The organism is Streptomyces aurantiogriseus (assembly GCF_014649375.1).
Lineage (GTDB): Bacteria > Actinomycetota > Actinomycetes > Streptomycetales > Streptomycetaceae > Streptomyces > Streptomyces aurantiogriseus.
Genome location: NZ_BMSX01000019.1, coordinates 171,100 through 216,540 on the forward strand (window position 1 = coordinate 171,100; position 45,441 = coordinate 216,540).

The 45,441-nt window shown below is 71.3% G+C and carries 44 protein-coding genes (1 of these 44 only partly in view); 24 read left to right on the forward strand and 20 right to left on the reverse strand.

What is annotated here, in order from left to right; translation table 11 throughout:
- A protein-coding gene (locus IE263_RS34020) for a GNAT family N-acetyltransferase (protein ID WP_189941816.1) crosses the window boundary here: on the reverse strand, positions 1-574 show its 5' portion. Its footprint begins 404 nt before the window's first position; 574 of the gene's 978 nt are visible here — the first part of the coding sequence; it begins with the start codon at positions 572-574; its stop codon lies beyond the left edge, outside the window.
- Positions 571-1,173 carry a TetR/AcrR family transcriptional regulator gene (locus IE263_RS34025; protein ID WP_189941817.1) on the reverse strand — a complete coding sequence of 201 codons (603 nt, stop codon included), beginning with the start codon at positions 1,171-1,173 and terminating at the stop codon, positions 571-573. Before IE263_RS34025 ends, IE263_RS34020 begins: the two co-directional genes overlap by 4 nt.
- Before the next feature lie 151 nt (positions 1,174-1,324).
- Between IE263_RS34025 and IE263_RS34030 the strand changes: the two genes are divergently transcribed.
- Positions 1,325-1,609 carry a hypothetical protein gene (locus IE263_RS34030; protein WP_189941819.1) on the forward strand — a complete coding sequence of 95 codons (285 nt, stop codon included), beginning with the start codon at positions 1,325-1,327 and terminating at the stop codon, positions 1,607-1,609.
- A gap of 52 nt (positions 1,610-1,661) precedes the next feature.
- Here IE263_RS34030 and IE263_RS34035 read toward each other — a convergent pair whose 3' ends face one another.
- From IE263_RS34035 to IE263_RS34045, 3 genes are all read right to left on the reverse strand, one after another.
- The gene (locus IE263_RS34035; protein WP_189941821.1) at positions 1,662-2,093 is read right to left on the reverse strand and encodes an SRPBCC family protein; all 432 of its coding nucleotides are present in this window, start codon (positions 2,091-2,093) and stop codon (positions 1,662-1,664) included.
- 82 nt (positions 2,094-2,175) lie between these two features.
- Positions 2,176-2,925 carry a PP2C family protein-serine/threonine phosphatase gene (locus tag IE263_RS34040; RefSeq protein WP_189941822.1) on the reverse strand — a complete coding sequence of 250 codons (750 nt, stop codon included), beginning with the start codon at positions 2,923-2,925 and terminating at the stop codon, positions 2,176-2,178.
- A 157-nt stretch (positions 2,926-3,082) separates the two neighbouring features.
- Positions 3,083-3,457 carry a VOC family protein gene (locus tag IE263_RS34045; protein WP_189941824.1) on the reverse strand — a complete coding sequence of 125 codons (375 nt, stop codon included), beginning with the start codon at positions 3,455-3,457 and terminating at the stop codon, positions 3,083-3,085.
- A 163-nt stretch (positions 3,458-3,620) separates the two neighbouring features.
- On the opposite strand from IE263_RS34045, the gene IE263_RS34050 reads away from it, so the two are divergent.
- The 6 genes from IE263_RS34050 (at position 3,621) to IE263_RS34075 (ending at position 10,159) form a co-directional block, all read left to right on the forward strand.
- Positions 3,621-4,760 (forward strand): acyltransferase family protein, encoded by a 1,140-nt coding sequence (locus IE263_RS34050; protein WP_189941826.1) that lies wholly within the window; start codon positions 3,621-3,623, stop codon positions 4,758-4,760.
- A gap of 294 nt (positions 4,761-5,054) precedes the next feature.
- Positions 5,055-6,107: a polyamine ABC transporter substrate-binding protein gene (locus IE263_RS34055; RefSeq protein WP_229911318.1), complete on the forward strand. Its 1,053-nt coding sequence runs from the start codon at positions 5,055-5,057 to the stop codon at positions 6,105-6,107.
- The gene (locus tag IE263_RS34060) at positions 6,107-6,988 is read left to right on the forward strand and encodes an ABC transporter permease (protein WP_189941830.1); all 882 of its coding nucleotides are present in this window, start codon (positions 6,107-6,109) and stop codon (positions 6,986-6,988) included. The genes IE263_RS34055 and IE263_RS34060 overlap by 1 nt, the downstream gene beginning before the upstream one ends.
- A complete protein-coding gene (locus tag IE263_RS34065) occupies positions 6,988-7,755 on the forward strand; it encodes an ABC transporter permease (protein ID WP_189941832.1) in 768 nt (255 codons plus the stop codon). The genes IE263_RS34060 and IE263_RS34065 overlap by 1 nt, the downstream gene beginning before the upstream one ends.
- Positions 7,752-8,879: an ABC transporter ATP-binding protein gene (locus tag IE263_RS34070; protein ID WP_229911319.1), complete on the forward strand. Its 1,128-nt coding sequence runs from the start codon at positions 7,752-7,754 to the stop codon at positions 8,877-8,879. Before IE263_RS34065 ends, IE263_RS34070 begins: the two co-directional genes overlap by 4 nt.
- Positions 8,867-10,159, forward strand: a complete 1,293-nt coding sequence (locus tag IE263_RS34075; protein WP_189941834.1) for a glycosyltransferase — start codon at positions 8,867-8,869, stop codon at positions 10,157-10,159. The genes IE263_RS34070 and IE263_RS34075 overlap by 13 nt, the downstream gene beginning before the upstream one ends.
- Before the next feature lie 42 nt (positions 10,160-10,201).
- Here IE263_RS34075 and xynA read toward each other — a convergent pair whose 3' ends face one another.
- Positions 10,202-10,894: an endo-1,4-beta-xylanase XynA gene (gene xynA / locus IE263_RS34080; protein WP_189941836.1), complete on the reverse strand. Its 693-nt coding sequence runs from the start codon at positions 10,892-10,894 to the stop codon at positions 10,202-10,204.
- Positions 10,895-11,208: 314 nt separating this feature from the next.
- Between xynA and IE263_RS34085 the strand changes: the two genes are divergently transcribed.
- The 3 genes from IE263_RS34085 (at position 11,209) to IE263_RS34095 (ending at position 15,034) form a co-directional block, all read left to right on the forward strand.
- The gene (locus IE263_RS34085) at positions 11,209-13,056 is read left to right on the forward strand and encodes a peroxidase family protein (protein ID WP_189941838.1); all 1,848 of its coding nucleotides are present in this window, start codon (positions 11,209-11,211) and stop codon (positions 13,054-13,056) included.
- Between the two features lie 136 nt (positions 13,057-13,192).
- Complete coding sequence (locus tag IE263_RS34090; RefSeq protein ID WP_189941913.1) at positions 13,193-13,447, forward strand: EF-hand domain-containing protein; 255 nt, start codon at positions 13,193-13,195, stop codon at positions 13,445-13,447.
- A gap of 108 nt (positions 13,448-13,555) precedes the next feature.
- Entirely contained in the window at positions 13,556-15,034 is a 1,479-nt protein-coding gene (locus IE263_RS34095; protein ID WP_189941840.1) for a glutamate-cysteine ligase family protein, read from the forward strand.
- A 77-nt stretch (positions 15,035-15,111) separates the two neighbouring features.
- Here the strand turns inward: IE263_RS34095 and IE263_RS34100 are convergent, their stop codons facing one another.
- From IE263_RS34100 to IE263_RS34115, 4 genes are all read right to left on the reverse strand, one after another.
- Complete coding sequence (locus IE263_RS34100; protein WP_189941842.1) at positions 15,112-15,360, reverse strand: hypothetical protein; 249 nt, start codon at positions 15,358-15,360, stop codon at positions 15,112-15,114.
- Positions 15,357-16,691 carry a S8 family peptidase gene (locus tag IE263_RS34105; RefSeq protein WP_189941844.1) on the reverse strand — a complete coding sequence of 445 codons (1,335 nt, stop codon included), beginning with the start codon at positions 16,689-16,691 and terminating at the stop codon, positions 15,357-15,359. Before IE263_RS34105 ends, IE263_RS34100 begins: the two co-directional genes overlap by 4 nt.
- Before the next feature lie 260 nt (positions 16,692-16,951).
- Positions 16,952-18,034 carry a sugar ABC transporter substrate-binding protein gene (locus IE263_RS34110; protein ID WP_229911320.1) on the reverse strand — a complete coding sequence of 361 codons (1,083 nt, stop codon included), beginning with the start codon at positions 18,032-18,034 and terminating at the stop codon, positions 16,952-16,954.
- Entirely contained in the window at positions 18,031-20,556 is a 2,526-nt protein-coding gene (locus IE263_RS34115) for a SpoIIE family protein phosphatase (protein WP_189941848.1), read from the reverse strand. Before IE263_RS34115 ends, IE263_RS34110 begins: the two co-directional genes overlap by 4 nt.
- Before the next feature lie 489 nt (positions 20,557-21,045).
- Between IE263_RS34115 and IE263_RS34120 the strand changes: the two genes are divergently transcribed.
- From IE263_RS34120 to IE263_RS34145, 6 genes are all read left to right on the forward strand, one after another.
- Positions 21,046-22,110 (forward strand): substrate-binding domain-containing protein, encoded by a 1,065-nt coding sequence (locus IE263_RS34120; RefSeq protein ID WP_189941850.1) that lies wholly within the window; start codon positions 21,046-21,048, stop codon positions 22,108-22,110.
- 38 nt (positions 22,111-22,148) lie between these two features.
- Positions 22,149-22,931 carry an ATP-binding cassette domain-containing protein gene (locus IE263_RS34125; RefSeq protein WP_189941852.1) on the forward strand — a complete coding sequence of 261 codons (783 nt, stop codon included), beginning with the start codon at positions 22,149-22,151 and terminating at the stop codon, positions 22,929-22,931.
- 14 nt (positions 22,932-22,945) lie between these two features.
- Entirely contained in the window at positions 22,946-24,208 is a 1,263-nt protein-coding gene (locus IE263_RS34130) for a sugar ABC transporter permease (RefSeq protein ID WP_229911321.1), read from the forward strand.
- A gap of 210 nt (positions 24,209-24,418) precedes the next feature.
- On the forward strand, positions 24,419-25,906 hold the full coding sequence (locus IE263_RS34135) for an alpha/beta hydrolase (protein WP_189941855.1): 1,488 nt from the start codon (positions 24,419-24,421) through the stop codon (positions 25,904-25,906).
- Between the two features lie 91 nt (positions 25,907-25,997).
- On the forward strand, positions 25,998-27,983 hold the full coding sequence (locus IE263_RS34140; RefSeq protein ID WP_229911322.1) for a protein kinase domain-containing protein: 1,986 nt from the start codon (positions 25,998-26,000) through the stop codon (positions 27,981-27,983).
- 70 nt (positions 27,984-28,053) lie between these two features.
- Positions 28,054-28,815 (forward strand): ZIP family metal transporter, encoded by a 762-nt coding sequence (locus IE263_RS34145; RefSeq protein ID WP_189941857.1) that lies wholly within the window; start codon positions 28,054-28,056, stop codon positions 28,813-28,815.
- Here the strand turns inward: IE263_RS34145 and IE263_RS34150 are convergent, their stop codons facing one another.
- Entirely contained in the window at positions 28,816-28,956 is a 141-nt protein-coding gene (locus IE263_RS34150) for a hypothetical protein (RefSeq protein WP_268256086.1), read from the reverse strand.
- Positions 28,957-29,041: 85 nt separating this feature from the next.
- Here IE263_RS34150 and IE263_RS34155 point away from each other — a divergent pair, with 85 nt between their 5' ends.
- From IE263_RS34155 to IE263_RS34165, 3 genes are all read left to right on the forward strand, one after another.
- Entirely contained in the window at positions 29,042-29,704 is a 663-nt protein-coding gene (locus IE263_RS34155; protein ID WP_189941858.1) for a hypothetical protein, read from the forward strand.
- Between the two features lie 68 nt (positions 29,705-29,772).
- Positions 29,773-30,516 (forward strand): DUF1775 domain-containing protein, encoded by a 744-nt coding sequence (locus IE263_RS34160; protein ID WP_189941859.1) that lies wholly within the window; start codon positions 29,773-29,775, stop codon positions 30,514-30,516.
- Between the two features lie 298 nt (positions 30,517-30,814).
- Positions 30,815-31,228: a DUF6083 domain-containing protein gene (locus tag IE263_RS34165; RefSeq protein WP_189941860.1), complete on the forward strand. Its 414-nt coding sequence runs from the start codon at positions 30,815-30,817 to the stop codon at positions 31,226-31,228.
- Here IE263_RS34165 and IE263_RS34170 read toward each other — a convergent pair.
- Positions 31,213-31,482 carry a hypothetical protein gene (locus IE263_RS34170; RefSeq protein WP_189941861.1) on the reverse strand — a complete coding sequence of 90 codons (270 nt, stop codon included), beginning with the start codon at positions 31,480-31,482 and terminating at the stop codon, positions 31,213-31,215. The genes IE263_RS34165 and IE263_RS34170 overlap by 16 nt on opposite strands.
- Before the next feature lie 170 nt (positions 31,483-31,652).
- On the reverse strand, positions 31,653-32,081 hold the full coding sequence (locus IE263_RS34175) for a hypothetical protein (protein ID WP_189941863.1): 429 nt from the start codon (positions 32,079-32,081) through the stop codon (positions 31,653-31,655).
- 106 nt (positions 32,082-32,187) lie between these two features.
- On the opposite strand from IE263_RS34175, the gene IE263_RS34180 reads away from it, so the two are divergent.
- Positions 32,188-32,835: an HAD family hydrolase gene (locus tag IE263_RS34180; RefSeq protein ID WP_189941865.1), complete on the forward strand. Its 648-nt coding sequence runs from the start codon at positions 32,188-32,190 to the stop codon at positions 32,833-32,835.
- 189 nt (positions 32,836-33,024) lie between these two features.
- On the forward strand, positions 33,025-34,326 hold the full coding sequence (locus IE263_RS34185) for a phytase (protein WP_229911323.1): 1,302 nt from the start codon (positions 33,025-33,027) through the stop codon (positions 34,324-34,326).
- A gap of 102 nt (positions 34,327-34,428) precedes the next feature.
- Here the strand turns inward: IE263_RS34185 and IE263_RS34190 are convergent, their stop codons facing one another.
- Positions 34,429-35,292 (reverse strand): NAD(P)-dependent oxidoreductase, encoded by an 864-nt coding sequence (locus IE263_RS34190; RefSeq protein ID WP_189941869.1) that lies wholly within the window; start codon positions 35,290-35,292, stop codon positions 34,429-34,431.
- Between the two features lie 47 nt (positions 35,293-35,339).
- Positions 35,340-36,893, reverse strand: a complete 1,554-nt coding sequence (locus tag IE263_RS34195; protein WP_189941870.1) for an MFS transporter — start codon at positions 36,891-36,893, stop codon at positions 35,340-35,342.
- A gap of 386 nt (positions 36,894-37,279) precedes the next feature.
- On the opposite strand from IE263_RS34195, the gene IE263_RS34200 reads away from it, so the two are divergent.
- Together IE263_RS34200 and IE263_RS34205 are read left to right on the forward strand one after the other, a co-directional pair.
- Positions 37,280-38,605 (forward strand): alpha/beta fold hydrolase, encoded by a 1,326-nt coding sequence (locus IE263_RS34200; RefSeq protein ID WP_189941871.1) that lies wholly within the window; start codon positions 37,280-37,282, stop codon positions 38,603-38,605.
- A 105-nt stretch (positions 38,606-38,710) separates the two neighbouring features.
- Positions 38,711-39,220 (forward strand): molybdenum cofactor biosysynthesis protein, encoded by a 510-nt coding sequence (locus IE263_RS34205; RefSeq protein WP_189941915.1) that lies wholly within the window; start codon positions 38,711-38,713, stop codon positions 39,218-39,220.
- Between the two features lie 13 nt (positions 39,221-39,233).
- Here the strand turns inward: IE263_RS34205 and IE263_RS34210 are convergent, their stop codons facing one another.
- The 4 genes from IE263_RS34210 to IE263_RS34225 all read right to left on the reverse strand — a co-directional run bounded on the left by IE263_RS34210 (position 39,234) and on the right by IE263_RS34225 (position 41,717).
- Positions 39,234-39,683 (reverse strand): ATP-binding protein, encoded by a 450-nt coding sequence (locus tag IE263_RS34210; RefSeq protein WP_189941873.1) that lies wholly within the window; start codon positions 39,681-39,683, stop codon positions 39,234-39,236.
- A gap of 56 nt (positions 39,684-39,739) precedes the next feature.
- A complete protein-coding gene (locus IE263_RS34215) occupies positions 39,740-40,267 on the reverse strand; it encodes a hypothetical protein (RefSeq protein WP_189941875.1) in 528 nt (175 codons plus the stop codon).
- Positions 40,268-40,439: 172 nt separating this feature from the next.
- Positions 40,440-41,267: a chitosanase gene (locus IE263_RS34220; protein WP_189941877.1), complete on the reverse strand. Its 828-nt coding sequence runs from the start codon at positions 41,265-41,267 to the stop codon at positions 40,440-40,442.
- A 174-nt stretch (positions 41,268-41,441) separates the two neighbouring features.
- The gene (locus IE263_RS34225) at positions 41,442-41,717 is read right to left on the reverse strand and encodes a hypothetical protein (protein WP_189941879.1); all 276 of its coding nucleotides are present in this window, start codon (positions 41,715-41,717) and stop codon (positions 41,442-41,444) included.
- A gap of 192 nt (positions 41,718-41,909) precedes the next feature.
- On the opposite strand from IE263_RS34225, the gene IE263_RS34230 reads away from it, so the two are divergent.
- Positions 41,910-42,581 (forward strand): hypothetical protein, encoded by a 672-nt coding sequence (locus IE263_RS34230; RefSeq protein WP_229911324.1) that lies wholly within the window; start codon positions 41,910-41,912, stop codon positions 42,579-42,581.
- A gap of 76 nt (positions 42,582-42,657) precedes the next feature.
- On the opposite strand, the gene IE263_RS34235 is transcribed toward IE263_RS34230, so the two are convergent.
- A complete protein-coding gene (locus IE263_RS34235) occupies positions 42,658-44,928 on the reverse strand; it encodes a M4 family metallopeptidase (protein ID WP_189941881.1) in 2,271 nt (756 codons plus the stop codon).
- Between the last annotated feature and the right edge of the window lie 513 nt (positions 44,929-45,441).

The window sequence follows — 45,441 nt, forward strand, 5'->3', positions numbered from 1 at the left end:
TGATCCAGTACCGCGTGCCGGTAGCGAGCACACCGTGGGACGAGAGGCCCTGGCCGGCGAGGAACGCTGTCAGTTCGTCCCCGTCCTGCTCCGCCCGGGCCCGCGTGGGCGGCGCGAGCGGTTTGGCGTAGCAGCGGCTGAGCGTCTTGTGCTCGTAGGGCGGGTAGTTGGGGATCGGCCGGTAGCCGGCACGGGTGTACAGCGCGATGGCTTCGGGCTGGTGGATGCCCGTCTCGAGGCGGATCTCGGTGTGGCCGAGAGCGGCTGCGGTGCGTTCCGCCTCGGCCAGGAGGCGGGCGGCGATGCCGCGGCCGCGGGCCTCGGGGGCGACGTACATGCGCTTGAGTTCGGCCGCGGTGGCGGGGGCGGGGAAGGGCTGCAGGGCGCAGCAGCCGACCGGGCGGTCGTCGGTCTCGGCGAGCAGGAAGCGGATGGCGGGGTGGAGGTGGGCGCCGCCGGCGCAGGGCTCGTCGGGGTAGCGGGCGGCGAGGTCGTCGTCGAGGGCGCGGACCAGCCGCCGGATTCTCGGGTCGTCGGCCGTGGCGGTGGTGATGGCGAGGTCGTGGGTGGTCACAGGCTGCGGTTCCCTTCGAGGATCAGGTCCAGTTGCAGCTCCAGCACGCGTCGCTGGAGGTCCGGCGGATAGGCGCCGGGATCGGTGACGGCGTTCAGGGCCAGGCCGTCCAGGCAGGCGACCAGGGCGCGCACCCGGCCCTCCAGGTCCTGGGGCTCGGGTTCACCGGGCACGGCGGCGCGGACCAGCGCGGTCAGCCGCCGTACCCAGGAGGCGTGGCTGACGAAGTGCTCGCGCAGGAGCTCCGGGTCGGTGCGGGTGGCCAGCTGGAAGTACGACCACACGACGGCCTCCAGGTGCCGTTCCTCGTCCAGTGGCAGCGCCTGTTCGGCGACGGCGTACAGGCGGTCACGCGGGCTTTCGTCCCGCACGGGCAGCGCGTCGATGCGGTCCGCCATGCGACGGTGCATGACGGACCGGGCGTGTGCGAGGAGCGCCTTCTTGTCGCGGAAGTAGTGGGTGACCATGCCGGTCGTGCACCCGGCGGCGGCGGCGACCGCCCGCAGCGTCAGCCCCTCCAGTCCGCTCTCGCACACCACCCGCCATACGGCGCTGGAGATCTCGGAGCGGCGTTGGGCGTGGTCGACCTGTCGCGGCATGAGGGTCCTCGTTTCGCATAACGCATGTTGCGCAACAGATGTTATGCGATGGGGGCCGCCTGGACCAGCTCGGCGACCTGACGTCCGGCCCGGCTGACCGAGGGCTCCGGATGATCAACGGCTCGAGGCCCCGGCCGCCTACTGTGGAGGCATGGGCGAAATCATCGTCGTGTACGAACTCGACAAGCCGATGGCCAAGCGCTCCTCCTCAGGGACACCGGCCGGTGAGGGACGCACCGTCCGCAGAGTGCACGCAGCGCCCTCCGCCCCGGGGGCGCCCGCCACGACGGGACCGCGGACTCTCTGCGGCAAGGACACCTTCGCCATGGAGACGGCCTCCCGGAAGCCCTCCGAGGAGGACCCGGGTGCACCCTGGTATCCCGCGGAGTACGCAGCCGTGGTCTGCCCCGACTGCCATGCCGTGATCGAGACCTGACGGTCGTAGCCACTGCCTCACACGGCCGCAGCGAACACCTTTCTTCTACCGCTCAACGCCCTTGTTCCACGCACTCCTTGAAATGCTGCAGATCGCTGCGGACGAGCCGTTCGATCGCGTTCGCCTGGGCGAATCCCTTCGGCCCGCCGAAGGTCTCCCTGACCGTGTTGGGGTCGTACTCGAGCCGTGCCTGGACCCGGGTGTTGTTCTGGTCGATCGGCTGTAGCGAGAAGGAACCCAGTAGTTCGGGGGCGCCCGTGGTGTGCCACTCCATCACGCGCTCCCCCCTGCGGTCGGAGACCTCGGCCTCCAACTCCCGGACCCGGCCGCCGGCTTCGACGTCCAGACGCGTTCGGCCCCCCGCCTCCGTACGGGCCTCGCGCACTCCTTCCACGAAGCGCGGATAGTCCCCCACCCGGTGAAGGCCGGCCCAGGCCTCGTCGATCGGAACTCCGACGTCGACGTGTTCTTCGAGGGTGCTCATGGTCCACCTCCATGCTCGGCTCACGATGCATGGCCTTGTACGTCCAGTGTGCGCGCTTCGCTGCGACCACGAGGCCGAAGACCTACTCGTCTCCGACGCGGACGACCGCCAGCGTGATGTTGTCGGGGCCGCCCGCCTCGATGGCGGCCTTCCACAGCTCGAAGGCCGCCCGGCCGTCGTCGTGCTCCCGCATCACCGCGTCGAGTACGTCCGTCGTCACCGGGTCGGTCAGACCATCGGTGCAGATCAGGTAGCAGTCGTCGGAGGACAGCGAGGCGGCCGTCACATGAGGGCGTATGGGCCGGTAGCCGGGCACACCGCCCAGGCACTGGGTGACGAGGGACGTGGTGCGCTCCCCGGGCCGGAGCGGGGGGCTGTCGTCCACGCTCACCTGGCGCAGCCCGTCGCGGGAGGTCGCGTACACCCGGCTGTCACCCACGTTGAACACCAGCAAAGAGCCGGACTGTACGACGACGCCGGCCAGGGTCGTCCCCATGGTCGCCAGCTCGCCTCCCTCGTCGCCGCCGGCTGCCTCGTACACGGCGCGGTTGCAGGCGTGCAGGGCGTCACGGACAGCGTCCTCGCTGCTCAGGGAAGGGCCCCTCGACGCAAGCCAGCGGGCGGCGAGGGCGCTGGCCACGTCGCCGCCGGGCTGTCCGCCGAGCCCGTCGGCGACGGCGACGGCGAGGGGCGTCCCGAGCGGGAAGACCAGGGTCTGCGGATTCTCGGTCACGGTGGCGCACAGGGTCCACGGTCCGACGACGAGGCTGTCCTCGTTCCGCTCGCGCAGCAGCCCCGGATGGCTCAGCGCACTCACAGCGACGTACCGCACGCAAGGCCACCGCCCTCCCGCACCGGGGCACCGGGCTCACCCCCCGGAGATCGGGCTCCTTGTCCAAGTCTAAGTCGCTCCCAGGGCGGCGGCAGGGCGGCGGCCAGCCACCTGGGAGGGCCCGATCCACTCGGTGGAACGGGCCCTCGCGGACCGCTCACGCGGATTCCTGAAGGACGGAGAGTATGTTCCCGGCGGGATCGGTGAACCACGCGATCAGCGGGCCGCCGCCGCGGAAGATGCCCTTGTCGTCCGCCTCGAGGTGGTCGTAGCGCTCGAAGCGCACGCCCCTCCTGGTCAGTTCGTCGACCGCCGCCTCGATGTCGTCCACGGGGAAGTTGAGAATCGTGTACGTCGCCGGGGTGTGGTCGGGCTTGGGGTAGACCAGGATGTCCCGGTCACCTGTGATGTGCAGGGTCAGGAGACCGTTCTGTTCGGACACCCGCAGTCCGAGCGTCTCGCCGTAGAACTTCCTGGCCGCGTCGATGTCGTCGACCGAGAAGCCGCTGAAGGCCTTCGTCGTAGTGAACATGATCGCCTCCCGGGCGTGGTTCCTTACCTTGAGGACCGGGTGGGAGCCGGAAACTCATCGGTCGGCCCACCGCATCCGCCGGCCCGCCTCGGTGATCAAGGTCGGTGTTATCCTCTCGGGTCGCAACGTGGCGCAGGAAGCGTCCGACGGTGAAGGATCTTCATTGACCTCCATACCGGGTGCCGGGCGTGACCGGCTGCCCTCGCTGACGGGGCTGCGCTTCTGGGCGGCACTGCTCGTCGTCCTCTACCACCTCTCCCGTCAGGTCGGGGCCGTTCCCGGACTCAGCGAGACGGTCTGGTACGGCCGCAGCGGTGTGACGTTCTTCTTCGTGCTGTCGGGGGTCGTGCTCGCCTGGACCTACGACGGCGCGCGGGTGCCCGCAGGGGTCTTCCTGTGGCGGCGCTTCGCGCGGATCTGGCCGCTGCTCGCCTTCAGCGTCGGGCTGTCGGTCGCCGTGTGGGCGGTGATGGATCGCGCCGTGTCGCTGAAGGCGGTGGCCGCGACCCTGCTGCTGGTGCACGCCTGGTTTCCGCAGCCGGTCATGTTCACCGGGGGCAACCCGGCGGCCTGGTCGCTCAGCGACGAGGCCTGGTTCTATCTGACCTTCCCCGCACTGCTGGCGCTGCTCGCGGGCCGGCGCGCCCGGGTGTGGGCGTGGACGGCCGTCGCGGTCACGTGCGCCGCACTCGTGCTGTGGCCCGCCCTGTCCGGTCTGACGCCCACCACCCGCAACTGGGCGCTCGACTATCTGCCACTGACCCGTCTCCTGCAGTTCGTGCTGGGTGTGGTGGCCGGGCTCGCGCTCAAGCACGGCTGGCGGCCTCCCGTGAGCCTGCCGGTGGCCGCCGGGCTCGTCATCGGCTGGCACCTGGTGCTGATCCCCTGGCACGAGGCGGTGCCGGACGCGCTCTGGTACAGCCCCTACAACGCCTCGCAGTGGCTGTCGGCACCCCTGTTCGCCGCCCTGATCTGCGCCGCCGCCCGGGCCGACCTCGACGGGCGGCGCACCGGCCTGGGCGGGCCGTGGATGCTCCGGCTGGGGCACTGGTCGTTCGCCTGGTACCTCATCCACGAGATCGTGATCCGCGCCGCCGTCTTCCACTGGGGCAAGCCCGCTCCGGGCAGCGCCACGCTCATGTTCTGGGCGGGCGTCCTGGTGGTCAGCCTGGCCGCAGCGGGCGCCGCCTACCACTGGGTGGAGCATCCCGCCGAGCGATGGCTGCGAGGCCTTCCGGGCCGCTCCCCCGCGAACCACGCCCGTCCGCCCGCCGAGACCGACCGGACGACGACCAGCCGATGAGGGCGTCGGGATGACCTGTCCCCGCGACCGCGACCGGCGGGCGCGGGGCCACGTCACCGGCGGCGAGCGAGGCGGCCGTCGGCATGATCCGGCGGTCTTGCCCGGTATTCGTTCACGGTGCAACACTTCGGACCGCTGCCTGCCCGCGAACCTGTCGGTGCACCAGGCACTGCCCCGCACAACCGGCTGATGTCGAACAGCGAGGGAGTGGGTGTGTCACACACGCGAAGACCGTTACGTACTCGAAGGTTCAGGCGGGGTCCCGGCGCCGCGGCTGCGGTCGTCCTCGCCCTGGTGCTCGCCGGCTGCGGCGGTGGCGGTGAGTCGGCGGGCGGTGGCTCTGCCGCCCCCGCGAAGCTCGACCCCGAGGCGGATCTGAGCAAGCAGCGGCTCACGGTGTCGAACTGGGACGGCTACATGCCGGAGGACCTGCCCGCCCGGTTCAGGACCGCCGTCGGCACGCCCGTCACGGTGACGAAGCACGCGACCAACGAAGAGATCGTCGCCAGGCTGACCGCCGCCTCCGGCAGCGGTGTCGACGTGGCCTTCGTGTCGGGACAGTACGCGCAGGCGCTCGCGGCGCAGGGACTGCTCGAGCCCATCCACCGCGAGTTGGTCCCCAACCTCAAGAACCTCGATCCGCTGGCGTCCCGGCTCGCTCACGACAAGGGCAACGCGTACTCCGTCCCTTACACCTGGGGCACCACCGGGCTCTGCTACCGCAAGGACCTCACCGGCTTCACCCCCGACAGCTGGAACGATCTGCTCAAGCCGCGGGACGGGCTGAAGAAGAAGATCACCATGCTGAAGACCGAGCGGTGGCTCTTCCTCCCGGCGCAGAAGGTGCTCGGCTACTCGGTCAACACGACTGACGGTCAACAGCTCGCGCAGGTCAAGGAGTTGCTGCTGAGCGCCAAGAAGGGGCTCCTCGCGTACGACGACACCACGTTCGGGGACCGGCTCAGGTCCGGGGAGGCCGCGTTGGCGGAGGCCTGGGACGGCTGGTGCCCGACCGACGACGAGCGGATCGGGTTCGTCGTGCCCAAGGAGGGCAGCGACCTGTGGGCCGACACGATGGTCGTCCTGAAGTCGTCGAAGAACAAGGAGGCGGCGCACGCCTTCATCAACTACGTCCTCGACGCGAAGGTGCACTCCTGGGTCGCCTCGAACATCTTCTACAAGGTCCCCAACCCCGCGGCCATGGCGGAGCTCGATCCCGCTCTGCTGAAGCGGTATCCGGCCCTCGCCATGACGGCTGAGGAACTGCTCGAGGGCGAGTCCGTCGTCGACCTCGGGAGCGCCTCGGCGGACTACACGCGGATCGTCACGGAAGTCACCGCGGGCTGATGAGCGGCGGTCGGCTGAAGGCGGGCCCGGCGGTGCGTGCGCGCGCCCGCCTGGCTCTGATCGGTCCCGGCTTCTCGTATCTGGTCGTCCTGCTGGTACTGCCGCTGGCCCTCGTGATCGGCTACAGCGTCTTCCAGCGGGGCCGGTTCGGCGGGATCGCGTACGAGGACGGGGTGACGGGTGACAACTTCGCGAGGCTCGCCGATCCCCTGTACGCGGGCGTCCTCACCGACTCGCTGCGGATCGCGGGCCTCACCACCGTGCTGGCGCTCGCTCTCGGCTACCCGACGGCGTACGCGATCACCCGGCTGCCGGCCCGGTGGCGTACGGTCGCTCTGGTCCTGGTCGTGCTGCCGTTCTGGACCAACTTCCTGATCCGCACCTATGCCTGGATCGTGCTGCTGTCCAGCGAAGGCGTGGTGAACAGCGCACTCACCGGCATCGGGGTGATCGACCGGCCACTGGAGCTCCTGTACACCGACACGGCCGTGGTCGTCGGGCTGCTCTACGCCTATCTGCCGCTGATGGTGCTGCCGCTGTACTCGGCGATCGAGCGGGTCGACCCGCGGCTGCTGGAGGCCTCGGCGGATCTGGGCGCGCGTCCGGTCCGTACGTTTCTGAGCGTGACGCTTCCGCTGACCCTGCCCGGTGTGCTGACCGGCTGCGTCTTCGTCTTCGTGCCCAGCCTCGGCAACTTCGTGGTGCCCGAACTGCTGGGCGGCGGGCGCACGGTGATGGTGGGCAACCTGATCAGGGATCAGTTCCTGAGCGCACGGGACTGGCCGTTCGGCTCGGTGCTGGCGCTCGCCCTCATGGCGTTCCTGGTGCTGCTGCTCATGGCGCAGGCCTGGGCGGGGCAGCGGCTGGGGGGTCGTCGCTGATGCGCCGGCTGGGGGCTCTTCCGCTGTGGCTGACGTACGTGTTCCTCTACACGCCTGTCGTCGTGCTCGTGGTGATGTCGTTCAACCGGTCCGAAAGCCCTTATGAGTGGGGCGGGTTCGGGACGGGCTGGTACGGCACGCTGGTGCGCGACGACGAGGTGCTGCGGGGCCTGGGCAACACGGTGATCGTGGCCGCTGGGGCCACTGCTCTGTCCACCGTCCTCGGCACGCTGCTCGCCGTGGGCCTGGCCCGCCACGCGAGCCGGTCACGGGTGTTGCACGCCCTGTCGGTGATGCCGGCCGTGCTGCCGGACATCGTGCTGGCGATCGGTCTGCTGGCCTTCTACTCGCTGATATCGGCGACTCTCGGCCTGCACTCGGTCCTGCTCGCGCACACCGTGTTCGGCCTGGCCTTCGTCACGGCCGTCGTGCGCGCCCGGATCGCGCACGTCGACCCGTCGTTGGAGGAGGCCTCACGCGACCTCGGCGCGGGCGAGATCACGACGTTCCTCCGGGTGACCCTGCCGACCCTCGCCCCCGGGATCGTGGCGGGCGCGCTGCTGGTGTTCACGCTCTCACTCGACGAGTTCGTCATCGCCTTCTTCACCGCGGGGCCCCAGGATCCCACCCTGCCGATCGTCGTCTACTCGATGATCAGGTTCGGGGTGACCCCGGAGATCAACGCGCTGGCGACCCTTCTGCTGGCGGTCAGCTTCACCGTGGTGATCGCCGCGCAGCGGATGAGCCGGCTCACGGAGGCGCTGTGAGTCCGAAGCCGGCCCTGGTACGGATCAGGGGTGTGAGCCGCAGGTTCCGGGACACCGTGGCCCTGGACGGGGTCGACCTGGACATCGCGGCGGGCGAGTTCTTCGCGCTGCTCGGCCCCAGCGGCTGCGGGAAGACGACGCTGCTGCGTGTCCTCGCCGGCCTGGAGCATCCGGACAGCGGCACGGTCACCCTCGACGGGCGGGACCTGCTGAGCGTGCCCGCACACCGGCGGCCGGTCAACCTGATGTTCCAGTCGTACGCCCTGTTCCCGCACATGAGCGTGGAGCGGAACATCGCGTACGGGCTGGCGCGGGAGCGGTTGCCCCGGGCCGAGATCCGCGAACGGGTGGCGGCGGTGCTCGCCACCGTCGGGCTCGGCACGGAGGCCCGGCGTATGCCGCACCAGTTGTCCGGCGGGCAGCGGCAGCGGGTCGCGCTGGCCCGCGCGATCGTCAAGCGGCCCCGGCTGCTGCTGCTCGACGAGCCGCTGTCGGCGCTGGACAAGAACGTCCGCGCGGAGATGCAGCTCGAGTTGAAGCGGCTCCAGCACGAGGCCGGCATCACCTTCCTCGTCGTCACGCACGACCAGGAGGAGGCGATGTCGCTCGCCGACCGGATCGCCGTTCTGGACCGGGGGCGGGTCCTGCAGGTCGACACCCCCGTCGGGCTGTACCGGCGTCCGCGGGGCAGATTCGTCGCCGGCTTCGTCGGCTCCAACAACCTCTTCCGCGGGCGGCTGCGGGCCTCCGGCGGGCTGGAGGTGCCGGGGGTCGGTGTCCTGCCGGCTCCCGTCGGCGCGGAGGCGGGAGCGACGGCGGGGGCTGCGATCGTCGCCGTACGCCCGGAAGGTGTCCGGCTCGCCGCCGCGGACGCGCACGGCACGGTGGGTGCGGAGGCAGTGCTGTCCGGGACGGTCCTGGACGTCAGCTTTCACGGCGGCTCCTCACGGATCGCGGTCACGGTCGCCGGACTGGAGACTCCGGTCCTGGTCACCACGTCGGGTCCGGCCACGGTGACCGCGGGCGCCCGCGTCACGCTGTCCTGGGATGCGGACAGCGCGGTCCTGATCGAGACGGAAGAGACGACCCGGAAGGTGGGTGGAGAGACCCCGTGCGACCCCTGACGATCCTCTTCGCGCCGGAGAGCGCGTACGGTCCGACGAACAACTGCGTCGGCATCGGCGATGTCCTGCGCCGCCGGGGACACCGCGTGGTGTTCGCGGCCGAGGCGTCCTGGAAGGGCCGACTCGCCGCGCTCGGTTTCGAGGAGGATCTGGTCGATCTGGCGCCACCGCCCGAACAGCCCCAGGACGCGGGCCAGTTCTGGAAGGACTTCATACGGGACACGGCCCCGGAGTTCAGGAAGCCGACGATCGAGCAGCTGGGGACCTGGATCAAGCCGGTCTGGGAGGAGCTGATCTCCGGCGCCCGGTACTGCGAGCCACAGCTGAAGAAGATCATCGACCGGGTCCGGCCGGATGTGATCGTCGAGGACAACGTCGTCTGTTTCCCCGCGCTCACCACGGCGGGCGTTCCCTTCGTCCGGATCGTCTCCTGCAATCCGCTGGAGGTGAAGGGCGAGCACATCCCCCCGCCCTTCTCCGGCTACCCGGCCGACGACCGCACCGGCTGGGCCGAGTTCCGCGCCGAGTACGACCGCACGCACCGCGACACATGGGCCGCCTTCAACACCTGGGTGACGGAACAGGGCGCACGGCCGCTGCCCGACCTGGAGTTCATCCACGAGGGCGACCTCAACCTGTACGTCTGTCCCGAGATCGCCGACTACACCGACGCGCGCCCGCTGGGTCCCGCCTGGGACCGGCTGGACTCCTCGGTGCGGGAGACCGACGAGGAGTTCGCCCTGCCCGCGGAGCTCGCCGACCCTCCGGGCGGTACGGACGGCAGCGCGCTGATCTACTTCAGCCTCGGCTCGCTCGGCTCCGCCGACGTCGACCTCATGCGCAGGGTCATCGCCTCGCTGGCACGCACCCCGCACCGCTACATCGTCTCCAAAGGCCCGCTGCACGAGGAGATCGAGCTCCCGCCCGGCATGTGGGGTGCGGAGTTCCTGCCGCAGACGCGGATCCTCCCGCTGGTCGACCTCGTCATCACGCACGGCGGGAACAACACGACCACCGAGTGCTTCCACTTCGGCAAGCCGATGATCCTGCTCCCGCTGTTCTGGGACCAGTACGACAACGCCCAGCGTGTGGCCGAGCTCGGCTACGGCGTCCGGCTCGACCCGTACCGCTTCACCGATGACCAACTGCACGGCGCCCTGGCGAAGTTGCTCGGTGACACCGAGTTGCGCGCCACCCTGGCCAAGGCCTCGGAGACCATCCGCGCCCGCGACGGGCTTCGTAGGGCCGCGGACCTGATCGAGCGGGCTGCGGCGGGCTGAAGCCTGCTGGTCGCAGGTGCTTGCGTCGGTGGGCGCCTGGGCTCAGCCGCTCACCGTGAGGGTGGAGTTCCCGCTGCTCCGGTAGCCCTCCGTCGCGAGGATCATGTAGTAGCGGAAGCTGCCCAGTGTCATTCCGGCGCGGGACCAGGCGTCGAAGTGGTTGCCGGTGGTGATGCTTCCGCCGGTCCTCTTCGCCCGCCGGACGCTCCAGTACTGGTTGAAGGTGCGCGTGCCTTCGACGGAGGGGGCGTTGTACCGCGTCGTCTGGTAGATGTCGTACGTGCCGCCGTCGCTGGTCACGGCTCCCTTGTACGTTCCCGTGGGCCGGTAGGTGCCCCAGTTGTCGACGATGTAGTACTCCACGAGCGGGTTGGACGTCCATCCGTAGAGGGTGAGGTAGCCGTTGCCGGACGGGCTGAAGCTGCCCGAGTACTGCACCGTCCTTCGTCCGCCGGTGCTCCACCCCTTGCCGCAGACGAAGTTGCCGCAGTTGGTCCAGGAGGTCCGGTAACTGCCGCCGGATGCCAGGGTCATGGAGACCGAGCCGCCGCCGTCGGTCCAGAACGAGTAGTAGAAACCGTTGTTGGTGCCGGTCTGGTTCGTGGTGATGGTCGTGTCCGCGTGGGCGGTGGCCGGTAAGAGCAGTCCGGACGCGGGGGCCAGTACCAGGGCGCCGGTGCCGCCGAGGAGACTCCTGCGGCTGATCCGGCGGGCGGGGGCGTCGTCCTGGTGCATGTTTCCTCCTCGTGACGGGGGGTCCGGGCAGCGTGGGTCTGCCGGTGCGGCCAGTGTTGGAGCGGCCCGCGGGACAGTCAACAGTTTCGGCACGGTCTTCGAATGTTTCGGAACATCATTCCGGTCGCGCTGCCGGATGGGGATGGGCGAGGCGACGACCCCACCGTGGTCATGTCCTCGGGGTGCAGGTGAGCGGCGGTTCCCATAACGTGTTATTTGAGGGTTTTCAGGGGGGTTTCTTCTCCCGTACCGGTCTCGCCAACTCCGCCATGGGGAAGCCGAAGTGACGGCGGGGCTGCCCAAGGAGTATCGCGATGAGCAAGCAACGACGTGCCGCGCGGCGTTCCGCGGCCGGGTACCGTACGTCACTCCTCTGGCGGATCGTCACCCGCGGTGCCGAATTCGTCGACCGGCGCATCGGCTGGGACAGATTGCCCGTCCTTCCCGGCCTGCTGACGCTCCTCGGTCTGCGGGTGCGGCTGCGCCAGAAGAACCTTCACGACGCCGGCCGGCTGCCCTCCGTGAATCTGCCCGATCCCGCACCGCCCTCCGAGAGCCACAAGGTCAATCGGACCGCCGACGGCAGCCACAACGATCTCGACGAGCCGCGGATGGGCATGGCGGGCACCCGTTTCGGCCGGAACATCCCGCTGGACCGGATCGCCGCGACCACACCGGAGGAGGTCCTGTCCCGACCGAACCCGCGGGAGGTCAGCCGCGCCCTGCTCACCCGTGACGGGCTGACTGCGGCCGAGTCGGTCAACTCCCTGGTCGCCGCCTGGCTTCAGTTCATGGTGCGCGACTGGTTCAGCCATGGGACGAGCCCCACGGAACGGCCCTGGGAAGTGCCCCTCATGGACGACGACCCCTGGCCGGAACACCCCATGCGGATCATGCGGACACCGGACGACCCGACCCGCGACCCGAAGGCGCCCGCCGGGACGCCCGACACCCGCGTCAACGTGTCCTCCCACTGGTGGGACGCCTCACAGATCTACGGGTCGAACGAGACCGAGCAGCGGCTGATGCGCACCGGCGAGTCGGGCAAGGTGCACCTGTGGGACGACGAGCAGTCGCCGTTCCCCTCGGACCCCTCTCGCGACCCCTCGCGTGTTCCCGGGTTCTGGCTGGGGCTCGCCATGATGCAGAACCTGTTCGCACGGGAGCACAACGCGATCTGCGACCACCTGCACGGCGCCTACCCGTCGTGGAACGACGAGGAGCTGTTCCAGCGTGCCCGGCTCGTCAACGCCGCGCTCCTCGCCAAGATCCACACCGTGGAGTGGACACCGGCCGTGATCAGCCATCCGACCACCGTGACGGCACTGCGCGCCAACTGGTGGGGCCTCGCGGGCGAGCGCGTCCACCAGCTCTTCGGCCGGATCAGTAAGAGCGAGGTCATCAGCGGAATCCCCGGCGGCACCACGGACCACTACGGCGTCCCGTACGCCCTCACCGAGGAGTTCGTGGCCGTCTACCGCATGCATCCGCTCGTCCGCGACGAGTGGCATCTGCGGTCCGCCGACGACGACGCGACCCTGCGCCACTGCACCCTGCGGGACATCTCGGGGCCGGGGGCGCTGAAGGTCCTGGAGACCACCGGCATGGCCGATCTGCTCTACAGCTTCGGCACGCTCCACCCCGGACTGGTCACCCTGCACAACTTCCCCAGGTTCCTGCAGGAGTTCGAGCGTCCGGACGGGCATCTGCAGGATCTCGCCGCCACCGACATCCTGCGCTGCCGGGAGCTGGGTGTCCCCCGCTACAACGAGTTCCGGCGGCTGCTGCGGCTGAAGCCCGCGGGGAGCTTCGCGGAGCTGACGGCCAATCCGGCGTGGGCCGAGGAGATCGAGCGGCTCTACGACGGCGACATCGAGAAGGTCGACCTGATGGTCGGGCTGTACGCGGAGAAGCTGCCGGCCGGCTTCGCCTTCAGTGACACGGCGTTCCGGGTCTTCGTCCTCATGGCCTCCCGTCGGCTGAACAGCGACCGCTTCTTCACGGAGTACTACACCCCTGAGGTGTACTCCAAGGCCGGCATGGCCTGGATCGACGACAACAGCATGATCACGGTGCTGCTGCGTCACCACCCGGAGCTGCGCACGGCTCTCGCCGGGCTGACGAACGCGTTCCTGCCGTGGCACACCGCCGGGGGACGGTGAACCGGCACGGATGTGGTGCGCCCGGTTCCCCGCCCGGTGGTGCGGGAGGCGGGGAACCGGGACGGGGCGGGAGGCGTTGTCGTCCGTGAGTGAGGCGGTCCGGCCCGCCCGCCGGCCGAAGGGACGGGACGACGTGGTGAGTGACAAGGCCCGGAAGCTGTTCGAGGCGCTCGACCTCGACGAGAACGGGACGCTGACCCGCGAGGAGGTGATCATCGCCTTGCGGAGGAAGGGGCCGTCGCTGGCCGCGTCGGGGATTCTGCCGTTCTGGGGTGTGGGGGACGTGGACGCCTCGTCCGCGCTGTTCGACGCCGCCGACCAGAACGGGGACGCGGTCCTGACCTTGGAGGAGTTCGCGGCGGTCGTGGACCGCCGTTTCGGCTGGCGCTGACACCGGACCGGCGCAGCGGCCCGCTGTCACCGGGGCGGTCCTCCGTCCCGCCTGGTCAGGGGCGGCCGGCGGTGCGACGCTGGAGTGGAGAGGAATCCGGGAGGACCGATGGGACGGGACGTCCCGGCACTGGTCTTCACCCGCGAGGACCGCCGCCGGTACCGGAGCAAGATGCAGGAGTGCCTCGACGCGTTCGCCCAGATGCTGCGCGAGGCACGGTTCGAGTCCGAGCGGCCCCGGGTGGGGCTGGAGATCGAGCTGAACCTGGTCGACGACGAGGCCGAGCCGGCGATGCGCAACACCGATGTGCTCGAAGCCATCGCTGATCCCGCCTGGTCCACCGAGCTGGGCCGGTTCAACCTCGAGATCAACGTTCCGCCCCGCCGGCTGACGGAGGGCGGCCCCGACGACTGGGAGTCCGAGATCCGCGCCGCGCTGAACCACGCCGAGCAGCGCGCCGGTTCGGTCGGCGCGCATCTGATCACGATCGGCACCCTGCCCACGCTGCAGCAGGAGGACGTCGGCGAGGCGACACTGTCGGAGAACCCGCGCTACCGGCTGCTCAACGATCAGGTCTTCGCGGCGCGGGGCGAGGATCTGCTGATCGAGGTGGACGGCGTCGACCGGCTGCGGACCTACGCGGACACGATCACTCCGGAGGCCGCGTGCACCAGTACGCAGTTCCACCTCCAGGTGTCCCCGGAGGAGTTCGCCGGCTACTGGAACGCGGCGCAGGCGATCGCCGGGGTCCAGGTCGGGCTGGCGGCCAACGCGCCGTTCCTGTTCGGCAAGGAGCTGTGGCACGAAACCCGTGTCCCGCTGTTCGAGCAGGCCACCGACACCCGCCCGCAGGAGATCAAGGTGCAGGGGGTACGGCCCCGGGTGTGGTTCGGAGAGCGGTGGATCAACAGCGTCTTCGACCTCTTCGAGGAGAACCTGCGCTACTTCCCGGCCCTGCTGCCCCTGTGCGACGAGCAGGACCCCGCGGAGACGCTGGACCGGGGCGACATCCCCGAACTGGCCGAACTCACCCTGCACAACGGCACCATCTACCGCTGGAACCGCCCGGTCTACGCCGTCACCCACGAAAAGCCGCATGTGCGCGTGGAGAACCGTGTGCTGCCCGCCGGCCCGACCGTGGCCGACACCCTCGCCAACGGCGCCTTCTACTACGGGCTCACCCGCGCCCTGGTGGAGGAGGAGCGGCCGGTGTGGTCACGGATGTCCTTCTCGGCCGCCGAGGACAACCTGCACGCGGCGGCGCGGCACGGCATCGAGGCACGGCTGTACTGGCCCGGGATGGGCGAGGTGCCGGTGCCCGAACTCGTCCTGCGGCGTCTGCTGCCCCTGGCGCACCGGGGGCTGGAGCACTCCGGCATGGACGAGGCCTGGCGGGAGCCGCTGCTCGGCATCATCGAGCAGCGGTGCGTCACCGGCCGCAACGGAGCGGTCTGGCAGAAGGAGATGTTCCACCACCTGGTCACCTCCCTGCACTCCGGCCGCCACGAGGCCCTGCGGCGCATGACGCTGCTGTACATCGACTACATGCATCTCAACGCCCCCGTCCACACGTGGCCGGTCGACTGACGGAACGGTGTCCGCTCAGGCCGGAACCTGGGCGGACACCGGTGGCGACGCCGGCGTGGGCGCCGGACTCGACGCGCTCACTGGATCGGGGAGTCGGGTGGGGGGAGCCGGATGATGCGCTCCCGGTCGACGGATTCGACGCCGTCGACCGCTTCCAGGGCCGGTATGCGGTCCTCCGCGACGGTGCCGGAGAGCGTGCCGAGGATCGGCTGCTCGGACGTGACCGTCAGCCCGGCCCGCCGCAGGGCCTCGACGACGTCCGCGAACCGGTCGGGGTCGACCGCGAGGATGACCCCGACCGGCTCGGCGTGGGACGACTCGCTCACGGGGCCTGGAGCAGGCCCGCGCCGACGTCCCTGACGGGGTGCGCCAGCGGGAACGCACCCGACTTGAGACTGGCCATGAGATCGACCGCGGAGGCGTTGGGGTTCGCCTGGGAGAGCAGGGCGAGGACACCCGCGACGTGCGGGGTGGCCATGCTGGTACCGCTCAGCTCCTGGTACCCGCCGTCAGGGGCAGCCGAGCGCACCTGCCAGCCGGGCGCGGCGATGTTGACCTCGCCGCCCTGGGCGTTGATGCCGCCGTTGGAGAAGAACGCCGGCGCGATGGCCTTCTCGAGCGCTCCCACCGCCAGGATGGAGGGACAGTTGGCGGGCCTGCTGACGGGCTCGATGTCCTGGGGCCGGCTGCTGTCGTTGCCGGCGGCGGCGACGATCACCGTCCCGCGCTCGAGCGCGCGCTTGGCCAGAATCTCGTACGTCTGCGGGAAGAGCTCACCCTTGCGGACCCGGGCACCGAGCGACATGGAGATCACCCGCGCGCCGCGGGCGACGGCCCAGGCGATGGCGGCCAGGATGTTGCCGTCGGTGCCGGTGCCCGAGTTGCTCAGCACCTTCCCGGCGAGGATCCGGGCGTCGCACGCCACACCGTAACGGGGCCCCTGCTGGGGGTTGGCCGGGCCCGCGACGGTGCCGATGCAGTGCGTGCCGTGGCCGTTGCCGTCCTCGACGGACTCGCCGAGCACGAAGGACATCGTCTCCTCGATGCATCCGACGAGGTCCGGGTGGTCGGTGTCCACGCCGGTGTCGAGGACGGCGACCTTCACACCGCGTCCGGTGAGGTTGGTCCGGTTGACGCGTATCGCCTGCAGACCCCAGGTCCAGCGCTCTTCGTCCCAGGCCGGGCCCTGGGCGGCGGCCATCTCGGCCCTGGAGTGGCGGGCGACCACGTCCTCGTCGCTGCGGTAGGCCGGGTAGAACTCGGTCGGCGGTGCCTGCGGGGCGGTGATCGGCATGGCGTACACCATGCGCTCCGGCTCCGCCGCGATGATCGATGATTCCGCCTCGGCCGTGGTCACCAGCGAGTGGCGCCGGTCGGGCCGTACTTCGACGACGGCGGCGGCGAGCTCCTCGAAGTGCACCGAGACGTCGGGGCGCTCGAGGAGTTCGGCCACGTTCGCCGTCTCGGTTCCGCGGACACGTTCGACGGACGCGATGTCGGCGGAGGAACGCAGGGCGTTCAGTCCGCTCTCCTGGTTACCCGGGTCGAGCAGGACCACGTACCGACCGGTGTACTCGGAGCCGCGGGCCGTGACATGCCCGTTGGGTCGTTCGGGCTGCTCGCCGAAGGCGCGCCTGTCCATGGGTCCGTTCGCCATTGATTTTCCCGCTTTCTGTGGGCTTCCCCCGGTTCGTGGACACACGCCGACTCGCCGAACGGCTGGCGCAGAGGATGGTTGGGGTGAGCGGTTCGGCCGCGTGTCGGCGCTCGGCGCCGACGCCTGCAGGGCTGTCCCCGGCGAGGCCGTCGGTGTTGCCCCCTCGTCTACGGTCGCACTGGTCAGAGAGGTGCGCAACAGATGGCAAGCGCCTGGACACGGAGAGAGACGACCCCGCCCGGCGCAGGCCGTCGTTCCCCCTAGGGGGTGAGTCCGGCCTTGACGCAGGCGGGCCTGAGCTCCGGGATGCAGATCTGGTCGACGGTGTAGACGCCGTCCTTGACGAGCGCCTGTCTGATGTTGTCGGCCGTCACCGCGGTGGGGGTGAGCAGGACGGAAGGCACGTTCTTCGTGGTGGGGCTGTCGATCGTCGTCGTGGCGCTGTCGCGGGGGTCCTCGCCGCGTCCCAGGGCGACGGCCATGCCCGCGGCTGCCGAGGCCTCCTTGGCGAACGGTTTGTACACCGTCATGTACTGCTCACCCTTGACCATGCGTTGCACGGCGTCGAGGTCAGCGTCCTGACCGGTGACAGGAGGGAGATCCGTGACGCCGGCGCTCTTGAGCGCGGAGATGACGCCTGCGGCCAGGGAGTCGTTGGCGGCCAGGACACCGTCGATCCGGTCCGGGCCCAGGGCCGCGATGGCGGCGGACATGTTGGCGTGGGCGTTCTCCGTGGTCCAGCCCTGTGTGTTGTACGACCTGGCGATCTTCACCCTGTCGGTGAGAACGGACAGCGCGCCTCTCCGGAACCACGCCGCGTTGAAGCTCGTCGGGTCGCCGTTCATCATGACGACGCTCCCGCGGTCGGCACCATCGCCCATGGCCTTCAGGAGCGCCTCGCCCTGCAGTCTGCCGACCTGGGCGCCGTCGAAACTGACGTAGCCCGAGATCGGGCCTTCCGCGAGCCGGTCGTAGGCGACGACCGGGACGCCCGCCCGGTGTGCCTCCTGGACGGACGAGCGGAGCGCCCTGCTGTCGGCCGGGGTGAGGATCAGAACCCTGACCCCCTTCGTGATCATGGAGGTGATCTGGTGCTGCTGTCTCGTCGGGTCGCCCTCGGCGTTGACATACGCCACGGTGCAGTCGGGACACAGCTCCTTCAGCCGCTTCTCGATCAGTGGCTTGTCGGACTTCTCCCAGCGGGGGGTCGCCCGGTTCGGCAGGAGCAGGCCGATGGTGAAACTGTCCGTGCCGACGCCCGCGTCTCCCCCACAGGAGGCCAGGGACAGCGTCAGGACTCCCGCGACGAGTGCCGCGATGCCATGCCGTGCACGGATTCTCACAGCAGCCCCCATGGTTCGGTCCTGGGTTCGGCGTCCCCGGTGGCCGACTCGTGCCCCGGCACCACGATCTCGCTCCACACCTGCTTGCCGCCGGCCACCGGCATCGAGCCGAAGGACTCCGACATCGCCTCGACCAGCATCAGGCCCCGGCCGCCGGTCGACTCCCAGTCGACGATCACCGGCTTGGCGGGCGCACGCGGCGAGGAGTCGCTCACGCACACGCGTACCCGGCCCGCGCGGAGCATCAGGTCGATGCGGACCGGTCCCTGGGTGTGCACCAGGGCGTTGGTGACCAGCTCGGACACGACCAGCAGCACCGCGTCGGCCGCCTCCTGGACCTGCCACCGACGGAGCGTGCGGGCGGTGAAGCGGCGGGCGTGCATGACGGCGTCGGGCAGACGCCACACCGCCCAGCCGGCCTTGATCGGCCGGGTCCTCATGCCGTCGTAGCGCAGCAGCAGAAGCGCCACGTCGTCCTCACGGCGGCCGAGGTCGCCGATCAGGGCGTCGGCCATGTGCCCCGGATCCGCCGGCTCGGCCGCGGCGAGCGCGGTGCGCGTCTGGTACATCCCCTCGTCCAGGGGCAGGTCGGAGGCCTCGACCAGGCCGTCGGTGACCAGGGCGAGGACCGTGCCGGGGGTCAGGGCGACCGCGGTCATGGGGAACTCGGCCTCGGCCAGAATGCCGAGCGGGGGCCCGCCCTCGACCTGCACCTCCTCGGTCGTGCCGTCGGGATGGCGCACCAGTGGTGAGAGGTGTCCGGCCCGGACGAACAGGATGGTGCCCTCGTCCATGTCCACCTCGGCATAGCAGCAGGTGGCGAAGAGGTCGGTCTCCATACCGACGAGGAGGCGGTTGGCGTGGGAGATGACCACGTCGGGCGGGTGGCCCTCCACCGCGTAGGCCCTGACCGCCGTACGCATCTGACCCATGATCGTCGCGGCTGCGGCGCTGTGCCCCTGAACGTCACCGATGACCAGCGCCACCCGGTCCTCGGAGAGGGCGATGACGTCGTACCAGTCACCGCCCACCTGCAGCCCGCGCCGCGCGGGCAGGTAGCGGGCGACGGCCGTGCCGCCGGGCAGTTCGGGGAGCCGCCGGGGCAGCAGGCTGCGCTGCAGCATCGTCGCCAGTTCCTCCTCGGCGTCGTGCGCGTGCGCCCGGGTGAGTGCCTGCCCGACGAGGACCGCGGTGGCCGTCAGCAGGGACCGCTCCTCGGGGACGAACTCGTGGGGCTGGTCCCAGCCGACGAGGCACACGCCGGCGGTCCGGCCCTTGGCGGGCAGCGGGAGGATGGCCAGGCCGCCCGTGCCGATGCCCGCGAGTCCGGGTTCGAAGGCGGTGCCGGCGGGCCACAGATCCATGCGTCCGTCCCGCAGGGCCAGCTGGAGGGTGGGCAGGGCGCTGACCGGCGCTTCGGGCCACGCTGAGCCCCACATCTCCGGCCAGGCGGAGGGCTGCGGCGGGTCGAGCAGGGTGACCATGAGCCGGTCGCCCTGCAGCTCGGCGAGTGCCACCCGGTCGGCACCCAGCGGCTCCCGCAGTGCGGTGACCACAAGGCGGCTGACGTCACGGACCGTTGCCGCCTCGTCGAGGGCGGCGGTCAGCCACTGGATCCGGGAGACGTCGTCGGGGCTGCGGCGCAGCACCGAGGTCTCCGTCACCACGCCCAGCACCCGCTGGGGCCGGTCGTCGGTGCGGGCCAGCACCCGGCAGCCCAGGCTCAGCCAGCGCATCTCACCGGTGGGGCAGCGTACGCGGAACTCCAGCTCGCGCGGGCCGACCACCTGGTTGGACGGCTCCAGGACCGCCATCAGCGCGTGCATGTCCTCCGGGAGGGCATGGGCGAGCAGGCTGTCGGCCTTGCCGTCGAAGTCGTCCGGTGTGATGCCGACCAGCTCGAGCAGGGTCTCGTCCGTCTCGACCAGGCCGCTGTCCGGCACCAGGACGAAGGAGCCGACGCGCAGCCCTCGCAGGGCGGCACCGAGCAGCGCCGACGGCGCGGGGTGCCCGGCCCCGGCAGGGAGCAGTCCGGCGACCGCGTCGGCGTATCGCTCCAGGAAGTGCCGCTGCTGGGCTTCGAAGCCGTCGTGCGCCTCGATGCCCACGACGACGAGGCAGCCCAGCCGCCTGCCCTCCGTCGCGAGGGGCAGCGCGGCAAGCGGTACCTCGGCATGTGGCGGTGTCGGTCCGCCTTCGCCGTAGGAGGCGAGTTCCGCGGGGCTCAGCCACAGCGGCCGGCCGGTGCGGAAGGCGTGCGCCGCAGGTGAGCCGCCCGACAGGGACAGACGCTGCGGCAACGTGTGCGGGGACGAGGCGTATCCGGCCGTTTCGGCCAGCAGCAGCGCGTCGCGCCCGGCGTCGGGCACATAGACGGCCGCGAGCGCCGCTCCGGCGAAGATCAGGGCCCGGTCGCTCGCGGCCCGGTCGGGCACCGGAGCGGGTGCACCCGTGTCCGCGGCGCCGACGTCGGAAGCCCACGGTTCCGAGACGCCGGTCCGGGCACGGCCGTCATGAGGCATGTCCGCGACCCACCTCCCCGTCCAGGCGGAAAGTGTCGACAGGTTGAGGTCAGGCACCCACACACCAGAATCGCATATACGGACCAACCGGACAGATCCGGTCAACTTCTACTTCACTCGCAGATCATCGCAGCCGGTGTCACACTGACGACGTGGTCGTCTGCCGCTTCCACGCGGCACGTTCCAGGCGGACGTTCGGCGCCGTCAGCGTCGCCATCTGTCGGCTGCCGGGCCTCTGCCCGGTGGTACGCCTGGCGTGGTGAGGAGGCTGTCGCCATGCTCGATGAGGGAGCCGCCGGTGCGGGACCGGTCGGGCCGGGGCCCCATCCTCCCGCGACGGGCGAGGCCGCTTCGCGACCGGCGGAGCGGCAGCCGCGCGCCCCTGTCGGCCTGCCCACCCGGCGCGACACAGCACGCCCTTTCGCACCGCGCCGCCTGCGGCCCGTACGGCCTCGCCGGCACACGAGGGCCTGCCTGCGGGACGCACTCATGGTCGTGGCCGCGCTCTTCACAGCCATCGCTCTCGCGGCCTGCGGACCGGGCACCGGGTCCGGCTCCGACGGGGGGAACGGTCCCAGGATCGCTCTGCTGCTGCCGGACGCCACCACGGCTCGCTGGGAGACGCAGGACAGGCCCCTGCTCGAGAAGAACATCGAGGAGCTGTGCGGCGACTGCTCGGTCGAGCACGTCAACGCCAAGGGTGAGGTGGCGCTCCAGCAGGAGCAGATGCACTCGATGATCGCCAAGGGGGTCGACACCATCGTGCTCGTGGCCGTGGACGCCCGCTCGCTCCGCCCCGCGGTCCGGAAGGCGGACGAAGCGGGGATCCCGGTCATCGCCTACGACCGTCTCGCCGAGGGTCCGATCTCGGGGTACGTCTCCTTCGACGGCGAGGAGGTCGGCAGACTCCAGGGCAGGGCACTGCTGGAGGCCATGGACGACGACAACACGCCCAGCGGCCAGATCGTCATGATGAACGGCGATCCCAGTGACCCCAACGCGGTGTCGTTCAAGAAGGGCGCGCTGTCCGTGCTCACGGGCAGAGTGAAGATCGGCAAGGAGTACGACACCCTCCAGTGGAGGGCCGAGGCGGCGAACCTGAACATGTCCGCCGCCATCTCCGCCCTGGGCGTCGGCAACATCCACGGGGTGTACGCCGCCAACGACGGCCTCGCCGCGGGCAGCATCTCCGCCCTCAGGGCGAACAAGGTGGAGCCGTTGCCGCCCGTCACCGGGCAGGACGCCGAACTCCGCGCCGTGCAGCGCATTGTCAGTGGCCATCAGTACATGACCGTGTACAAGCCCTTCGCTCCCGAGGCGTCCGGCGGCGCCGCCATGGCCGTGGCCGCGGTCCGCGGTGAGAGCCTCGACCGGGTCGCCCCGGACGAAGTGAAGAGCAGCACCGGGAAGACGGTTCCGGCCCTCATGCTCACCCCCGTGTCCGTGACCGTCGACAACATCAAGAACACCCTGGTGAAGGACGGCGTGTACACGGTCCGGCAGATCTGCACGTCCCACCTCATGGCCGCCTGCGACAAGGCCGGGCTCACCTGACAGGCCGGCTCCCGTTGGATCGGGGCCCCGGGAAGGAGATGGTTGCCGTGCCGACTCCCCCCTTGCTGGCGCTGCACGGCGTGTGCAAGCGGTACGGCGTCGTCGAGGTGCTCAAGGACATCGAGCTGGAGATCCACGCGGGCCAGGTCGTCGCTCTGCTGGGCGACAACGGGGCCGGCAAGTCCACCCTGGTCAAAGTGATCTCCGGCGTCGCACCCGCGGACAAGGGCGTCGTCGAGTGGGAGGGCCGGGCCGTCCACATCAAGCGCCCCCACGACGCCCGGGATCTCGGCATCGCCACCGTCTACCAGGACCTCGCGCTGTGCGGGAACCTCGACGTCGTCGGCAATCTGTTCCTGGGGCGGGAGATCCGCAGGTTCGGGTTCCTCGACGAGATGGAGATGGAACGCCTCACGAGAAGCCTGCTGGAGCGCCTGACCCGGAACCTCCCCGATCTGCGCGCCCCCGTCGTCTCCCTGTCCGGCGGACAGCGGCAGACCGTCGCCATCGCCCGCTCGCTCCTCGCCAACCCGCGGGTCCTTCTGCTCGACGAACCCACCGCGGCGCTGGGGTTCAAGCAGACGACCGAGGTCCTCGACCTCATCGACCGGCTCCGCGACCGCGGCCTGGGGGTACTGCTCATCAGCCACAACATGGGCGACGTGAAGGCGCTCGCGGACCGGGCCGCCGTGCTGCGGCTCGGCCGCAACAACGGCTTCTTCGACGTGAACACCGCGTCCCAGGAGCAGATCATCTCCTCCATCACCGGTGCCACGGAGAACGTGCCCCGTCCGCCCGCGCCCCACGAGTCGGCGTGGTGAAAGGGATGCGCAAGATGACGGACAACACGCGGACCGAACTCGCCACGCCCGACGCCGAGACCGGCCGGCCGCACCCCGGGCGGGCTGTCTCCCGTGTCGTGGAGGGCTGGGTCGCCGCCTTCCGGCGGAAGCTGAGCGCCGGTGAGCTGGGCTGGCTTCCCGTCGTTCTCGTCCTCGCCGCGGTCTGGATCATCTTCCAGTCCCTCAACGAGAACTTCCTCTCCCCGCGGAACCTGTCCAATCTCAGTGTGGACATCGTGGGCACGGGGCTGATCGCGGTGGGCATCGTCTTCGTGCTGCTGCTCGGTGAGCTCGATCTGTCGGTCGGCTCGATCAGCGGCCTCGCGGCGGCCGTCTTCGCCGTCCTGAACGTGAACAGCGGTGTGCCGGAGTGGCTTGCCCTCATCGTCGGGGTCCTCGCGGGGACCGTGGCGGGCACCGTCCAGGGCTACTCCTTTGCCAAAACCCGGGTGCCGGCCTTCGTCGTCACGCTCGCGGGGCTGCTCACCTGGAACGGCATCATGCTCGCCATCCTCGGGACCAGCGGCACCATCAACCTCGACGAGAACGGGCTCGTCGCCAAGCTGACCAGCTACTACTTCACCAACGACGCCGTCGCCTACGGTCTGGCGGCGGTCGGCGCGAGCGTCGTCTTCCTCGTCTCCTACCAGGACCGGCGGCGTCGCCAGGCCGTGGGCATGCCGCATCGCTCGCTCCGGGCCATCGGGGTGCGCACGGGAGCCGTCGCGGTGATCGCGTTCGCCGTCGCGTATCTGCTCAACCGGTTCCAGGGGCTGCCGCTCGCCCTGCTGATCTTCCTCGTGACGGTGGCCGGCCTCGACATCGTCCTCCGGCACACGCACTACGGGCGGCAGGTCTACGCCCTCGGCGGCAGTGTCGAGGCGTCCCGTCGGGCCAGCCTCAGTGTGACGTGGGTGCGGACCGCGGTGCTCGCGGTCTCGGGCACCATGGCCGCGATCGGCGGTCTGTTCCTGGCCTCGCGCATCACCTCCGTGAGCCAGAGTTCCGGCTCGGGTGTCCTTCTGCTCAACGCGATCGCGGCAGCCGTCATCGGCGGCACCAGCCTGTTCGGAGGGCGTGGTACGACCTGGTCCGCGGTGCTCGGCATGCTGGTCATCCAGTCGATCGCCTCGGGCATGGCGATCACCGACACGCCCACCGCCGTCCAGTCCGTGATCACCGGCGGGGTGCTCTTCGCCGCGGTGGTCATCGACTCGCTCTCCCGGCGCTCGCAGGAGGCGCACGGACGGGCTTGATCGTGCACCTCTGTATCTGACGATTCATCACTTTCCTTGTGTCACGAGGACCTTCGGACCATGCTGTGATCCGTCTGTGAACGTCTGCTTCATGGAGGATCATTCGTGTCGTCCCATCCCCCTCGTGCCACGCGCTCCCAAGGGCGCAGAAGACTGGCCGTCGGAGCGTTAGTCACCGCGCTGTTCGGCCAGTTGCTCGCCGGGACCGCCGTGGCCGCGCCCTCGTCCAAGACCCCGTCCCCCGGGCGCATAGCCTGGCAACCCTGTGCGTCTCCCTCCGGCGAGGGCACCTTCGAGTGCGCCACCCTGAAGGTCCCCGTGGACTGGAAGCGGCCGCACGGCGCCACCATCGACCTGGCGCTCGCCCGTCACCTGGCCACCGACCCGGAGCGCCGGATCGGCTCGCTGCTGATCAACCCGGGCGGGCCGGGTGGTTCCGGCGTGGGCTTCGCGTTCAGCGCCCCCGACTCCTTCTCGCCCGAGCTGCTCGAGCGTTTCGACATCGTGGGCTTCGACCCGCGCGGCGTCGGCCTCAGCAACCCGGTCATGTGCGACTCGGACCGGGTGGCCGCGCAGGGCGCGCTGCTCTATCCGGACAGCGCCTCCTCCTTCGCCGACCTCCGCGAGGCGAACCGCGCACTCGGTGAGAACTGCCGCGACCTCACCGGACCGCTCGTCGACCACATGGACACCGCGAGCGTCATCCGCGACATGGACGCGATCCGCGCCGGCCTCGGCGAGAAGCGGATCAGCTACTACGGCGTCTCCTACGGCACCGGGATCGGTCAGCAGTACGCCGAGCGCTACCCGCACCGCGTCCGCGCGATGACGCTCGACTCGAACATGGACCACAGCCTGGGCACCTGGGCCTACCAGAAGACCGAGACCATCGCGATGGAGGAGTCGTACGGCCAGTTCGCCGACTGGTGCGCCCGCACTCCGTCCTGTGTGCTCCACGACCGCGACGCCCGCGCCCTCTTCGACTCGCTCTACCAGCGCGCCGACGCGGGCGAGCTGGTCCTGCCGGGCGACCCGCCCTACACCGTCACCACCCAGGACCTCCAGAGCATCGCCTTCGGCTACATGTACGACCCGGCCTCCTGGTTCCAGTTCGCCGAGGACCTCGCCTTCCTGGACGCCGCCGACCCCGCGGCGGCCCGGTCCTTGAAGCGGCGCGGTGAGCCGACGGAGTTCGCGTACCTGCCGGTGATGTGCCAGGACTACGACTTCGATGTCCCGTCGTACGCCACCCTCGCCCGCTACGAACGCGAACTGGCCCGCCTCGCGCCCGTCACCCGTCTCAGCTCCCTCGCCTGGACGGACCTGACCGGCTGCCAGAACTGGCCGACGAAGGTGACCAACCCGCCCCACAGACTCCGGGTCGACGGCACTCCACCGATCCTGGTGACCAACAGCCGTTACGACGTGGCCACTCCGTACTCCTGGGGCTCCAACGCGGCCCGCCAGATCGGCCGGGAGGCCGCGTTCCTCACGTACGACGGTGTCGGCCACGGCGACTACTGGCTGAGCCCGTGCGCGCGTGACGCCATCGACACCTACCTCCTCACGTTGAAGACGCCCCGCAAGGGCGCCCACTGCCCCGCGGTCTGGCCGACCGGGCCCTCCGCCCAACGGCAGTCGCCGACCGGTCTCGTCAACCCGCTGCCCGAGTTGCTGGGAACGGGGACACACCGGTGAACCGTGTGACCGTGCCCGATCCGGCGCGGTCCTGAGGGTGAGGGGCGCGCTCCCGGCCGATCGGGGGCGCGTCCCTCGGGCCGACGGCGCGATGACCGGCAGTGCGTTGACTCGGCGCGTTCGGGCGGCTTCGATCGGTAGGCTGACCACGTCCAACCGGCCGCGTCGCGGCGGGCGTTGGAGATCCGCTGGGAGGCTGTACCGCCCGTTGTCCCACGACCAACACTCCCCTGACCGACGGAATGCCGAGGAGCGGGCCGAGCCGGAGTGGTCCACCCTCTTAAGGCGTCGCCCGGCGTCACCTTCCGGTGAGGACTGGAGCGCGCGCGAACAGCCCCGCCTCGTCATTCTGACCGCGGCGCTGTCCGAGTACAGGACGGTCAGGGAGTTCCTGACGCATGTGGGTACGGCGCGTTCGACGTCCGGAGCGCCGTACATGGTGGGTGACCTTGCCGTGACTGATGGTGTCTGGGAGGTGTGGGTCACCTGCGTCGGGCAGGGCAACATCGCCGCGGCGCTCCAGGCAAGTCAGGCGGTCCAGGAGCTGCGGCCCGCACTCATCGCGTTCGTCGGAACGGCCGGCAGCCTGAAGAACGACGTCGAGCTGGGAGACGTCGTGTTCGCCACGAAGGTCTACGGCTACGAGTCGGCGAAGCAGACGGACGACGCGCTGCTGGGGCGGCCCGTGATCGAGGTGACGGACCGGACTCTCACCCAGCTCGCGTTCCGGGTGGCCGCCGAGGGAGCCTGGCGCAAGCGCGCCCCCGAGAGTGACCGTCGGTCGCGGCCGACGGCGCACGTGGCGCCCATCGCGGCGGGCGACAAGCTCCACACGGGTAACCGCTCGGACCTCTACCAGTATCTGCGCGAGTCCTTCGACGACGCCCACGCGGTGGAGATGGAGGGGCTGGGTTTCCTCAGCGGTGCCCGGTTCTGGCCCACCGACACAAAGGCCGTGCTGGTACGGGGCGTTTCGGACCGGCTCGTCGACAAGCGGCCCGACCAGGACGCCGTACTGCAGCCCGCCGCCTGCCGCAACGCGATGGCCTTCCTGTGGGAACTGCTGGAGGGCTGCTGGCCCGTTAGGGGCGCCGCCGGGCAGCAGTCGCACCTCTCCCCCGGTTCCGGGCGCGCGCACCTGACCAATCCCCCCACGTTCATCCCGCTCGCCCGCGACAGCGGCGTCACCGTGGCCAGACGCGACGACATCCCTGAGCTGGACCTCGTCGGTGAGATCGTCGACGGGCGGTACCGGCTGATGCGAGAGGTCGGCCGCGGTGCTCTGAACGTGGTGTGGGAGGCCGAGGAGTTCGCCTTCGGCGGCTCCCTCGGACGGGTGGCGCTGAAACTGCAGCCGCCCAAGGGTGACAAGCGTTTCGTGTACTTCTCGCGCGAGGCCGTCGTGATGGCCGGGCTCGACGCGCCCAACATCCTGCCGTACCGCAGCGCCGGAACGCAGGTCGGAGGGCGGCTCGACCGCTGGAGCTTCATCTGCACCGCTCTCGCGGAGTTCTCCCTTCGTGACGCGGTCAACGAAGAGCCGCTCTGGGGCTCGGAGCTCCTGCACATGCTGCGGGATGTCGCTGCCGGCCTGTGCCATCTCCATGCCCGGCGGCTGATCCATGGTGACGTGAAGCCCGCCAACATCCTCCGTCTCGGGGAGCGTTGGGTCATCGGCGACTTCGGGCTCACCCAGAAAACCGGTGCGCGTGAGCCGGAGGGCACCGTCGGCTACATGGCGCCCGAGCGGTTCAACGGTGTGGTGACCAGCAAGAACGACGTGTACTCGTTCGCCGTGACCGCCGCCGTCGCGGCCTCCGGGAACCCGCGCAACGAGAACAGCACGGTGGACAGCACCATGGTCAGGATCATGAACCTCCTTCTGGCGAACGTCCCCAAGCCACCTCCGCTGTGGGCCGACCGCTTCCCCCCGGCGGTCGCGGACGCTCTCCGTAAGGCACTCAAGCACAATCCCACTGCCAGGCCGGGCATGAAGGAGATCCTGGAGCTGCTGAACAGCGGCGACACCGACGGCCCTGTCAGCAGCCCCCGTTCCAGAGCACGCCACGCCAGGTGAACCACGCCAGAGGTGAACCGCGCCAGGTAAACCACGCAACAACACCTCGTCACGGGGTAGCCGGGCCTGCATGGCTGAAGTAGTGCAGGCAGGACTGTGGGGGCTGCTGGCCGGCTCGGCGCTGTTGGTCGGTGCCGTGGTGGGGTTCGGGCTGCGGGTCCCGCAGAAGGTGATCGCGACGGTGATGGCCTTCGGCGCCGGGGTGTTGTTGTCGGCGGTCTCCTTCGAACTGGTCGGGGAGGCGTACGAGCAGGCGGGGCTCGCGCCCGCCGCGGTCGGCACGCTCGCCGGGGCGGCGGCCTACACCGGGGGCAATGTCTGGCTGGCCCGCCGGGGCGCCCGGCATCGCAAGCGTTCCGGTCATGAGCCGACGCAGGCGCAGCCCTCGGAGAGCGAGCAGGGCGGTTCGGGTGCGGCGCTCGCACTCGGCGCCCTCCTGGACGGTGTGCCGGAGTCCGCGGTCATCGGCGTCAGCCTGCTCGACGGGGGTGCGGTCAGTCTGGTGACCGTGGCGGCGGTGTTCATCAGCAACGTGCCCGAGGGTCTGTCCAGTTCGGCGGGGATGAGGAAGGCCGGCCGCGGCAAGGGCTATGTCTTCGGCGTCTGGGGAGCGATCGCCGCCGCGAGCACGCTGTCGGCCGTTCTCGGCTACACCGTGATCGGCGCCTTCTCGCCCGCCGTGATCGCCGCGGTCACTGCGGTGGCCGCCGGGGCGATCCTCGCCATGATCGCCGACACGATGATCCCGGAGGCGTTCCAGGACGCCCACCTGGCCATCGGGCTGATCACCGTGTGCGGCTTCCTGGTGTCCTTCGCCCTCTCGCACTCCTGATCAGCGCAGCGACTGAACGGCGCAGAGGACGCCGAGCACGGCGGCCGGGGCGCCGAGCAGCAGGCGCAGGGCCTTGTCGGGCGGGCGGGGTTGCAGCCGGGCCCCGACGTAGCCACCGAGCAGCCCCCTCCCCCGCCCCACAGGCCAGGCCGAGGTACGGACATCTCGGCCTCTTTTGCCGACCTGCCTGCCGACGGGACGGGACATGCCCCATGATGGGCGGGCCATGCACCAGCCCGTCACCACGCCCCGCGCGCCTCTGCCCGTCCTGCGGGCCGCGATGTTCGCCGTCGTCGGCACGGTGCTGGGGGCGAGCGCGCACCATCTGCTCGGGGAGGGGCCGGTGCCGTGGGCGCGGGGCGGAGCCGCGGCCGCGGTGCTCTTCGGTCTGGGGCTGGCCGGCACGCGCCGCCCCCGCCGTCTGGTCACGGTCGCCGTCTGCAGCGTGGTCGCCCAGTGCGGACTGCACCTGTGGCTGACGCTCACCCCGCGGACCCGGCACACGCCGGCGACGGCCGCGCTCCACGCGCGGCACCACGGCGGTCAGGTCCACGACGTCCACGTCGCCTGGCACGAGCGCCTGCACGGCTCGATGGCCATGACGGTGGCCCACGCCCTGGTCGCCCTACTCGTCGCCGTCCTCCTGCACCGGGCGGACCTGGCGTGCTGGACGCTGGCGCACGGGGTGACGGCGGTGCTCGAGGCTCTGCGCGCGCGGCTGGCCTCCGCCCGGCCGGCGGCCGTCGGCCGTCTGTCGGCGGCCGAGGCGCTCGGGCGCCCCGTCGTCCTGCCGGCCGGGGGCGGCGGGCTGCGGGCGGTCGGACCGGTCCTCGCACACGCGGTCGTACGGCGGGGTCCTCCCGCGACGAGGACTGCTCTCGTCAACTGACCCCACCGGGGCGGCGGTTCGGTCCCGCCGTGCGGCTGCCCCGTCATCCCTTGTGCCTGGAGACACCCATGTCCCGCTTCACCCTGTCGCGCGCCGCGCGCCGCCTGACCGTCGCGGCGGCCGCCGCGACGACCGCCGTCCTGCTCACCGCCGTGCCGGCCGCCGCCCATGTGGAGGTCGAGTCCGCCAACGCCCAAGCCCTCGCGGAGAACGTCGAGATCACCTTCGTCGCCGAGTCGGAGTCCGCCACCGCCGGCATCACCCAGCTGCGGGTGGTCCTGCCCAAGGGCATCACGCCCGCCGACGTGGTGTACGGCAAGGGCCCAGCGGGCTGGAAATTCACCGCCGACGCCGAGGGATACGTCGTCAAGGGCCCCGCCGTGAAGGTCGGCGAGAACGCCGAGCACTCGATCGTCGTCCGGCAGCTGCCCGACGCGAAGGAGCTGGCGTTCAAGACGCTCCAGACCTACAGCGACGGCAAGGTCGACCGCTGGATCGAACTCGGCGAGTCCGGGGGCGACGGTCACGGTCATGGCAACGAGGCGCCCGTGCTGAAGCTGAAGGCGGCGGCGCCCGGTGCGAAGCCGGCCACCTCCTCCCCCAGCCCGTCTGCGAGCCCCTCCGCGGCAGCCACCCCGGCCGCCGAGGAGACCGCCGCCGTCTCGTCCTCCCCGCAGGCGGCCACCACCGAGAAGGAGGATGAGGACGGCGGGCTGTCCGCCGGCGCCTGGACCGGCATCGTCGCCGCCGTCCTCGTCGCGGGCGCCGCCGTGGTGCTTCTCGTCCGCCGACGGGGCAGCGCCCAGGAGTAGGCGGAGGCTGCGATCGTCCCGGTGACCCTCCCGGAACGGATCCGGCAGGAGTGGCCTGTGGGCCGGCCGCCGCGCGGGCACCAGGACGATCGCGGCAGGGCTCCGACGGACCCGTCCTTCGTCGGTCGTCGTTGCGCGTCGCTTCGTCCCGCAGTGGTTGTCCGCCGTGGCCGGTGCGTCGGCGGGGAGAGGCGTGGTCCCGGGGTGTCTCGGCTGCCGTTCAGGACCTGAGTGGGCACAGGGGTTGCGTCTTGAAGGCGGCGTGCGCGGGACGGCGGTCGGAGCGCACGCTCCTGATATGGGGGCTGTTGACGAGGGACCGCGGCGATTACGCGGCAGGACGCCGTATGCGTGCCCGTACTGCGGACTGCCGCAGGACCGGGTGCTGACGCTGGAACACGACTGGGTGCTGCTGGAACCGGAGGTGACCGTGCTCGCGCACCTCGTGCCCGCCGATCACCGGTGGATCGTGCTGTCCGACGGTCGGGTGGCGGTGTACGGCGTGTGCCCGCCGGACGGGTCGCAGCGCTGCCGGATCGAGCACCGTCTGGCGTGTTCGGCTCAGCGGCTGCCGGACCTGTGGCCGTGGCTGACGGCCATGCGGGAGGAGAACGCCCGCCGGGCGGCGCGGCACGACCCAGGGCCCGGACCGGAGCCGCCGGGAGGGCCGCCGGAGGTCGACTTCGCGGATGCGGGTCAGGGCCGGGCGTAGGCCGCGCCCGCTCCTGGTCGCAGGCACCTCAGGTGCACGTAGAGCGCGGTGACAGCGGTCTGTGCGAGCGGCAGCGTCACCGCGGCGGAGAGCGGTGCGGCTGACGCGTCCGGCGTGAGCAGGCCGGCCGCGTGGGCGACGTAGGTGTTCGCAGTGAGGTGCGCGAGGACCTGGTCGTGGACGAGGGTGTCCAGCGGGTCGGCCAGGTGGCGCACCAGGAGGTGGACCGCCAGCCAGTAGCCCGCCGTCCGCATGCCCCAGCGGATCGCCCTCGCGCCTCAGCGGACCTCGCCCGCGCCGGCTCGCCCATCGCCCGTCCTCTCCCCCGTCCGCCGTCGAGTCGGACTTCGTCGCCCTCCGGTTTCCTTGGAGACGACGGGAGTTGGGCGCGGGTTCCCGCGGGCGGGGCCCGCCGAGGTGCGTGTCAGATCCGTCCGCCGGTGAGCCGGGTGATCGGCCCGTGGGTGTGGTGTCCGGAGCGGCGGCCCACCGCGTACGACGCGGCGGTCAGCGCGGTCAGGCCCGCGCCCACGCCGGCGGCGACCAGTTTCCGCTGCGCGATGACGGTCCAGGCCGTCCTGGCCGTGGCGGCGACCTGCCCCGAGGTGGCGACGATCGCCTGGCGGCCCGCCTCGACGCCGCGGGCTGCGGTGTGCGCGGCGCCGGCCGTCGCCCCTGCGGCGCGCTCGACTCCGTTCCTGGTCGCTGACGCGGCGTCATCGGCCTTTGTCGCGGCGCTCTTGGTGGCCCGTGCGGCGGGGGCGGTCGCCTTGGCCGCGGTCCGCCGGCCCTTGGCCGCGGTCGCCCGCTGGGATTCGGGGTCTTCGTTCGGTTGGGTGTTCGGTTCGCTCATTCACATCGCTTTGCCCCTCACTCCGACGGCAAACCCTCCGTCCGCACACCGGCGGCGCGGTATGTCGCGGGGTTGGGGCCGATCGGTGCCTGGGTAGGGCACGTTCATGCGCCTCGCCCTCTTCGATCTGGACGGCACCCTGGTCGACCGTGCGTCCGCCTTCGCCGATGCCATAGCCGATCTCTGTCACGACCACGGGTACGGGCCGGAGATCGAGCAGTGGCTGCTGTCGGAGCTCGCCGATCACGCCGACCGGGGAGACTTCGCCCGGTTGCGCGCCGCCTTCGGCCTGGGTGAGTCGGCCGATCACCTGTGGCGGGTGTACGTCGACCGCATGGCCGCCGCCGTCACCTGCCGTCCCGCCGTCCTGCACAGCCTCACCCGGCTGAAGGAGAGCGGCTGGAGCATCGGCGTCGCCACGAACGGGTCGTCCGACATCCAGCGCGCCAAGGTACGCGCCACGGGCCTCGCCGACCTCGTGGACGGTATCGCGGCCTCCGGCGACATCGACGTCCGCAAGCCGGACCCGCGCCTGTTCGAGCTGGCCGCGGCCCGCTGTGGCACCCAGCTCACCTCCGGCGACTGGATGACCGGCGACAACCCGGAGACCGACATCCACGGCGGGCACGGAGCGGGCCTGAGAACCATCTGGGTCGCGGGCCGGCCCTGGCCCGAGGAACTGGCCGTGCCCCACCACACCGTCACCGACGTGACCCAGGCCGTCGACTACCTGCTGGCGCACTCCTCGGTGTAGGCCGCACGGGGTCCCGTCGAGCGGGCGTGCCCCGCGGCGAGCACCAGCGGATGACCGGAAACCGCCCTGGGCCCACGGCACTTGTTCGACTCGAAGGCGCCTCCCCTTCACGCGCAGGCCGCCTTGACGTTCGCTCGGACGACCAAGATCACTACGTTTGTCATGCCCGCTACGGAAGGAAGGTTCGACGTGGCCAGACCTCTCCCGAGATCGTTCGCCGTCTCGGTCCTCACGGCCTCCCTCGCGCTCACCGCCGCGCTTCCCGCGTCCGCGGAGGACGACGACGCCCTGCCGGCCGTCCTGCCCCGCGTCGAGACACCCGCCCTTTACGACGACGGGTCGGGCGGCAACGCCGACGCCGACGACCCCGCGATCTGGCGCAACACCGCCCACCCCGACGCCAGTCTCGTCGTCGCCACCGCGAAGGAGGGGGGACTGCGGGTCTACGACCTCGACGCCCGACTGGTGCAGTCGATCGCCGCGCCGGCCGGACCCGGGGCCGACGACGCGCCCGGCCGCTTCAACAACGTCGATCTCGTCCACGGGCTGAAGCTGTCCACCGGGCGGGCCGATCTGGCGGTCACCACCGACCGGGGCAACGACCGTCTCCGCGTCTATCGCATCGACCCCCGCTCCCCCGGCCGCCCCCTCACGGACGTCACCGACCCGGCCGCCGCGCCGATCTTCTCGGCGGACCAGGCCGAGATCAACGAGCAGCGCACCGCGTACGGCCTCGCCACCTGGACCGACAAGGCGAGCGGCCGCACGTACGCGCTGGTCAGCCAGCGGGAACGCACCACGGTCGCCCTGCTCGAGCTCACCGCCACCGCCGGCGGCAAGGTCGGCTACCGCAAGGTCCGCACACTCAGCCTGCCCTCGTCCTTCCGCCTGCCGAACGGCACTTCGTGGTCGCCGTGCGCGGAGCCCGGTGAACTCCCCCAGGTCGAGGGCATGGTCGTCGACCCGGCGAACGGCACGCTGTACGCCGGGCAGGAGGACGTCGGCATCTGGCGCATCCCCGCCACCCTCACCGGTGCTCCTCAACTCCTCGACGCGGTACGGGAGTACGGGGTTCCCGGCACCTACGACGAGGCCACCGAGGAGTGCGTGAGCGGAAGCGACCCGGGCTACGGCGGCACCCGGCTGTCCGCGGACGTCGAGGGCCTGACGCTGGTTCACGAGGCGGACGGCGACGGTTACCTGCTGGCGTCCAGCCAGGGGGACAACACCTTCGCCGCCTACGACCGTGAGCTCGGCGACGACAACGAGTACGAGGGCGGGTTCCGCGTCGGCGCCACGGCGACGGGGCCCGACGGCTCGGAGGAGTGCGACGGCGCGGCGGCCCTCAACGCGCCGCTGGGGAGCAGGTTCCCCGACGGTCTCCTCGTCGTCCAGGACGGCCACGACGATGCCGGCGAGGCTGAGGACCGTACCGCGACGAACTTCAAGTTCGTCGACCTCGGCGAGGTCCTGACCGCGCTGGACGACTGAGACACCGGGCCTGTGCGGGTGCGGCGGGACGGGGCGGCGTCCCGCCGTTCTCCGGTGACGTCTGCGCCCCGGCGGCTCAGGGGGCGGGGGCGCCTCGGCGGCTCAGGGGGCGGGGTTGCCGTCGGCCTGCCGCAGGTCGGCGATCAGGCGCGCGCCCGTCACCGTCCAGTTGTCCTTGTGGGCCTCCCAGCGTGCGAACGTCTCCGCGGCGGCCTCGGCGAAGGCGGTCGGCAGGCCGGCCTCCCGCCAGGCGTGGGCGATCTCCCGCATCTCCGGCTCCCACCGCCATGCCCGCGGCCCGGCGCCGACCAGTTGCTCCGTCCTGGCCAGGGGGGTGTCGGGCAGCGAGTGGGCCGCCAGGTCGAGCAGGTCGTCGAGGACTCCGTGGCCGTCGGCGAGAGCGCGGGCCTGGGCGGCCAGGGCGTAGGAGATCTTGTTGTAGGCGGCGAAGGCCAGTTTGAGGGCCGATGCCCGGCCGATCGGGCCCTCCAGGGCCACCGGGGCGAGTGCGGTGCCCTCGAAGAGGGTCGCGACCCGGGCGACGGCCGTGGGGTCGCCGGACAGGTACAGGCGGGTCGTGCCCGCCTCGCGGGGCGGTGGGCCCGTGATCCCTCCGTCGACCACCGTCGCGCCGCTGCCCTCGAACAGGCGGGTGACGGCGGCCATCCGGTCCGGGCTGATCGCGTTGGCGTCGACGTAGAGGCCCCGGAAGCCGGTCGCCGCCACCTGTTCGGCGACGTCGAGAGCGACGGCGGGAGGGCACACGCTGAGGACGATCTCGCACGTCTCGGCAAGTTCCCGCAGACTCGCGGCCGATCGCAGTCCCAGCCCGGCGGCCCGCTGTCGTGTCGCCGTCGACCGGCCGTCGGGCAGCCACCGGACCCCGGCTCCCCCGATGACGGCCTGCGCCGCCACGCTCGCTCCCATCGCACCGGGGTGCAGAATGCCCACGTCTCGATGACCCATGTGCGGACCCTAACCCGGCGGTCGTCCCGGCCGGGGGGCGAGGCCGTTCACAGGGCGCCGGGTCCGGCTCCGCCCCTGAGGCGTTCCAGGTCCGAGGGGCGGACCTGGATCACCAGCACGGCGATCAGGGCCGCGAGCAGCGTGAAGACGGCCGCCATGACGAAGGCGGACGAGACACCGGCGGTGAGGATCTCGTCGGACCAGGGGGGCGGGAGTTCCCCGGTGCGCCGGAAGCGCAGGCGTTCGGCCGGGGTCGCCCGGGCCAGGAAGTCGGGGATCTGTCGCTCGGCCTCGTTGCGGCTGGCGGTGCCGAACACCGTGACCAGGATGGACAGGCCGAGTGAACCGCCGACCTGCTGGGTGGTGTTGAGGAGGCCGGAGGCCGCACCGGTCTCCCGGGTGGGGACGTCGGAGAGTGCCATCAGGGTGAGGGAGACGAACTCCATGCCCATGCCCAGGCTGAAGACGAGAATCGGGCCGAGGACGCTGCCCGCGTACGTGGAGTGGACGTCCGTCAGGGTCAGCCAGGCGAGGCCCGTCGCCGCGAGGATCCCGCCCCCCACCATGAAGGGCTTGGGGCCGTAGGTGGGCAGGAAGCGGGAGGCCAGGCCGGCGCCGACCGCGATGACCGCGCTGACCGGCAGGAAGGCGAACCCGGTGGCCAACGGGCTGAAGTCCAGCACGTTCTGCACGAAGAGCGTCAGGAAGAAGAACATGCCGAAGATCGCGGCGGCCAGGCACAGCATGATGCCGTATGTGCCCGCGCGGTTGCGGTCGGCGAACATGTGCAGCGGTGTGATGGGCTGCCTGGACCGCTTCTCGACCAGGACGAACAGCGCGAGGACCACGACGGCCCCGGCGAACGCGGCCAGCGTCAGCGCGTCCCGCCAGCCGTCCTGCGCGGCCCGGATGAAGCCGTAGACCAGCAGGACCATCCCCACGGTGGAGGTGAGCGCGCCGGTGAGGTCGAAGTGTCCCGGATGGCGTGCGGACTCCTTGATCCAGCGGGGCGCCGCCAGGGCGATGAGCAGACCGATGGGGACGTTGACGAAGAGGATCCAGCGCCAGTTGAGCCACTCGACGAGCACCCCGCCGGCGAGCAGACCGATCGCCCCGCCGCCCGCCGAGACCGCGGCGAAGACCCCGAACGCCCGGTTGCGCTCGGGCCCTTCGCGGAAGGTGGTGCTGATCAGGGCGAGGGAGGTCGGGGAGGCGATGGCTCCGCCGACGCCCTGGAGGGCGCGCGCGACGAGGAGTTGGCCGGCGCCCTGGGCGAGGCCGCCGAGCAGGGAGGCGAGGACGAACAGCAGGACGCCGAAGACGAAGACGCGCCGTCTGCCGAGGATGTCGCCGGCCCGGCCGCCGAGCAGCAGCAGACCGCCGAAGGCGAGGGTGTAGGCGTTGACCACCCACGACAGGCCGGCGGTGGAGAAGTCCAGGGAGCGCTGGATCTCGGGCAGCGCGATGTTCACGATCGTGATGTCCAGGACCACCATCAGCTGACACGAGGCGATGACCAGCAGCGCCATCACGCTTCCGCCACCGCCGTGCTGCCGGGCGGAGGCCTCGCTCGCGGAGGTCGGCTGCGGAGTGCTGCTCATGGCGTCTCGCCCGCCCGGAGGCGGGCCCGGGGAGGCTCAGTGAACGTCGGCGTTCACTGTCGTGTCCACCGTTCGACCGTACGCCCGGGCCGCAGCCGTCACCAATCGATCAACCGGGCTAATCGATCAACCGGGACCGGCGTCAGCGTAGGGCACGCGGGCTGCCGCCCTCACATTACTGAACCGTAACCTACCGACGGGTACCCCCGGTAACCCCCCGACGGCTACCGTCCTGACAGTTCGTCTAAGAACTGAGTGCGTTGAGTGCGGCGCGGGGCAGCGGTGGGCGACCGCTGCCCCGCGCCGGGCGGTCCGTCCCCACCGGGCCGCGAGCCACCGAGCCGCAGAGGAAGGCTCGGCCTCCCTTCTTCCCCAGGAGGTCTGCCATGCCCACCCCCACCCGCCTGCTGGCCGCGGCCGTCACCGCTGCCGCCTGCATCGGTACGACGGCCGTCCCGGCCGCCGCCGACTCGCAGACCGACGCCGTGGTCTCGCGCGGCGTCACCATCCCCGCGTTCTACACCCCTCCCGCCTCGCTCCCGGCAGCCGACGGTGCCCTCGTCCGCACCGAACGGCTTCCGCTCGCGCTGAGCCTGCCGGGGCTCGACGGTCCGCTCCCCGGCAGAGCGACCCGGCTGATGTACAAGTCCACGGATGCAGGCGGCCGGCCCATGGCCGTCACCGGCGCCTACATCGAACCGACGGCCGCCTGGAAGGGCAGCGGACCGCGGCCGCTGGTCGCGCTGGCGCCCGGGACCATGGGGCAGGGCGACCAGTGCGCCGCCTCCCTCGGTCTCGAACGACCCCTCCTGCTCAACGGACAGACCCTGTCCGTCGGTTACGAGAACCTGGCGATCTACCGGCTCCTGGCCCGGGGCATCGCCGTCGTGGTCACCGACTACGCCGGGCTGGGCACCACGGACCGGCTGCACACCTACGTCAACCGGGTCGACGAGGCGCACGCGGTGCTGGACGCCGTCCGCGCGGCCCGGTCCCTCGACGGAACGTCCCTCACGGACGACTCCCGGGTGGCGCTGTTCGGTTACAGCCAGGGGGGCGGGGCCACGGCGGCCGCCGCCGAGCTCCAGCCCTCGTACGCGCCCGACGTGCCGCTCGCCGGGACCTACACGGGTGCCGCACCCGCGGACCTCGTCGCCGTCACCCAGGCCATCGACGGCAGCGACCTGGCAGGCGCGCTCGGCTGGTCGGTCAACGGATTCCTGCAGACCGACCCCGAGCTGAAGCCCATCGCCGAGAAGCACCTCAACAAGTCCGGTCACGAGGCCCTCAGGGATCTGTCGACCATGTGCGTGGGCGACGCGCTCCTCGCCTACAACTCGGCGCGCAGCACCTCCTGGACCACGGACGGGCGTTCCCTCAGCGACATCATCCAGGCGGAACCGGCGCTGAAGGCGTTCCTGGCCGACCAGCGCATCGGCACACTCAGGCCGGCGTCTCCGGTGCGAGTGGCGACCGGCACCGCCGACGACCTCGTACCGCACGCCCAGACGCGGCAACTCGCCGTGGCCTGGTGCGCCAAGGGAGCCGACGTCACCTACAAGCCGGTGGTGTTGCTGCCGCTCGGCCGTGCCCTGCTCAACCACTTCGCTCCGCTGCTCATCGACCAGGGCGAGGCGATCTCCTGGCTGACCGACCGGCTCAACGGCAAGCCCGCCGGCTCGAACTGCTCCACTCTGCCCTGGCGGCCCTGACCCACCGGGCCCCGGCAGCGGCAGCCGACCGCCGACGGTCGCTGCCGGGAGCCCCGCCCGGACCGCCCGTGCCTGCTCGGGCCTAAGGTGGACGGCGTGGACGGTGTGGTCGAGGTGGAGGTCGTGCAACTGCTGGTGTCGCCGGCGCACCGGTTCGCGGGACGTCCCGCGGACGGGCCGTCGGACGCACCGGGCGACGAGTTGGTGGGGTCGGTGGAGGTCCGCGGCGGCCTCGGGCTGGTCGGCGACCGTTACTTCGGCCGTCCGGCCCACCGGGACGCGGCGGTGACCCTCATGGCCGCCGAGAACCTGCCGGTGGACATCAACCCGTCGGTCGATCTGCGGCACACCCGACGCAACATCCTGCTGCGGGGCGTCGACATCGACTCCTACGTCGGCGCGACGATCGTCCTCGACGGCGGGAGCGGTCCTGTGACGTTCGGCGTGAACCGCCCGGCGCGGCCCTGTGCGTGGATGGACGTCACCGTCGGCCCGGGGGCGCAGCGCGCCCTGCGCGGCAAGGGCGGAGTGCGGTGCACACCGCTGTCGGACGGGGTGCTCGCCCTCGGCCGGGCGACGTTCCGCGTCGTCGGCGAGGACGGCGGTCCTCGCTGACCGGAGCGGCCGCTCACAGCCCGTCGAGCAGGCCCAGGCGGGCCACGACCCGCTTGCCGACCGGTTCCCGTACGACGTCGAAGTCCTGCGCCACGGCCATCACGATCTCCAGGCCGTGCTGGCCCACCCGCGTCGGGTCGGTCCCCCGCGGCACCGGCAGGGCCGGGTCGCTGTCCCAGACCGCGATCTCCACGGCGGCACCGGCGAGGCTCAGATGCAGCAGGGCCGGGCCGGGGGCGTGCCGGAGCGCGTTGGTGACCAGCTCGCTCACCACGAGCTGCGCCAGGTCGAGGGCCCGCGGCGACACGGGCACCCCCTGCTCGTGCTCGACACGCGCGAGGAAACCACCCGTCAGATGCCGCGCCCCGGCGATACAGCCGCTCTCGCCGGCCAGGGCCACCGTCAGCTCGACGGGGCCCTCGTCGGATCCGAAGGAAGCCTCGTCGGGCGGCACAGGTTCCATCAGGACCGCCTTCACTACCCCGTTCATCCCGGCGCGCGTACCCCCGGACCGGTCTCCTATGCCCCAGGCACACCATCGGCCCGCACGCGCACGTCATCGCTCGGCGGCGGTTCCACGGCGGTCCGCGACCGCGCCCGCCGTTCGGCCGCGTACCGGCCCGCCACCGCCAACGCGGCGGCGGTGACGGCGAACACGACGACGAGCGTGTTCATCCAGGCGTAACCGCCGCTGCTCGCGTAAGTGGTGCCGTCGTCGAGGACGCAGTCGAACCTCGGCGGCAGGTAGGAGGCCCGGTGGCCGACGAGGTGGCGGACGGTCTCCCGTGCGACCCCGTCCCGACAGGCCGGCGCCGGGGACGAGTTCGTGCCGGACCGGGACTCGTGGTCGCTGAACTCCACGGCTCCGGCGGCCATGAGGTAGACGCCGATGGCCGCCGCGGCCGCCATGCCGGCGGACCAGCGCAGCAGGTGCACTCCCCAGTCGGGCCGGCGTCCGGGCAGGGCGACGGAGATGAGCTTGACGACCACCGCGATGCACCAGACGGGGACCGCGAATATCAGAGCGAATCCCAGGAGGGCGAACACGGAGGGTCTCACCTTCTGTCGGATACCGCGGGCCGGCGGCGCGCACGTGTTCGATCTTCGGCGGTACGGGCCTCCACGGCCGTGACGGAGGCCACAGTCGGCGTCACAGGCGCGTCACAGTGACGACGCCGTGACGCCGCCGGGCCTCCGCTCACGACGGGCGCGGCGCCGGTCAGTCGATGTGGTAACTGTCGCCGTACACCTTCCAGTCCAGCGGCGGGACGAGGTCGAGGTTGCCCTTGCGGAGGAAGACGCGTTGTGCGGTGTCGACCCGGCTGGTGTCGCTGTGCGCCTCCTCCTGTTTCATCGCCCAGACCCGGGCGTCCAGGAAGGCGTGCAGGTACGTCGTCTCGTTGCCGCCCTGCGCCGGTGGCTTCGCCTTGTTCAGGGCGCGCTTGCGGATGTTGCGGAAGCTGGTGGCGTCGTCGCCGTCGCCGTGCATGACGAGGGCGTCGAAGTAGACGAACTGACCCAGGGTGCGCAGCCCGTCCGACACGGCCCGCTTGACGGCCGGGTCGAAGTAGACCCGGTCGCGTTCGTCGTTCTGCGCCCGCTGGAACGCGGTGTCCTGAGCGGCCCTGCGCCAGTCCCCGGGGAAGTTCGGGTCGAGGCCCGCGTGGGAGTCGGTGCCGTTCACCGCGCGCAGGGCGGGGAGGTACCGGGCGAGGACGTTGCCGGGTTTGCGGTCGGTGTAGAGCTCCACGAGGTCCAGCATGTCGCCGGTGCCGGAGCAGAAGCCGACGATGCCGGCGGTGTAGCCGCGGCCGTCGCCGATGTCCTCGATGTACTTGTACTGGGCCTTCCAGTCGAGCGAGGAGTTCTCCGCGCTCGACACCAGCTTCATGGCGATCTCCTTCTTCGCCGGGTCGTCGAGGCCCCGGGCGGCGCGCGGTGCGGCCGCCGCCTGCGGGGAGCCGAGCAGCGGGACCGCCGTCAGAGCGGCGAACAGGGTGAGGATCTTGCGGCGCGAGGCGGCCGTCGGGCCCGTCGCGCGGGACATGTGCGCCACAGTGTCTCCAGAGGAGGAGTGGGGGGTGGGTGGAGGTGGAGCTGCGTGCAACGTGTCTGGCAGAACTGACAGGAAGGTTTCCTATCAAGCCTCGGCGGGCGGGGTAACCCCGGCGGAGGAAGGTTCGTGCGATCGAACAAGTGCGGGTGAGGAGAAGGGGGTCGGTCACCTGGTGCCCGGCGCGTCGCCCTGCCAGTCGAAGCGGCGGCCGTCCGTCGGGCGCCGTACGTACAGGGCCCGGCCGCCGGGGCCGTAGCGGCCTATCTCCGTCGTCAGCGCCACCTCGCGCAGGTCGTCGCGGTCGGTGCGGTCCGTGACGTCCAGCAGCAGGCCGTCCAGCGGACCGCCCACGAGTTCCGCGTAGGCACGGTCCGGGCGGGGGCTCGCGTCGTCGTGGTCGGCGCCGTAGACCCGGCCCCGCATGAAGTCAGCCTCGTCCATGACCAGCAGCTTGACACCCACCACTGACAACGGCCTTCGACCCGGTCCGCGCAAGGAGCGCTCCTCGGCCAAGGCGATGGCGGAAACGCGTCGACTGCGGGCATTTCCCCACACGGTGGGTATCAGGTCCCTTGCACATCGTGATGCACGGGGTGGGGGGTGCCGACCCTGGGGGGACACGGGGACGAACGAGTGCCGACGGACGAGTCGTCGCGTGCCCGGCGGCGCCGGACCGTGCGCGAGCTGCGTGCGGCGGGCCGTTACGGGCCACGGTTGCGCGAGGTGCTGCCCGGGCTCGCCGTCCTGGTCACCGTCGTCTGCGGGGCGACCGCGGCACTCGCGGTGGCCGGTCGGGCCGTCGGTGTCTGGGTGCCCGTTCTGGTCCTGGTGGCGCTCGGCGTCGTCGCCTTCGTCGTCCGTCGCCGCTCCCGTCAGCCCGCCAGGCGGCGGCACGGCTACTACACCGCCGAGGAACTGGCCGAGTTGGACATGCCGGCGCTCGTGGTCGCCGTCGCGCGGATGCTGCGGCGGGACGGGTGGCGGGTGTTGCCGCCGCCCGCGCACAACGCGCTGCACCTGGCCGCACGGGACGGGCGGGGGCGCCTGCTCGACGTGGCGTTCCGGCCGGTGGCCGAGCCGTTGCCGGACGAGGAGGCCGCCTGCTCCTGCCGATCACGCGGGCGGTCCGGACCTCGGGTACGGCTCGTCGTGCATCGCGGAACGTTCACGCACCGCGACGAGGTGTGGGCCGCACGCCAGGGGCACACCCATCTGATCGACGGCGCCCGCCTCCAACTGTGGGCGCGCGGGACGCCGTTGGCCGAGATCGCCGGCCTCGGGGGTCCCGCGCCGCGCCGCACCTGAGGGGCTCGTCCCCCTGCTGCGTACAGCCGCCCGGACCCCTCTCGGGCCCGGGCGGCTGTACGCGGCTGTCGTCCCGTCAGGGGGTGAGCTGCCAGCGCTGGATGTAACCCACGTCGATCGACGCACGGTCCTGGACGCGCAGCTTCCAGGTGCCGTCGACGGGCTGCGCCGACGCGTCGACGACGAAGGTCTGGTCGACGTTGTCGGCGGAGCCGCCGCTGCGGTTGAGCAGGGAGTAGACGGTGCCGTTCGGGCCGACGAGGTCGACCGTCAGGTCACCGCGGTAGGTGTGGACGATGGTGACGTGGACCTCGGTGGCGGCGGAGGCGTTGCCGGTACGGCCCGTGATGGTGATCGGGGACTCGACGGCGGCGCCCGCGTCCGGGATGTCGACGCGGGTGGTGGCCGCGTAGACGTACGCGATCCGCCAGGCGAAGTCGACCGTGACCGACGCGCCCGTGCCGTCGGTGACGATCACCGTGACGTCACTGGTGCCGGTGGTGGTCGGCACGCCGGAGATCAGGCCGGTCTCGCTGAGGGTCAGGCCGTCGGGCAGGCCGCTCGCCTCGTAGGTGAGGGCGGAGCCGGTGTTGGTGGTGTAGGCGTCCACCTGGAGGGAGACCGCCTGGCCGACGCCGCTGGTCTGGTCGCCGATGGGAGCGACGTTGACGCCGAGGGCGATGCGGTTGCCGACGTTGACGGCGGCCCAGGCGTCGGCGACGGCGAGGTAGGTGGGGCTGTAGGCGCCGAAGAGGTCGGCGGCGGCCTGGAGGGTGGCGGTGCGGGCGCCGGCGTAGTTGGTGGAGGAGGTCATGTACGTGGTCAGCGCCCGGTACCAGATGGCGGCGGCGTTCTCGATGCCGATGCCGGTGACGGCCCGGCCGTCGTGGGTCGGGCTGTCGTACGCGACACCGTTGACGGTCTTGGCGCCGCTGCCCTCGGAGAGCAGGTAGAAGAAGTGGTTCGCCGGGCCCGAGGAGTAGTGGACGTCGATGCTGCCCAGCGTGGAATCCCAGGAGTCGCGGGAGGATCCGTCCTTGGAGGGCTTGTCCATGTACCGCAGCGGGGTGCCGTCGCCGTTGATGTCGATCTTCTCGCCGACGAGGTAGTCGGGGACGTCGGCGGTCAGGCCGGAGTGGAACTCCACGGCGGCGGCGAAGATGTCGGAGGTCGCCTCGTTGAGACCGCCGGACTCGCCCGAGTACGTCAGGTCGGCGGTGGCGCTGGTGACGCCGTGGCTCATCTCGTGGGCGGCGACGTCGAGCGAGGTGAGCGGCTTGGCGTTGCCCTCGCCGTCGCCGTAGGTCATGCAGAAGCAGCTGTCCTGCCAGAAGGCGTTGACGTAGTTGTTGCCGTAGTGGGCGCGGCTGTAGGCGGCGACGCCGTCGTTGCGGATGCCGTTGCGGCCGTACACGTCCTTGTAGTAGTCCCAGGTGGCTGCGGCGCCGAAGGCCACGTCGACGCCCGCCGTCTGACGGTTGCCCGGAGTGCCGTCGCCCCAGACATCGTTGTCGTCCGTGAAGAGGGTGCCGGTGCCGGAGGTGCCCCGGTTCAGGTCGTAGGTGCGCTGGCCGGCGCGGTCGCCGTCGACGAGCTGGTACGTCGATCCGGACAGGGTGCTGCCTACCTGGACCTCGCCGTTGTACTGGCCGACGCCCGTGCCGGTGTGGACGTGCTCGGAGGTGAGGATCTCCTTGCCGGAGCCGGCGTCGGTGACGACATGGAGCTCACTGGGCGTGCCGTCGTGCTGAACGCCCTCGACGACCGTCTCCCAGGCCAGAACGGGCCTGCCCTCGCCCGCCCAGACGACGAGCCGGGGCGCCCCCTCGGCCTCGGGGCGTGCGACGTCGGCGTTCTTCGCGGTGGCGAGCGCCTTGCCGGTGGCACGGGCCGCGGTGACCGTCGGGGTGAGGGAGGGCACGGCGAGGGTGGCCTCGCTCGCCCGGGACACGGTGGTCCGGCCGTTCTTCAGGTGGACGACGAGGTCGCCACCGAGGACGGGCAGTCCGGCGTAGGTGCGTTCGTAGCGGGTGTGGGTGGTGCCGTCGGCGTCCTGGATGACGTCCTTGACGACGAGCTTCTCGCGGGAGCCGAGCGCGAGCCGTTGCGCCGTGGTGCCGGCGGCGGCCTGGGCGCTGCGGACGAGTGTGGCCCGTCGGGTGGGGGTGAGGGCGATCGGTGCGGCGCCGGCGCGGGGGACGGCGGTGATCGTGGACGGGCCGGGATCCGCCGGTGCGGCGGAGGCGGTGCCGGCGGGGGCGCCGAAGGTGAGGAGGGTCCCGAGGGTGGTGAGGGCGAGAGCTGCGGCGCGTCTGCGCCGGTGCAGGGGGCGGTGTCGCCGGGGCAACGTTTTCTCCTTCTGCGACGGTCGGCCCGGGGTGCGGGCCGAGGTGGGACGGACCGGCGAGGTGGGGCCGGTCCGGGCGCGCGGCACGGCAGGGCGGGTGGTCTGCGGGCATCCGGGCGAAGGGATGGGGGTGAGGGGATGCGGGCGGCGCCGCGTGAGGGAGGCGTGAAGGAACGGTGAACGTCGGGCAGCAGCGTGACATCGAGGCGGTGCACTTGTCATGAGAATGCCAAGACAACGGCTGGAAATGACCATGAACGGCCGGAAGTCCGGTACCGGCGGCACACTTTCGGCCTCGGCTCGAGGCCGGGCCAGGGGCCGGGGCCGGGAGCCGGGCCAGGGGCCGGGGCCGACCGGAGGCCGGCCGGGGCCGGGAGCCGGAGATCGGAGGCCGGAGGCTGGAGGCCGGAGTCCGGTGGCCTGAGGCCCGAGTCCGGGGGCCGGGGGCCGGGGGCCGGAGGCCGGAGGCCGGGGGCCGGAGGCCGGGGGCCGGAGGCCGGGGGCCGGAGGCCG

Coding starts and splice junctions, on each gene's coding strand:
- IE263_RS34035 (WP_189941821.1), bottom strand. CDS start 2,093: ATGAGCACCCTCGAAGAACACGTCGACGTCGGAGTTCCGATCGACGAG.
- IE263_RS34140 (WP_229911322.1), top strand. CDS start 25,998: ATGACCGGCAGTGCGTTGACTCGGCGCGTTCGGGCGGCTTCGATCGGT.
- IE263_RS34200 (WP_189941871.1), top strand. CDS start 37,280: ATGCCCACCCCCACCCGCCTGCTGGCCGCGGCCGTCACCGCTGCCGCC.
- IE263_RS34105 (WP_189941844.1), bottom strand. CDS start 16,691: ATGGCGAACGGACCCATGGACAGGCGCGCCTTCGGCGAGCAGCCCGAA.
- IE263_RS34060 (WP_189941830.1), top strand. CDS start 6,107: ATGAGCGGCGGTCGGCTGAAGGCGGGCCCGGCGGTGCGTGCGCGCGCC.
- IE263_RS34180 (WP_189941865.1), top strand. CDS start 32,188: ATGCGCCTCGCCCTCTTCGATCTGGACGGCACCCTGGTCGACCGTGCG.
- IE263_RS34190 (WP_189941869.1), bottom strand. CDS start 35,292: ATGGGTCATCGAGACGTGGGCATTCTGCACCCCGGTGCGATGGGAGCG.
- IE263_RS34210 (WP_189941873.1), bottom strand. CDS start 39,683: ATGGAACCTGTGCCGCCCGACGAGGCTTCCTTCGGATCCGACGAGGGC.
- IE263_RS34115 (WP_189941848.1), bottom strand. CDS start 20,556: ATGCCTCATGACGGCCGTGCCCGGACCGGCGTCTCGGAACCGTGGGCT.
- IE263_RS34160 (WP_189941859.1), top strand. CDS start 29,773: ATGTCCCGCTTCACCCTGTCGCGCGCCGCGCGCCGCCTGACCGTCGCG.
- IE263_RS34165 (WP_189941860.1), top strand. CDS start 30,815: ATGGGGGCTGTTGACGAGGGACCGCGGCGATTACGCGGCAGGACGCCG.
- xynA (WP_189941836.1), bottom strand. CDS start 10,894: ATGCACCAGGACGACGCCCCCGCCCGCCGGATCAGCCGCAGGAGTCTC.
- IE263_RS34220 (WP_189941877.1), bottom strand. CDS start 41,267: ATGTCCCGCGCGACGGGCCCGACGGCCGCCTCGCGCCGCAAGATCCTC.
- IE263_RS34025 (WP_189941817.1), bottom strand. CDS start 1,173: ATGCCGCGACAGGTCGACCACGCCCAACGCCGCTCCGAGATCTCCAGC.
- IE263_RS34130 (WP_229911321.1), top strand. CDS start 22,946: ATGACGGACAACACGCGGACCGAACTCGCCACGCCCGACGCCGAGACC.
- IE263_RS34045 (WP_189941824.1), bottom strand. CDS start 3,457: ATGTTCACTACGACGAAGGCCTTCAGCGGCTTCTCGGTCGACGACATC.
- IE263_RS34065 (WP_189941832.1), top strand. CDS start 6,988: ATGCGCCGGCTGGGGGCTCTTCCGCTGTGGCTGACGTACGTGTTCCTC.
- IE263_RS34120 (WP_189941850.1), top strand. CDS start 21,046: ATGGTCGTGGCCGCGCTCTTCACAGCCATCGCTCTCGCGGCCTGCGGA.
- IE263_RS34175 (WP_189941863.1), bottom strand. CDS start 32,081: ATGAGCGAACCGAACACCCAACCGAACGAAGACCCCGAATCCCAGCGG.
- IE263_RS34225 (WP_189941879.1), bottom strand. CDS start 41,717: ATGGACGAGGCTGACTTCATGCGGGGCCGGGTCTACGGCGCCGACCAC.
- IE263_RS34155 (WP_189941858.1), top strand. CDS start 29,042: ATGCACCAGCCCGTCACCACGCCCCGCGCGCCTCTGCCCGTCCTGCGG.
- IE263_RS34095 (WP_189941840.1), top strand. CDS start 13,556: ATGGGACGGGACGTCCCGGCACTGGTCTTCACCCGCGAGGACCGCCGC.
- IE263_RS34125 (WP_189941852.1), top strand. CDS start 22,149: ATGGTTGCCGTGCCGACTCCCCCCTTGCTGGCGCTGCACGGCGTGTGC.
- IE263_RS34195 (WP_189941870.1), bottom strand. CDS start 36,893: ATGAGCAGCACTCCGCAGCCGACCTCCGCGAGCGAGGCCTCCGCCCGG.
- IE263_RS34085 (WP_189941838.1), top strand. CDS start 11,209: ATGAGCAAGCAACGACGTGCCGCGCGGCGTTCCGCGGCCGGGTACCGT.
- IE263_RS34145 (WP_189941857.1), top strand. CDS start 28,054: ATGGCTGAAGTAGTGCAGGCAGGACTGTGGGGGCTGCTGGCCGGCTCG.
- IE263_RS34030 (WP_189941819.1), top strand. CDS start 1,325: ATGGGCGAAATCATCGTCGTGTACGAACTCGACAAGCCGATGGCCAAG.
- IE263_RS34170 (WP_189941861.1), bottom strand. CDS start 31,482: ATGCGGACGGCGGGCTACTGGCTGGCGGTCCACCTCCTGGTGCGCCAC.